Annotated in this window: 53 protein-coding genes and 2 tRNA genes (1 of these 55 only partly in view); 16 read left to right on the plus strand and 39 right to left on the minus strand. The window is 70.9% G+C overall.

The genetic code is table 11. The annotated features are described in order from the left end of the window. Together BO39_RS17955 and BO39_RS17960 are read right to left on the minus strand one after the other, a co-directional pair. A partial coding sequence (locus BO39_RS17955) for a 1-deoxy-D-xylulose-5-phosphate synthase N-terminal domain-containing protein (RefSeq protein WP_281175566.1) occupies nucleotides 1-665 on the minus strand: 665 nt, incomplete at its 3' end. 26 nt (nucleotides 666-691) lie between these two features. Continuing rightward, on the minus strand, nucleotides 692-1450 hold the full coding sequence (locus tag BO39_RS17960) for a phosphocholine cytidylyltransferase family protein (RefSeq protein WP_043835993.1): 759 nt from the start codon (nucleotides 1448-1450) through the stop codon (nucleotides 692-694). A 130-nt stretch (nucleotides 1451-1580) separates the two neighbouring features. On the opposite strand from BO39_RS17960, the gene aepX reads away from it, so the two are divergent. From aepX to BO39_RS17980, 4 genes are read left to right on the plus strand one after another with little or no spacing between them, the layout of a single operon-like run. After that, complete coding sequence (aepX, locus tag BO39_RS17965; RefSeq protein ID WP_052402265.1) at nucleotides 1581-3227, plus strand: phosphoenolpyruvate mutase; 1647 nt, start codon at nucleotides 1581-1583, stop codon at nucleotides 3225-3227. Beyond that, entirely contained in the window at nucleotides 3227-4369 is a 1143-nt protein-coding gene (aepY, locus tag BO39_RS17970) for a phosphonopyruvate decarboxylase (protein ID WP_043835995.1), read from the plus strand. Before aepX ends, aepY begins: the two co-directional genes overlap by 1 nt. Beyond that, nucleotides 4366-5364, plus strand: coding sequence for a lysylphosphatidylglycerol synthase domain-containing protein (locus tag BO39_RS17975; protein WP_052402266.1), 999 nt, complete (start codon nucleotides 4366-4368; stop codon nucleotides 5362-5364). Before aepY ends, BO39_RS17975 begins: the two co-directional genes overlap by 4 nt. Further along, nucleotides 5361-6461 (plus strand): 2-aminoethylphosphonate--pyruvate transaminase, encoded by a 1101-nt coding sequence (locus tag BO39_RS17980; protein ID WP_043835997.1) that lies wholly within the window; start codon nucleotides 5361-5363, stop codon nucleotides 6459-6461. The genes BO39_RS17975 and BO39_RS17980 overlap by 4 nt, the downstream gene beginning before the upstream one ends. Here the strand turns inward: BO39_RS17980 and BO39_RS17985 are convergent, their stop codons facing one another. Then, complete coding sequence (locus BO39_RS17985) at nucleotides 6462-7061, minus strand: CDP-alcohol phosphatidyltransferase family protein (RefSeq protein WP_043835999.1); 600 nt, start codon at nucleotides 7059-7061, stop codon at nucleotides 6462-6464. 1 nt (nucleotide 7062) lies between these two features. Next, nucleotides 7063-8046: a ferritin-like domain-containing protein gene (locus BO39_RS17990; protein ID WP_245615250.1), complete on the minus strand. Its 984-nt coding sequence runs from the start codon at nucleotides 8044-8046 to the stop codon at nucleotides 7063-7065. Between the two features lie 220 nt (nucleotides 8047-8266). Between BO39_RS17990 and ispH the strand changes: the two genes are divergently transcribed. Together ispH and hpnH are read left to right on the plus strand one after the other, a co-directional pair. Next, nucleotides 8267-9223 (plus strand): 4-hydroxy-3-methylbut-2-enyl diphosphate reductase, encoded by a 957-nt coding sequence (gene ispH, locus BO39_RS17995; protein ID WP_043836001.1) that lies wholly within the window; start codon nucleotides 8267-8269, stop codon nucleotides 9221-9223. Between the two features lie 47 nt (nucleotides 9224-9270). Next, complete coding sequence (gene hpnH, locus BO39_RS18000; RefSeq protein ID WP_043836003.1) at nucleotides 9271-10464, plus strand: adenosyl-hopene transferase HpnH; 1194 nt, start codon at nucleotides 9271-9273, stop codon at nucleotides 10462-10464. Here the strand turns inward: hpnH and BO39_RS18005 are convergent. Genes BO39_RS18005 through hpnA form a run of 5 tightly spaced genes read right to left on the minus strand, consistent with a single transcriptional unit; the run spans nucleotide 10396 to nucleotide 16497 of the window. Next, nucleotides 10396-11073, minus strand: coding sequence for a phosphorylase family protein (locus BO39_RS18005; protein WP_043836005.1), 678 nt, complete (start codon nucleotides 11071-11073; stop codon nucleotides 10396-10398). The two genes, hpnH and BO39_RS18005, sit on opposite strands and share 69 nt — an antisense overlap. 21 nt (nucleotides 11074-11094) lie before the next feature. Beyond that, nucleotides 11095-13062, minus strand: coding sequence for a squalene--hopene cyclase (gene shc / locus BO39_RS18010; RefSeq protein ID WP_043836006.1), 1968 nt, complete (start codon nucleotides 13060-13062; stop codon nucleotides 11095-11097). Then, the gene (gene hpnE / locus BO39_RS18015; protein WP_052402278.1) at nucleotides 13059-14342 is read right to left on the minus strand and encodes a hydroxysqualene dehydroxylase HpnE; all 1284 of its coding nucleotides are present in this window, start codon (nucleotides 14340-14342) and stop codon (nucleotides 13059-13061) included. The genes shc and hpnE overlap by 4 nt, the downstream gene beginning before the upstream one ends. Continuing rightward, nucleotides 14339-15487, minus strand: a complete 1149-nt coding sequence (locus tag BO39_RS18020; protein ID WP_043836007.1) for a glycosyltransferase — start codon at nucleotides 15485-15487, stop codon at nucleotides 14339-14341. The genes hpnE and BO39_RS18020 overlap by 4 nt, the downstream gene beginning before the upstream one ends. Further along, nucleotides 15484-16497 (minus strand): hopanoid-associated sugar epimerase, encoded by a 1014-nt coding sequence (hpnA, locus tag BO39_RS18025; protein WP_043836008.1) that lies wholly within the window; start codon nucleotides 16495-16497, stop codon nucleotides 15484-15486. The genes BO39_RS18020 and hpnA overlap by 4 nt, the downstream gene beginning before the upstream one ends. Before the next feature lie 427 nt (nucleotides 16498-16924). On the opposite strand from hpnA, the gene BO39_RS18030 reads away from it, so the two are divergent. Further along, the gene (locus BO39_RS18030; protein WP_043836009.1) at nucleotides 16925-17404 is read left to right on the plus strand and encodes a hypothetical protein; all 480 of its coding nucleotides are present in this window, start codon (nucleotides 16925-16927) and stop codon (nucleotides 17402-17404) included. A gap of 14 nt (nucleotides 17405-17418) precedes the next feature. Here the strand turns inward: BO39_RS18030 and BO39_RS18035 are convergent, their stop codons facing one another. After that, the gene (locus tag BO39_RS18035) at nucleotides 17419-17610 is read right to left on the minus strand and encodes a hypothetical protein (protein ID WP_043836012.1); all 192 of its coding nucleotides are present in this window, start codon (nucleotides 17608-17610) and stop codon (nucleotides 17419-17421) included. 9 nt (nucleotides 17611-17619) lie between these two features. Here BO39_RS18035 and BO39_RS18040 point away from each other — a divergent pair, with 9 nt between their 5' ends. Continuing rightward, the gene (locus BO39_RS18040; protein WP_156963736.1) at nucleotides 17620-18225 is read left to right on the plus strand and encodes a hypothetical protein; all 606 of its coding nucleotides are present in this window, start codon (nucleotides 17620-17622) and stop codon (nucleotides 18223-18225) included. A gap of 12 nt (nucleotides 18226-18237) precedes the next feature. Here BO39_RS18040 and BO39_RS30110 read toward each other — a convergent pair whose 3' ends face one another. The 7 genes from BO39_RS30110 to BO39_RS18075 all read right to left on the minus strand — a co-directional run bounded on the left by BO39_RS30110 (nucleotide 18238) and on the right by BO39_RS18075 (nucleotide 25525). After that, complete coding sequence (locus BO39_RS30110; protein ID WP_052402267.1) at nucleotides 18238-19332, minus strand: glycosyltransferase family 4 protein; 1095 nt, start codon at nucleotides 19330-19332, stop codon at nucleotides 18238-18240. Beyond that, entirely contained in the window at nucleotides 19329-20423 is a 1095-nt protein-coding gene (locus tag BO39_RS18050) for a hypothetical protein (protein ID WP_043836017.1), read from the minus strand. Before BO39_RS18050 ends, BO39_RS30110 begins: the two co-directional genes overlap by 4 nt. Continuing rightward, the gene (locus BO39_RS18055) at nucleotides 20420-21058 is read right to left on the minus strand and encodes a DUF4214 domain-containing protein (protein ID WP_043836020.1); all 639 of its coding nucleotides are present in this window, start codon (nucleotides 21056-21058) and stop codon (nucleotides 20420-20422) included. Before BO39_RS18055 ends, BO39_RS18050 begins: the two co-directional genes overlap by 4 nt. Nucleotides 21059-21193: 135 nt before the next feature. After that, a complete protein-coding gene (locus tag BO39_RS18060; protein ID WP_052402268.1) occupies nucleotides 21194-22345 on the minus strand; it encodes a glycosyltransferase family protein in 1152 nt (383 codons plus the stop codon). A gap of 1 nt (nucleotide 22346) precedes the next feature. Continuing rightward, nucleotides 22347-23327 carry an NAD-dependent epimerase/dehydratase family protein gene (locus BO39_RS18065; protein ID WP_043836023.1) on the minus strand — a complete coding sequence of 327 codons (981 nt, stop codon included), beginning with the start codon at nucleotides 23325-23327 and terminating at the stop codon, nucleotides 22347-22349. Between the two features lie 209 nt (nucleotides 23328-23536). Continuing rightward, nucleotides 23537-24226 (minus strand): response regulator transcription factor, encoded by a 690-nt coding sequence (locus BO39_RS18070; protein ID WP_043836025.1) that lies wholly within the window; start codon nucleotides 24224-24226, stop codon nucleotides 23537-23539. 90 nt (nucleotides 24227-24316) lie between these two features. After that, on the minus strand, nucleotides 24317-25525 hold the full coding sequence (locus BO39_RS18075) for a pyridoxal phosphate-dependent aminotransferase (protein WP_043836154.1): 1209 nt from the start codon (nucleotides 25523-25525) through the stop codon (nucleotides 24317-24319). A gap of 279 nt (nucleotides 25526-25804) precedes the next feature. Between BO39_RS18075 and BO39_RS32665 the strand changes: the two genes are divergently transcribed. Together BO39_RS32665 and BO39_RS31190 are read left to right on the plus strand one after the other, a co-directional pair. Further along, nucleotides 25805-26152 carry a hypothetical protein gene (locus BO39_RS32665; protein WP_156963737.1) on the plus strand — a complete coding sequence of 116 codons (348 nt, stop codon included), beginning with the start codon at nucleotides 25805-25807 and terminating at the stop codon, nucleotides 26150-26152. Beyond that, nucleotides 26149-28092: a ThiF family adenylyltransferase gene (locus tag BO39_RS31190; RefSeq protein ID WP_043836030.1), complete on the plus strand. Its 1944-nt coding sequence runs from the start codon at nucleotides 26149-26151 to the stop codon at nucleotides 28090-28092. The genes BO39_RS32665 and BO39_RS31190 overlap by 4 nt, the downstream gene beginning before the upstream one ends. 19 nt (nucleotides 28093-28111) lie before the next feature. Here BO39_RS31190 and BO39_RS30120 read toward each other — a convergent pair whose 3' ends face one another. The 5 genes from BO39_RS30120 to BO39_RS18110 form a co-directional block, all read right to left on the minus strand. Beyond that, a complete protein-coding gene (locus BO39_RS30120; RefSeq protein ID WP_052402269.1) occupies nucleotides 28112-28786 on the minus strand; it encodes a GNAT family N-acyltransferase in 675 nt (224 codons plus the stop codon). Between the two features lie 310 nt (nucleotides 28787-29096). Further along, entirely contained in the window at nucleotides 29097-29918 is an 822-nt protein-coding gene (gene pepA, locus BO39_RS18095) for a flocculation-associated PEP-CTERM protein PepA (protein WP_043836032.1), read from the minus strand. A gap of 271 nt (nucleotides 29919-30189) precedes the next feature. Then, the gene (locus BO39_RS18100; protein WP_052402270.1) at nucleotides 30190-32433 is read right to left on the minus strand and encodes a xanthine dehydrogenase family protein molybdopterin-binding subunit; all 2244 of its coding nucleotides are present in this window, start codon (nucleotides 32431-32433) and stop codon (nucleotides 30190-30192) included. Nucleotides 32434-32437: 4 nt separating this feature from the next. After that, entirely contained in the window at nucleotides 32438-32896 is a 459-nt protein-coding gene (locus tag BO39_RS18105) for a (2Fe-2S)-binding protein (RefSeq protein ID WP_043836035.1), read from the minus strand. Between the two features lie 205 nt (nucleotides 32897-33101). Continuing rightward, entirely contained in the window at nucleotides 33102-33782 is a 681-nt protein-coding gene (locus BO39_RS18110) for an HAD family hydrolase (protein ID WP_211257481.1), read from the minus strand. A 134-nt stretch (nucleotides 33783-33916) separates the two neighbouring features. On the opposite strand from BO39_RS18110, the gene BO39_RS18115 reads away from it, so the two are divergent. Then, on the plus strand, nucleotides 33917-34225 hold the full coding sequence (locus tag BO39_RS18115) for a hypothetical protein (protein ID WP_043836037.1): 309 nt from the start codon (nucleotides 33917-33919) through the stop codon (nucleotides 34223-34225). Nucleotides 34226-34246: 21 nt separating this feature from the next. Here BO39_RS18115 and BO39_RS18120 read toward each other — a convergent pair whose 3' ends face one another. From BO39_RS18120 to BO39_RS32670, 11 genes are all read right to left on the minus strand, one after another. Continuing rightward, nucleotides 34247-34480 (minus strand): hypothetical protein, encoded by a 234-nt coding sequence (locus tag BO39_RS18120; protein WP_043836039.1) that lies wholly within the window; start codon nucleotides 34478-34480, stop codon nucleotides 34247-34249. 220 nt (nucleotides 34481-34700) lie between these two features. Then, a tRNA-Phe gene (locus BO39_RS18125) sits at nucleotides 34701-34776 on the minus strand. Between the two features lie 91 nt (nucleotides 34777-34867). Next, nucleotides 34868-35038, minus strand: coding sequence for a DNA gyrase inhibitor YacG (locus tag BO39_RS18130; RefSeq protein ID WP_043836041.1), 171 nt, complete (start codon nucleotides 35036-35038; stop codon nucleotides 34868-34870). Beyond that, the gene (locus BO39_RS18135; RefSeq protein WP_043836043.1) at nucleotides 35028-36158 is read right to left on the minus strand and encodes a ribonuclease E/G; all 1131 of its coding nucleotides are present in this window, start codon (nucleotides 36156-36158) and stop codon (nucleotides 35028-35030) included. Before BO39_RS18135 ends, BO39_RS18130 begins: the two co-directional genes overlap by 11 nt. 27 nt (nucleotides 36159-36185) lie before the next feature. Next, entirely contained in the window at nucleotides 36186-36803 is a 618-nt protein-coding gene (locus tag BO39_RS18140; protein ID WP_420493645.1) for a Maf family protein, read from the minus strand. 23 nt (nucleotides 36804-36826) lie between these two features. Then, the gene (gene infA / locus BO39_RS18145) at nucleotides 36827-37045 is read right to left on the minus strand and encodes a translation initiation factor IF-1 (protein WP_043836045.1); all 219 of its coding nucleotides are present in this window, start codon (nucleotides 37043-37045) and stop codon (nucleotides 36827-36829) included. Between the two features lie 228 nt (nucleotides 37046-37273). After that, nucleotides 37274-38569 carry a histidinol dehydrogenase gene (gene hisD / locus BO39_RS18150; RefSeq protein WP_043836047.1) on the minus strand — a complete coding sequence of 432 codons (1296 nt, stop codon included), beginning with the start codon at nucleotides 38567-38569 and terminating at the stop codon, nucleotides 37274-37276. Continuing rightward, a complete protein-coding gene (hisG, locus tag BO39_RS18155; RefSeq protein ID WP_043836049.1) occupies nucleotides 38566-39261 on the minus strand; it encodes an ATP phosphoribosyltransferase in 696 nt (231 codons plus the stop codon). Before hisG ends, hisD begins: the two co-directional genes overlap by 4 nt. Before the next feature lie 49 nt (nucleotides 39262-39310). Then, nucleotides 39311-40585 (minus strand): UDP-N-acetylglucosamine 1-carboxyvinyltransferase, encoded by a 1275-nt coding sequence (gene murA / locus BO39_RS18160; RefSeq protein ID WP_043836050.1) that lies wholly within the window; start codon nucleotides 40583-40585, stop codon nucleotides 39311-39313. A gap of 9 nt (nucleotides 40586-40594) precedes the next feature. Beyond that, nucleotides 40595-41149: a dCTP deaminase gene (gene dcd / locus BO39_RS18165; RefSeq protein WP_043836052.1), complete on the minus strand. Its 555-nt coding sequence runs from the start codon at nucleotides 41147-41149 to the stop codon at nucleotides 40595-40597. Between the two features lie 102 nt (nucleotides 41150-41251). After that, entirely contained in the window at nucleotides 41252-41431 is a 180-nt protein-coding gene (locus tag BO39_RS32670) for a hypothetical protein (protein ID WP_156963738.1), read from the minus strand. A 127-nt stretch (nucleotides 41432-41558) separates the two neighbouring features. Here BO39_RS32670 and BO39_RS18170 point away from each other — a divergent pair. Continuing rightward, nucleotides 41559-41630: transfer RNA gene (locus BO39_RS18170), tRNA-Thr, on the plus strand. 236 nt (nucleotides 41631-41866) lie between these two features. Here the strand turns inward: BO39_RS18170 and BO39_RS32675 are convergent. Then, on the minus strand, nucleotides 41867-42010 hold the full coding sequence (locus BO39_RS32675; RefSeq protein ID WP_156963739.1) for a hypothetical protein: 144 nt from the start codon (nucleotides 42008-42010) through the stop codon (nucleotides 41867-41869). Nucleotides 42011-42535: 525 nt separating this feature from the next. Here BO39_RS32675 and BO39_RS34475 point away from each other — a divergent pair. Next, nucleotides 42536-44089 (plus strand): Y-family DNA polymerase, encoded by a 1554-nt coding sequence (locus BO39_RS34475; protein ID WP_052402271.1) that lies wholly within the window; start codon nucleotides 42536-42538, stop codon nucleotides 44087-44089. Next, on the plus strand, nucleotides 44086-47271 hold the full coding sequence (locus BO39_RS18180) for an error-prone DNA polymerase (protein ID WP_281175568.1): 3186 nt from the start codon (nucleotides 44086-44088) through the stop codon (nucleotides 47269-47271). The genes BO39_RS34475 and BO39_RS18180 overlap by 4 nt, the downstream gene beginning before the upstream one ends. A gap of 10 nt (nucleotides 47272-47281) precedes the next feature. Here the strand turns inward: BO39_RS18180 and BO39_RS18185 are convergent, their stop codons facing one another. From BO39_RS18185 to BO39_RS18205, 5 genes are all read right to left on the minus strand, one after another. Beyond that, nucleotides 47282-48928 (minus strand): Na/Pi symporter, encoded by a 1647-nt coding sequence (locus BO39_RS18185; protein ID WP_043836055.1) that lies wholly within the window; start codon nucleotides 48926-48928, stop codon nucleotides 47282-47284. A 227-nt stretch (nucleotides 48929-49155) separates the two neighbouring features. Further along, a complete protein-coding gene (locus BO39_RS18190; RefSeq protein ID WP_043836058.1) occupies nucleotides 49156-49530 on the minus strand; it encodes a phage tail fiber protein in 375 nt (124 codons plus the stop codon). A gap of 13 nt (nucleotides 49531-49543) precedes the next feature. Then, a complete protein-coding gene (locus tag BO39_RS18195) occupies nucleotides 49544-50788 on the minus strand; it encodes a hypothetical protein (protein WP_043836060.1) in 1245 nt (414 codons plus the stop codon). Next, on the minus strand, nucleotides 50788-53214 hold the full coding sequence (locus BO39_RS18200; RefSeq protein WP_043836063.1) for a glycosyl hydrolase family 28-related protein: 2427 nt from the start codon (nucleotides 53212-53214) through the stop codon (nucleotides 50788-50790). Before BO39_RS18200 ends, BO39_RS18195 begins: the two co-directional genes overlap by 1 nt. 54 nt (nucleotides 53215-53268) lie before the next feature. Next, a complete protein-coding gene (locus BO39_RS18205) occupies nucleotides 53269-53919 on the minus strand; it encodes a hypothetical protein (protein WP_043836065.1) in 651 nt (216 codons plus the stop codon). A 236-nt stretch (nucleotides 53920-54155) separates the two neighbouring features. Between BO39_RS18205 and BO39_RS18210 the strand changes: the two genes are divergently transcribed. Beyond that, a complete protein-coding gene (locus tag BO39_RS18210; protein ID WP_043836067.1) occupies nucleotides 54156-55244 on the plus strand; it encodes an extracellular solute-binding protein in 1089 nt (362 codons plus the stop codon). Next, nucleotides 55241-55647, plus strand: partial view of an ABC transporter ATP-binding protein gene (locus tag BO39_RS18215; RefSeq protein ID WP_043836069.1) — the 5' end (the start) only. The gene runs 643 nt beyond the window's last position; the window shows 407 of its 1050 coding nt (coding positions 1-407); its start codon is at nucleotides 55241-55243; its stop codon lies beyond the right edge, outside the window. The genes BO39_RS18210 and BO39_RS18215 overlap by 4 nt, the downstream gene beginning before the upstream one ends.

A 55647-nucleotide genomic window follows, 5' to 3' on the forward strand; every position in this document is an offset into this window, starting at 1 on the left:
GAGATGAGGCGCGACAGGTAGGCCGACATGGCGCCCACGGGCCGGGCGATGGACATGTCGTTGTCGTTGAGCACGACGATCAGGCGCGACCTCATCGCGCCCGCGTTGTTCATCGCCTCGTAGGCCATGCCCGCCGACATGGCGCCGTCGCCGATCACCGCGATCACCGCCTGCGAAGACCGGTCGGGCGCGGCCCCGCCGCCCGGCAGCGGCACCCCGCCCCCGCCTTGCGCCCCCAGCAGGTCGCGCGCGACCGCCATGCCGAGCCCGGCCGAGATCGAGGTGGAGGAGTGCGCGGCGCCGAACGGGTCGTACTCGCTCTCCGCGCGCCGGGTGAAGCCGGACAACCCGCCCCCCTGGCGGAGCGTGCGCATGCGGTCCCGCCGGCCGGTGAGGATCTTGTGCGGGTAGGCCTGGTGCCCGACATCCCAGATCAGCCGGTCGTTGGGCGTGTCGAAGATGGCGTGCAGCGCCACCGTCAGCTCCACCACCCCAAGGCTCGCCCCGAGATGCCCCCCCGTGGTCGAAACCACCTCCACCGTCTCCGCCCGCAACTCATCGGCCAGCTGACGCAACTGCTCGGCCGACAGGTTCCGCATGTCGGACGGTACCAACACGCGATCCAACAATGGCGTCCGAGGGCGGGATGGCGGCAACACAGGCATCAAGGAAGGTCCTCGGGGCGTCGGGATCAGGCCGCGATCAGCTGCGGGAGGATCTCCTCCCGGGCGCGGCTGACATCATCAGGGAAATCGATCTCGACCCAGGGCAGGGCGGTCACGTCGGCGGCGCGGAAGCGACTGGGCTCGGCCAGGATGAGATCGCGGATCGCTTCCTCGTACTCCAGCTCCGTCCGCCCTTGCTCAACATAGGATGCACAGCGGTCGGCCAGTGCCGCAGCCATCGCGGCGGAGAAGCGGAAGAAGCCCACGGATTCACCGTGGCGGTCATGGGCGTGCTCGGGGCGCTTGCGGAAATCCACGATCCTCTCGCCTTGGAAGCAGATCTTCACGGGCTCGTCGCCCGGCTCGATCTCGCGGTCCAGCAGGAGGATGTTCTCGCCGGGGGCTGCAACGAGAGTGGCGAGCATGCGATGGTCGTAGAGGACGTCGCCGTCCATCAGCAGCACCGGCTGCCCTGCCCGCAGCATCTCAGCCTGCACGTGGAGCGAGACAAGGCTGCCCTCGCGATAGTGGGGATTGGGCACGAAGCGCACCCGATCCGACCAGCCGAGGCGCGCGACCTCCGCCTCGACGAGTTCGCGGCAATGTCCGACGGTGATGCTCACCTTCGTGATGCCGTTTTGCTCGAGGGCATGGAGATGACGGGAAAGTAAGGTTCGGCCGCCGAATTCAAGAAGGATCTTCGGCCCTTCTTGTGCCTCCCCGAGCCGCCGCCCAACTCCTGCGGCGAGGATGATCGCCGAGGCGGGACGTGTGGAATCGCTCAATCCGGGGTTCCCAATATTGGCCTGCCGATCGTGTGAAGGTAGGATGACGGGTGTGGGCCTGGCAAGTTCGGAGGCGCGTGTCGCCGTCGGACCCGGTGCTAAACGGCCCGCCGCCAGCGGAGAATACGCCTTGAGCGAAGCGACGCCCCCTGCCACGCGGCCCCGCGCGGCCGCCCCCACCACCCGCTTCGCGGCGCTGCGGCAGGAGATAGCCTCGCCGACGCTCTCCTTCCTGATGGAGGCGCATGACGGTATCTCCGCCAAGCTCGTTCAGGAGGCGGGGTTCCGCGGCGTCTGGGCCTCGGGCCTGACGACCTCGGCCGCGCTCGGGCTGCGCGACAGCAACGAGGCGTCCTGGACGCAGGTGCTGGACGTGCTCGAATACATGGCGGACGCGACCACGCTGCCGATCCTGGTGGATGGCGATACCGGGCACGGCAACTTCAACAATGTTCGCCGCTTCGTGCGGAAGCTTTGCGAGCGCGGCATCGCCGGCGTCTGCATCGAGGACAAGCTCTTCCCGAAGACGAACTCCTTCATCGGCGAGGCACAGCCGCTGGCGGACGTGGACGAGTTCTGCGGCCGCATCAAGGCCGGCAAGGACAGCCAGACGGATGACGACTTCGTGCTCGTCGCGCGGGTCGAGGCGCTGATCTCCGGCCAGGGCATGGAGGAGGCGCTGCGCCGGGCGGAGGCCTATCACGCGGCCGGTGCCGACGCGATCCTCATCCACTCCAAGAAGTCGGACGCGCAGGAGATTTTCGAGTTCTCCGAGCGCTGGGCCAACCGCGCGCCGGTCGTGATCGTGCCGACGATGTACTACTCCACGCCGACGGACCTGTTCCGCCAGGCCGGCATCTCCACGATTATCTGGGCGAACCACCTCCTGCGCTCCTCCATCGCCGCCATGCGCGAGACGGCGGCGCGCATCCACGAGGACCAATCCCTCGTGCGCGTGGAGGGCAGCGTCGCCACCGTGAAGGACATCTTCCGCATTGTTGGCAATGCGGAGCTGGAGGAGGCAGAGCGCCGCTACCTGCCGGCCCGCCCGGCGGTCTCGGCCGTGGTGCTGGCGGCCTCGGGCGGCGAACTGGCGGGGATGGAGCCTGGGCAGCCGAAATGCATGGCCGATATTCGCGGCCAATCGCTGCTCGCGCGCCTTGTCGGCACGCTGCGGGAGAGCGGCGTGCGCGACGTCTCTGTTGTGCGCGGCGCGCATAAGGAGGCGGTGACGCTGCAGGGCGTCCGCATGGTCGACAATGACCGCTACGCCACGACCGGCGAGGCTTGGTCGCTGGCCTCGGCGCGGGACGCGATCCGTGGCGAGACCGTGGTGGCCTATGGCGACGTGCTGTTCCGCCGCTACATCCTCGACAGCCTTCTCACCAGCCGCGCCGATGTCGTCGTGGCCGTGGACACGCTGGGCGCCACGCAGACGCGGCCGAACCAGCGCGACCTCGTCGTCGCGGACCGCCGCTTCTCCGGCGACTATCTCGACGACAGCCCGGCGACGCTGCGTCGCATGGCGCACGAGGTTCCGCAGGCGGAGATCTGCGGCGAGTGGATGGGTCTTGCCCGCTTCAGCGCTCGCGGCGCCGAGTGGCTGCGCGAGGAGATCGCGGCCATGGAGGCCGAGGGCGTGCTGGAAGGTGCCGATATGCCGACGCTACTGACCCGCATCGCGGCGAAGCACCCGGTGCGCGTGAAGTACTTCACCGGCCACTGGCTGGACGTGGACACCCTGACCGACCTGGCCGAAGCGCGAAACTTCACCTGATGATCACCGCGGAAGACTTCATCGTCGAGGCCGGTCATGCCGGCTTCGACTTCTACACGGGCGTCCCCTGCAGCTTCCTCACGCCGCTGATCAACGGCGTGCTCTCCGCGCCGTCGCTCGCCTATGTCGGCGCGGCGAGCGAGGGGGAGGCGGTGGCCATCGCTTCCGGCGCCTGGCTCGCGGGGCGGCGCACGGTGGTGATGTGCCAGAACTCCGGCCTGGGGAACGCGGTGAACCCGCTGACCTCGCTGAACGCCCCTTTCAAGATCCCGACGCTGTTCCTCACGACCTGGCGCGGCGAGCCCGGCATTCCCGACGAGCCGCAGCACGAGGTGATGGGGCGCATCACGCAGGACCTGATCTCGCTCATGGGGCTGGAGCAGGCGCCCTTCCCGGCGGGGAGCCAGGCGCTGCGCCCGGCGCTGAGCCACGCGGTGGAGCGGATGGAGGCGACGGGCCTGCCCTTCGCCTTCGTCGTGCGCAAGGACGATGTGGCCGACACGCCGCTCAATGCCGCGCCGCGCGCCCTTCCGCCGCCCGGCCGGCGCGAGGACTATCCGGGCGAGGGGCCGCGCCCCTCCCGCGTCGCGGTGCTGGAACGCTTCCTCTCGATCGTGCCCGAGGAGGCCGCTGTCATCGCGACCACCGGCAAGTGCGGGCGGGAGCTCTTCACCCTCGCGGACCGGGCGCAGCACCTCTATCAGGTCGGCTCCATGGGCGCGGCCAGCGGCATGGCGCTCGGCGTCGCGCTGAACAGCCCGCGCCCCGTGGTGGTGCTGGACGGCGACGGCGCGGCGCTGATGAAGCTGGGCACCTTCGCGACCATCGGTGCCTATGCCCCCGCCAACCTCGTGCACGTGCTGCTGGACAACGGTGTGCATGACTCCACGGGCGGCCAGGCGACGGTCTCGGCCTCCGTTGATTTCGCGGCCGTCGCGCTCGCCTGCGGCTATCGGCAGGCGTTCCTTGCCGAAAGCCTGGACGGCTTCGAGGCTGCCTTCCGCGCGGCGCTGGCAGGCGGCGGCCCCTCCATGATCCATCTGCGGATCGCCCCTGGCTCCATGGCGAAGCTCGGCCGCCCCACGGTGGGCCCGGCCGAGGTGGCGCGGCGGTTCCAGGCCTTCCTGGCCTCCCCGGTGTGATCCTCTCGAGTGCCGTCGGGCTGCTGGTGGGGCTCGTCCTCGCCGGCGTGCTCATTGCGATGAACGATCCCGCCCGGATCCTGCACCTGCTGCTGGAGACGGGGTGGTGGATGGTGCTCGTCGTGGCGCTGAACGTCGCGCAGATCTTCGCCTCCGCCGCCGGCTGGGGGCCGCTGATCGATGACCCGCGACGGCCCGGTATCCTCGGCCTCGCGCGGATGCGCTGGATCAGGGTGGCGACCAACGCGATCCTTCCGGTGGTGCAGGCGCTGGGGGAGTTGGTGCGGGCGCAGCTTCTCTTTCGTGAAGGGGTCGCGAAGGTACGGGTGATCGCGAGTGTCGCGACCGACCTTGGCACGGAGATGGCCTCGCAGATCGTCTTCTCGCTTCTCGGCCTGGCGGTGCTGATGACCATCCCGCACGCTGCGGGGGACTCCACCACGCTCTGGGCGGTGGTCGGCACCCTCCTGGGCGCGGGGCTCACGGGTGCCTTCATGGCCGCGCATCGCTGGGGGCTGTTCCGCTTCATCGAGCGGATGCTGCCGGGCCTTGCCGCGCGCGTCGGCTGGACCTCGCTCGGGGAGTTGTCGGGCCTGAACGACGCCGTCGTGGGGCTCTACCGCGAGCCAGGGCGGCTCTGGCGCAGCGGCGGCTGGCACATGCTTTCCTGGCTGATCGGCGTACTCGAGACCTGGGCCGCGCTGCAGGCAGTCGGTGCGGAGGCGGGGATCGCAGAGGCGCTGGTGATCGAGAGCCTCGGCCAGGCGGTGCGCAGCGCCGGCTTCTTCATCCCCGGCGCCCTCGGCCTGCAGGAGGGCGGCTACGTCCTCATCTGCGCGCTGTTCGGCATTCCCCCGGACAAGGCCATCGCGCTCGTCCTCGTTCGGCGGCTGCGGGACGTGATCCTCGGCGTGCCCGGCGTGATCGTCTGGCGCTGGGGCGCGGCGGCGGACCGTGCCAACATCCCCGCGACCGAGGCGAGAGGCCATCTATGAGCGAAAGCCCCATCCTTCTCACGCCGGGACCGCTGACGACCTCCATCGAAACGCGCCGCGCCATGCTGCGCGACTGGGGCTCGCGCGACCCCGCCTTCATCGCGCTCACCGCCGAGCTGCGCGCGCGGCTGTTGGCCGTGGCGCGGGGGGAGGGCACGCATGTGGCGGTGCCCTTGCAGGGTTCCGGCACCTTCATCGTCGAGGCCGCCATCGCGACGCTGATCGGGCCCACCGACAAGCTGCTGGTGCTAATCAACGGCGCCTATGGCGAGCGGATGGTCACCATCGGGAAGCGCATGGGCCGCGCGGTCGAGGCCATCCGCTGGGCCGAGGACCGGCCGGTGGAGCCCGCGCGGGTCGCGGAGGCGCTGCGCGCGGACCCTTCCATCACCCATGTCGCCCTCGTGCATTGCGAGACCACCACGGGCATCCTGAACCCGCTGGAGGATGTTGCGGCCATCGTGGCCGGGGCCGGGCGCGCGCTGCTGCTGGACGCGATGAGCAGCTTCGGCGCCCTGCCGATCGACCTTTCCACCACGCCCGTGACGGCCGTGCTCGCCTCCTCCAACAAGTGCCTTGAGGGGGTGCCGGGCCTCGGCTTCGCGCTGGTGGAGCCGCCGGCGCTGGAGCGCGCGAAGGGGGTCAGTCCCTCCCTCTCCTTCGATCTCCACGCCCAGTGGAAGGGCTTCGAGGCAGATGGCCAGTGGCGCTTCACGCCCCCGGTGCAGGTCGTCGCCGCGCTGGTCGAGGCGCTGCGCCTGCTGGAGACCGAGGGCGGCCCAAAGGCACGCCACGCCCGCTACAGCGACAACTTCCGCACGCTGCTGGCGGGAATGCGGCGGCTGGGCTTCGAGCTGTTCCTGGACGAAGCGGTGCAGGCGCCGATCATCGCGACCTTCCACCTTCCGGCCGATCGCGGCCTCGCCTTCCGCCCCTTCTACGAAGCGCTGGCGGCGCGCGGCTTCCTCATCTACCCCGGCAAACTGACCCAGGCGGAGACCTTCCGCATCGGCTGCATCGGGGCGCTGGACCGCCACGACTTCGAACGCCTGCTGGAAGCAGTTGCCGAAACGGTCAGGGTGCTCGAAGCCGCCTGATCAGCGGCCTTGGCTGGCCCGCGCCTGACGCGCGCCGCTGATGCCGATCCAGAGGGCGGCGAGCGGCGTGATGATCGCGGCCGCGACGAGCATCGGCGCCGTGGCGCCGAGCCAGACGAGCACGGGCACGAAGACCAGGAGATCGTCCGGATCAATATTGATTCCCGGCGAGAGCACGAAGGTGCGAACCGAGGCGATCCGGATCACGTTGAGCTGCCAGAACAACGTGCCGATGCCGACACCCGCTACGAGGCCGAGCAGGGGCCAGAGCAGCCCCGCCGGCGCGCCCGATCCGAGACCGAGCCCGATGAAGGCGATCATGTTGGAGGTGCAGTCGCTGATCAGGTCGTAGCGGTGCCCGGCGGCGCTCGATTGGCCCGTCTGGCGCGCCAACTCCCCGTCCGCGCGGTCGAGCAGCATGGAGAGAAGGAAGATTGCCCCGCCGATGGCCGGCCAGGACCCCGGTCCCGCGAAGGCCACGGCCGCCGCGATCCCGGTGATGACACGCACGGTCGTCACCTGGTTCGGCGTTACCCCGCTCGGCGCCACGGCCCGCACGGCCGGGCGGACGATGCGGTGGATGACGGTATTGGTGCTCACCTCAGGCCCTCGCGGGCTCGGTGGCGGGCTTGGCCTTGCCCATGAAGCGGCGGGCGAGGCGGATCACGAAGGGCACGGTCGTCGGGCGCAGCAGGCGCGGGTCGTAGCCGGCCATGCGGCGCCGGTCCTCGGCGAGGCAGATGTCGATCATCTCGGCCGCGGTCATCGTCACGCCGATGGAGCCGGAGGTCGCGGTGAAGTTCGTATCCTTGGACGCGCTGCCCATGTCGCGCGCCATCACCAGCCGGTCCCAGATGAGGACGGCCCAGACGGCGGCGGTCTTTGCCAGGAAGTAGGGCTTGCGCCACCAGGGCTGCTGCGCCCGCGCCCAGGCCGCCCAGTTCGCGAAGAAGAGGATATGGCGCGCCTCCTCCTGGATGACGGGCTCGAAGGTGTCCACGAGGTCGGGTGGGAAATAGCCCGAGCGGCGCGCGGCCTCGAAAAGGCCGAAGGCGAAGAAGCTGTCGATGCACTCGCTATAACCAGTGCGCATCCAGCCCCATTCGACGTCACGGAAGCCCTTGTACTCGGGCTCCGGCTCCAGCACGACGCCATAGGCCTCGACGAGGTTCGAGAGCACCTTCTTGTGCCGTGCCTCCTCGTTGCCATCCATCACCATCGCCTCGTGGAGGAGGGGATCGGTGATCGTCGCGGCATAGTCGAGCACGCGAAGCGACGCGCGGCCCTCGGTCTGCACGGCGATATCCCAGATCGGCAGGCTGGTCAGCCGGGCATGCGCCTCGGGGTCGAGCTTCGGCCAGTCGAGCACGCGTGGCTTGTAGGGGTTGTGCGTCTCCAGCAGCATCCGCGCGAACATGACCATGTGATCACGGCTGCCCACGCGGACGGGACCGGGCTTGTCGAAGGTCCAGTTCCGGGCCTCGTGGTCCGCGGCCGCGACGCTCGCCCGGTCGGTGGGCACAAGGTCGAAGGGTGGGGCATCGGGCCGGCCGGCCGGGGGGCTGGCCGAGGAACTGGAGGGCATGCGGAATCCCCGATATGGCGGGCGGCGGGCCCGTCGCTGCCGGGTCGCGCCCGGGTGGTTGGCCCGGATTAATGGCACTGTGTCCGGAAAGCGCAACCCGATGGCAACCGGCCTGCTCGCCGTTTCGGGATGGGACGACCCCGTAGGAAAAATGCAACAGGCCGGTCTAGCCTCCGCAACGCGCCGATTCACGACGCGCCATCACGGAGGATGGCCCTGCATGCGGGTTCTTCTGGCCCAGCCCCGCGGCTTCTGCGCGGGTGTCGTCCGGGCGATCGAGATCGTCGAGCGCTCCATCCGGAAGTTCGGTGCCCCGGTCTATGTCCGGCACGAGATCGTTCACAACCGTCACGTGGTCGAGACGCTGCGCGGGCAAGGCGCGGTCTTCGTTGAGGAACTCTCCGAGGTGCCGGACGGGGCCGTGACCATCTTCAGCGCCCATGGTGTGGCGCGATCGGTAGAGGACGAGGCGGCGGCCCGCGGCCTGCCGGTGCTGGACGCCACCTGCCCGCTCGTCGCGAAGGTGCACCAGCAGGGAAGGCGCTACGCCGCCCGGGGCCGGACCTTAGTGCTCATCGGCCATGCCGGGCACGCGGAGGTGGAGGGCACGATCGGGCAGGTGGAGGCGCCCATCCACCTTGTCGCCAGCGTGGAGGACGTGGCGCGGCTCGACCTGCCGGAGAGCACGCCGCTCGCCTACCTTACCCAGACGACCCTCTCCGTGGACGACACGCGGGGGATTATCGCGGCGCTCCACGCGCGCTTTCCGGACCTGGAGGGGCCAGAGGTGTCGGGCATCTGCTACGCCACCCAGCACCGGCAGGCGGCGGTGCGAGAGCTCTGCGCCCAGGTGGACCTGCTGCTGGTGGTGGGCAGCCGGAACAGCTCCAACTCCACCCGCCTGCGCGAGATCGGGGAGGAGATGGGCCGGCCGAGTTACCTGATCGGCCATGGGGGGGAGCTGGACCCTGCCTGGATGGCGGGGGTTCGGACCGTGGGCCTGACCGCCGGAGCCTCGGCGCCGGAGGAGCTGGTCCTTGATGTCATCGCTGCCCTGCGTCGTCTCGGGGCCGGCGAGATTGCCCAGATGCCTGGAATCAGGGAGGATGTTGAATTCAGGTTGCCTGCCGAGCTGAGGGAACCCACCTCTGACCCGGCGGTTCAGGCAGCCCAGTAGTCAACGCCCACCGGCCATCCCCACTACCCAGCAAGAGGAGCGCAGTCTTGGGAATTCCGCTCGCCCAGGCCGCCCGGATCGGCACCTATCTGGTGAAGCAGCACCTCAGCGGCCGGAAGCGCTACCCGCTCGTGCTGATGCTGGAGCCGCTGTTCCGCTGCAATCTCGCCTGCGCCGGCTGCGGGAAGATCGACTACCCCAATGAGATCCTCAACCAGCGCCTCTCGGTCGATGACTGCATGGCGGCGATCGACGAGTGCGGGGCGCCGGTGGTGTCCATCGCGGGCGGCGAGCCGCTGCTGCACAAGGACATGCCGGAGATCGTGCGCGGCTATCTCGCGCGGAAGAAGTTCGTCATCCTCTGCACCAACGCGCTGCTGCTGACGAAGAAGATCGACGACTACAAGCCGAGCCCGGCCTTCACCTGGTCGATCCACCTCGATGGCGATCAGATAATGCACGACAAGTCCGTCTGCCAGGACGGCGTGTACGACAAGGCGGTGGAGGCGATCCGGCTCGCGAAGTCGAAGGGCTTCCAGGTCTCGATCAACTGCACCCTGTTCAACGACGCCGACCCCGAGCGCACCGCCCGCTTCTTCGACGAGGTGACGGCGATGGGGCTCGATGGCATCACCGTCTCCCCGGGCTACGCCTATGAGCGCGCGCCGGACCAGCAGCACTTCCTCAACCGCACCAAGACGAAGGAGCTGTTCCGCGGCATCCTCGCGCGCGGGCGCGGCGGCAAGGCCTGGCCCTTCACGCAGAGCCGCATGTTCCTCAACTTCCTGGCGGGCAACGAGGCCTATGCCTGCACGCCCTGGGGCAACCCGACGCGCACGGTGTTTGGCTGGCAGAAGCCCTGCTACCTGCTCGGCGAGGGTTACGCGAAGACCTTCAAGGAGCTGATGGACGACACCGAGTGGGACAAGTACGGCGTCGGCAACTACGAGAAGTGCGCGGACTGCATGGTGCATTCCGGCTTCGAGGCCTCGGCCGTGAAGCACATGGTGACGAACCCGATCAAGGCGCTGGCGGTGACGCTGGGCGGCATCCGCACCGAGGGGGCCATGGCGAAGGACATCCCGCTCGATAACCAGCGCCGCGCCGACTACGTCTTCTCCGGCCATGTGGAGAAGAAGCTGGCGGAGATCCGGGAGGCCAACCCGAAGGCCTCACGCCGGATCGAGATTCGCCACGGTGGTGGCCAGGGACCGGCCCAGCCGACCGTGGCCGCGGAGTAGGGCACGGAAGGCCCGCTCCGCCTCCCACCCCGTCCGGATCAGGTCGGGGAGCTGGAGCGGGGCGGCCATCAAGGCGCGGAGGACGGCGGGCAGGTCCATGCCCCCGTCCGGCCGCATCCCGACCCGCGCGGCCGGCGGCAGAGTCCGGTCGGCGGCATCGGACACCACCCGGGCGACGGCGAAGGGCAGGCCGTGGCACTGGGCCACGCGGGCGGCGACGTGGGATTCCATGTCCACCGAAACTGCCCCGATTTTCTGGTGCAGGGCGGACTTGGTCTCGGCCTCCGCTACCATCGCATCCGCCCCTAGCACCAATCCTGCCGTGGCGCCGGGCAGCGCGGCGCGCAGCCGCGCGGTCCAGGCGGGGTCGGTCCCGAAGCGGGCTGCGCCGTCAGCCACGCCACTCGCCACCACCCAGTCTCCGGGCCGCAGCCCCGGCGCGAGCGCGCCCGCGATGCCGATGCTGATGAGGCCGCGGGCCTCAGGCGCGAGCCGGTCGAGTTCCGTCTCCAGCCGCGCGCTGTCACCCCCGCCGGCGACCACCTCGATCCCCGGTGCCAAAAGGATGCGCCGCTCGCGCAGCAGCCCGGTGGCGGCGAGGATGGTCACGGGAGGCCGGGGCAGGGCCCCTCACATCCCATGAAGGACCCGGGTCGCATTGCCCTGCCGGAGGTTCCGGTACCGCGCCATGGCCCAGAGGGGGAAGAACTTCGGGTAGCCGTGGTAGCGCAGGTAGAAGACGCGCGGGAAGCCGCCGCCGGTATAGGCGTCCTGCTGCCAGAGCCCCGTCTCGTCCTGCGTGTCGCGCAGCCAGGCGATGCCGCGGGCAACCGCCGGATGGTCCACCTCGCCCGCCGCCATCAGCGCCAGCAGCGCCCAGGCCGTCTGCGAGGCGGTGGAGGGGAAGGGCTCGTAGCCGCGGTAGTCGAGGCGGTAGCTCTCGCAGTCCTCGCCCCAGCCGCCATCCGCGTTCTGAATGGAGATGAGCCAGTCCGCGCCGCGCCTCACGCTCGGCCGCGTCGCGTCGAAGCCGGCGGCGTTGAGGGCGATCATCGCGGACCAGGTGCCGTAGATGTAGTTCACGCCCCAGCGGCCGAACCAGCTCCCGTCTTCCTCCTGCTCGCGCTCGAGGTAGTCGATGGCGGCGCGCATTCGCGGGTTGTCCGGCGTCTCGCCGAGCTGCGCCATCATGCCGATGCAGCGCGCGCTGACATCGGCGGTGGGCGGGTCGAGCAGTGCGCCGTGGTCGGCGAAGGGGATGTTGTTGAGGTAGTCGTGCACGTTGTCGGCGTCGAAGGCGCCCCAGCCGCCGTTGCTGCTCTGCAGCCCCTGCGTCCACTCCGCCCCACGCGCGATGGCCTCGTCATGGGCCGTGCCGAGGCCGAGCTGGTGGCGCGCGCGGTCCATCGCCATCACGACCACCGCGGTGTCGTCGAGGTCGGGGTAGTAGGCGTTGCGGTACTGGAAGGCCCAGCCACCCGGGCGGACAAGCGGGCGCTGCTCCGCCCAGTCGCCGCGCACCTCGAGTTCCTGGAGTGGCCGCAGCCAGTCGAGGGCGCGCGGCACCGCCTCGGCGGCCTCGCCGCCCACCTCCAGCAGGGTGTGCGCCATCAGCGCCGTGTCCCAGACCGGGGAGACGCAGGGCTGGCAATAGGCCTCGTCCTCGCGGATCACGAGGAGCTTCTCGATCGACTGACGGGCGATCGCGCGGTCGGGGTGGTCAGGCGCGTAACCCAGTGCGTCGTACATCATCACGGCATTGGCCATGGCCGGGTAGATGGCGCCCAGCCCGTCCTCGCCGTTCAGCCGCTCCGTCACGAAGCTTACGCAGCGCGCGATGGCTCGCTGCCGTAGCGGGCGCGGCCAGACGGGATCGGCCTCCGTCAGCACGCGGTCGATCGCTCCGAAGAGCATCGCCCAGCCGCGCTGCTGGTGCGTGCGGGCGCGGCGACGGCGCAGGCGGGCCCGCACGAACAATTCCTGGATCCGCACGCCCCGTGGGTTGCGCGCCCGCACGCGAAGCGACTGGAGCACGAGCAGCGGCACGAGGACTGTGCGCGCCCAGTAGGACATGCGGGAGATGTGCACGGGGAACCAGCGCGGCAGGAGGATCATCTCCACCGGGATGGTCGGCACGCGCTTCCAGGAGAGTTCCCCGAAGAGGCAGAGGAGGATGCGCGTGAAGACATTCGCCCGCCCGGCCCCGCCATGGGCGAGGATGGCGGCGCGGGCGCGGGCCATGTGGGGCGCGTCCGGGTCGTCCCCGATCATCTTGAGGCAGAAATAGGCCTTCACGGACGCGCTGATGTCGAAGGCGCCCCCGTGAAAGAGCGGCCAGCCCCCGTGCTCGCCCTGGATGCGGCGAAGGTAGTTGCCGATCTTGCGCTCCAGCTCCGGGTCCTCGGGCTCGCCCAGGTGCTGGCGGAGAAGGATGTACTCGGCGGGGATGGTGGCGTCGGCCTCCAGCTCGAAGACCCAGTGGCCGTCCTCGCGCTGCTGGGCGCGCAGGGCCTCGGCCGCGCGGCCGATCCCTGCCTCGATTCCGTCCAGCCACGTGTCGTCGTTCCTGGCGAGCAGCTCGCCCGGCGCATCATTCATGCCGCCACAATCTCAGGATTCACGCCCTTTGGGGAGAGGGCGACGGCCGCCGCGACCTCCCCGGAACGCAGGGCACCCTCGATTGTGGCGGGTAGGCCAGTGTCGGTCCAATCTCCGGCCAGGGCGAGATTGTGCCAGGCAGTCCAGGCCTGTGGGCGCCGAGCGGCCTGGGCCGGGGTTGCGGCAAAGGTGGCGCGGCGCTCCTTCACGATTCTATTGGGTGGAACGGCGACGGGGAGATTGTGGACGGCCGCTACATCAGCCCAGAGCCGGGCCGGCAGGTCCTCGACCTCCAGCAGGTGGTCGGCGGCCGAGACCGTGACCGAGAGACGGTCCGGGAAGGCGAAGACCCAATCGGCCGTGCCGCCGACGATGCCGACCAGGGGCGAGGCGCCGGGCGGCGGCTCGGCGGCGAAATGGGCGTTCACGATGGGGCGGAATTCGTCGGGCGCGACGAGGCCGGGAAGCAGTTCCATCGCGGCCCAGGGCGGCACCGCGAGCACCACGGCATCACTCTCGCCCAGCGGCACCGGGCCATCCGCGAAGCCGAGCACCGAGACCCGGCCCTCCTCCAGCCCGAGCGCCCGCAGGCGGCGCCCAAGCTGGATCTCGGCCCCGGCGGCGCGGAGATGGGCCAGGGCCGGTTCCACGAAGGCGGCGTCGAGGGTCGGGCTCGCGATGCGCGGCCGGCTGGCGAGGCCGCCCTTGGCCAGACTTTCCCGCAGCACCGCGCCGGCGAGGTCTGCCGAACCCTCCTCCGGCGGGGTGTTGAGGACGGAGACAAGGAGCGGACGCAGCAGCCGGTCCCAGAGCGGGCCGCGGCAGGCCATCACCTCGTCGATCCGCTTGCCCGGGTGGCGGCGGAGCAGGGCGGCGAGCGCAAGATAGTCCCCTGGCCCGGTGCCAGGCACGCGGCGGCTGGGGAGGAGAATCCACCAGGGCAGGGGGCCATCGTTCGGGCGGATGGTCCAGCGCGCGCCGCTTGGGATGTCCATGAAGTCAAAGGCCGCACGGTCCGGGCCCGCCAGCCGGTCGGCCGCGCCGATGGCGTGGAGATACCGCTCGACGGCCGGGTTGCCGGAGAGGACGAGGTGGTTCCCGTTGTCGATGACCATGCCGAGCTGCGGGTCATGATAGGACCGGCAGCGCCCGCCCGCGTGCTTCGCGGCGTCAGTCAGCACGACATGCACCCCCGCCTCCGCCAGCGCGACGGCGGCCGAGAGGCCCGCCAGCCCCGCGCCGACGACGTGGACGCGGCTCGGCCGCGCGGGCTCCCTCAAGGCCCCGATCCCGGCGCCATGGCCTGGGCCCGCCCCTTCCACATGCCACCCCGCCCGCGCCAGACCTGCATCGCCGATTGGACCGTGAAGACCGTGTAGGCCGCCCCGATGGCCGGCAGCGCGAGGCCCCAGAGTGGCGAGACGCGGTAGAAGCGGAGCATCGGCTGGAAGGCGAGGGCCATCAGCAGCCAGGCGAGCAGCCCCGCCAGCCGCGCGGCGCCCGTGCCGAACAGCGCGAGGCCCGGCGGCACGAGATAGGTGAGCACCATCCCCGCCACCGTGCCCGCCAGCAGGATCGGTGAGTAGCGAAGCTGGGCATAGGCGGAGCGCGAGACCATCCGCCCGATCTCACCGACGCCGCCATAGGGCCGCAGGCTACGCGCCCGCTGGGTCAGAAGAAGGCGGATCGGCCCCTGGGCCTTCAGGCGGCGCGCGAGGGCGCAGTCGTCGATGATCTCGCGTCGGATGGAGGCGATGCTGCCCGCGCGCTCCAGCGCCTCCCGCCTCACCAGCATGCAGCCGCCGGCACCGGCCGCCATGGCGCGGTCCCGCCGCGCCACCCAGGCGAAGGGATAGAGCATGGCGAAGAAGAAGACGAAGGCGGGGATGAGGAAGCGTTCCGCCGCGCTCTCGCAGGAGAGGCGGGCCATGAGGGAAACAAGGGCGCAGCGCCCGGCCTCGGCCCGCGCGACGAGGGAGCGGAGGTTGTCCGGCGCGTGGCCGATATCGGCGTCGGTCAGCAGGATGTAGTCGGGCGCGGCGCCCGCGCGCCGTACGCCCTGCTCCAGCGCCCAGAGCTTGCCCGTCCAGCCCGCCGGCAGGGGCGCGCCCGCCAGCACTTCCAGCCGCTCCGCGCCCGCCGCCGCGCGCGCCGCTTCGGCCGTGCCGTCGGTGCTGCCGTCATCCACCAGCACGACGTGGAAGGGGCCGGGATAGTCCTGGGCGAGCAGGCTGCCGATGGAGCGCGCGATCACATCCGCCTCGTCCCGCGCCGGCACCACCGCGACGACCGAGGGCCAGGTGGCGGGCGGGGGCGGCGTGTCCCGGTCGTCCCTTTCCCGGCACAGCCAGAAGCCGCCGCGCGCGAGGACGAGAACGAGCCAGACCGCGAGCGCGACGAGCCCGGCGAGCAGCGCCGCCGTCATCCGAGCCGTCCCGCTTCGCGGAACCAGGCGATGGCGTCGGCCACCGCCTCGGCATAGGGGCGGGCGCGGTAGCCGAGCTCGTGCTCCGCCTTGGCCGAGGTGAAGAACATCCGGTAGCGCGACATCCGCAGCGCATCCACCGTCAGCAGCGGCTCCCTCCCCGTCACGCGCGCCACGGCCTCGGCCCCGAGGGCGATCGGGTAGAGGGGGCCGCGCGGCAGGCGGATGCGCGGGGCGCGGCGGCCGGTCTGGCGGGCGATCTCGGCCAGCAGGTCGCGCAGCGGCAGGTTCTCGCCGCCGAGGATGTAGCGCTCGCCGACCGCGCCGTGCTCGAAGGCGAGGAGATGGCCCTCGGCGATGTCGTCCACATGGGCGATGTTCAGGCCCGTATCCACGAAGGCCGGGATCTTGCCGCGGGCCGCGTCGAGGATCATCCGGCCGGTCGGCGTCGGGCGGATGTCGCGCGGGCCGACGGGAGTGGAGGGGTTCACGATGATGGCGGGCAGGCCTTCCTGCGCCACCATCCGCTCCACCTCGCGCTCCGCCAACGTCTTGCTTCGCTTGTAGGTGCCGATCGCCTCGTCCGGATCGAGTGGGGCGCTCTCGTCCACCGGGCCGGTGGCGCCGGCGACCTTCAGGGCGGCGACGCTGCTCGTGTAGACGATGCGCTCCACGCCCTCGGCCATCGCCGCTTGCATGAGGGCGCGCGTGCCGTCCAGGTTCACGCGGAGGATGGTGGCGGGATCCGGCGCCCAGAGCCGGTAGTCCGCCGCCACATGGAACAGGTGCCGCACGCCGCGAAGCGCCGTGCGCAGGGAGGCGGGATCCGTCAGGTCCCCTTCCACCAGCTCGCAGCCGAGCCCCGCCAGGTTCTCCCGCGGGCTGGACGGCCGCACCAGGGCGCGCAGCCGCACCCCGCGGGCGAGAAGAGCGCGCAGCACCGCGGAGCCGAGGAAGCCGGAGCCGCCCGTGACGAGCACGGAATCGCCCGCCTGGAGGGGGAAAGCCATCAAGGGGCGGGCGCGTCCAGCGGGGGCAGATAGGCTTCGCCGGGCGGGTGGGTCAGCAGGATACCGCAACTCCTGAAGGGCAGGCGCGGCCCGGCCGCGGCGGGGCCCGAACAGGGCGGCGCCCGGGCGGCGCGGCCGGCGGGAAGGTGAGGATTATGGCATTTCGCGCGGTCCGGCAATTTCGTGGCACGCCACAGTCGAGAACGGAACGGTTTGTCCGGTGGATCAATAATGACGCGACCTGCTACTTTGGCGACGGCACCTGTGATTCAGCGCCGTGCATCGGTGCCGTCGGAATGAGCCGCTCACCGCGCCGGCTTTCCCTCCTTGCTTTCGGCCTCACATCGCCCGACAAATCGCTCCTTACGATCTAGCCATGAGCCATATGCCGACGATAGAGATCCCTGGCGGAGCAGGCGCCTCGGCGATGCCAAAGGCCTGGATGTCGCCCGATGCCGTCGATTTCTCCCTGCGAGGTGCCCGGTCCGACGTCGATCTGTTCGGCTGGTACGAGGCTGAGCCGGCGGGCCGCTGGTCGAGGGCAGCTTTCGCCGAGGTCATCATCCCCGCGCCGCCGGGCACAAACGGTGTGGTGATGGTGGAGCTGCAGGGCCGCGTTTTCGGCACGGCAGTCGGCGGCCCGGCTCGGGTGCGGCTATCGGCCGATGATGGTCCGCCGGTTGAGGTGCTGTTCGAGAACGACCACTTCGCGACCGTGCAGGCCGTCCTCCGCTTCGTGCCCGCCGGGGACCGGCCGCGCAACCTGCGGCTCTCGCTCATGCGGATGGATTCCGTTTCGCCGGTTGAGGCGGGCGAGAGCGATGATGAGCGCAAGATCGGCATCTTTGCTGGCCGCATCGCCTTCCACTGGAACTGGAACTGGAAGGCAGGGGGCGAGGGCAGCTGATCCCGCGCCGGTCGTCACGGCGCCCAGCTTCGGCTCGCCTCCAGCCAGCGGCGCAGCGCCTCGGCGCCGCCCCGCGACAGGGACTCGCTGAGCGCGGGCTGCCGCAGCACCGCCCCCAGGCTGTTCCAGTGCGGCGGGCGCAGGAGAAAGCCGGTCACCGACTGCTGTATGGACTGCTGCGCGTACCAGTTCACGGAAGCCGCCATCACGGGCGCTTGACCGATACGCAACGGAGCTCGCCGGAAGCGGCGGCGGCATGGTTGCTGCAGCGGCTGGCGGCGATGGAAGCGATGCAGCTCACCGTCAATTCCGGCGTGGACCTCATGGAATGGAGCGATCTCGGACCGGCCGCCGTGCAGGCGGTCGAGCCTCTCCAGCCGGAGCCTGAGCCCTCGCTCCCGAGCGAGGCGCTGGTCGTCTGCGACCGGGAGATGCTGCGGGAGGGCTTCTACGACGCCGAGACGGGCGCGAACGGCCGTTCCTTCCGCTGGATCGGGCCTGAGCCGCGCGCGGCCGTCTTCCTGCCCCGCGTGGCGCAGCCGGCTGAGATCCGGCTCCTCGTCCACTCCGCCTTCTGCCCGGAGGTGCTGGGCGACGTCCGCGTTGCGCTCGACGGCGGCGCCCGGGCGACAGTGACCCTTGAGCAGGGGCCTGAGGGGCGTGTGCTGGTGGCGCAGCCGCCACCCGCCGAGGTGCCCCGCGGCGGCGCGATGCGTCTCGACATCGATGTCGTGCGCACGGACTCGCCGCTCAATCGCGGTCAGTCGGACCCGCGCATGCTCGGCATCGCGCTCCGGAGGATCGAGGCGCGCTCGGTCTGAACCGGCTGGGCGTCAGGCGCCCAGCCAATCCAACACCGGCGCCGCCATCCGCTGCGGGCTGAAGGACGCGGCCTGGGCGAGCGCCTTGGGTGCGAGTTCCGTCACGCGGCGCGCGTCGGACATCTCCTTCAGCGCCAGCGCGAACTCGTCCACCGAGAAGGGGTCGAAGAACAGGCCGGCATTGCCGATCACCTCCGGGAAGCTGGAGGTGAGGGAGGCGAGAACGGGCTTGCCGAGGCTCATCGCCTCCACTGCCGGGATGCCGAAGCCCTCGTAGACGGAGGGGAGGACGAGGAACTCGGCCGATCTCAGCAGGCGGTACTTCACGAACTCCGAAACGAAGCCGGTGAACTTCACGCGCTGCGCCAGTTCCGGCCGCAGCCGCGCCAGGGCCTGGTCCACCAGCCAGCCGCGCTTGCCGATCACGAAGAAGGTGAGGCGCGAGGCGGCGACGGCTGGATGCTCCAGCGCGCGCAGCAGCAGGTCGAGGTTCTTGCGCGGCTCGATCGTGCCGATCACCACGGCGTAGCGGCCCAGCTCCACCGACGGCAGGTTGCGCTCATAGGCCGCGAACTCCTCGGGCCAGTCCACGTACTGCATGAGCAGGCGCGTGCGGCGCTCGGCCCAGGGGAAGGTGGCGCAGACCGCGCGCCGCGTCGCCTCGGAGACGCAGAACACCACCTCGTCTGTCGAGAGCTCGTGGCGCATCGGGTCAAGGTGATGGGCGACGTTCCGCTCGTCATGCGTCTCCGGCATCACGAGCGTGCTCATGTCGTGGATCGTGCTCGCCTCGCGCGGCACGAGGTTCGGGTGGGATTTCACGGAGGGGTAGAAGAGCGGCAGCGCCGGGTCCAGCGGCGGGCGCTCCACCGCGTCGCGCTTGTCCAGTTGCGCGCGCAGGAAGGCGCCGGAGCCGTGGCGGATGGTTTCGCGCACCTCGGCGGCGTGGAGCTGCATCATCCGCACGCTGAAGGAGAGGTCCAGCCGCCCGCTGGCATCGAGCGCCTGCACCAGGCGGCGGGTGAAGGCGGAGATGCCGGTCCACTGGTCCTCGAGCAGCGGGCCGATATCGATATTCAGACGTGGGCGCGTGGCCGTCGTGCTCATGGCGCCTCGCTCAGCGTTACGCGCGGCACCTCGCCGACCGCGTCCTGCCGGAGCACGGCGACGGGCCGCCCGAGCCAGGAGGAGAGGAGGTTGCGGAAGCGGTTGACAGGATTCGTCCCCACCGGAACCTCGATCCGCTCGGCTGCGCCGTAGAAGTCGAGGCCGTAGCGCCAGAAGGCGATGCCCGGGTGGATCAACAGCGATTCCATCCGCAGCCCGCGCGGCGGCGCCGTGACGAACTGCACGTTCCAGGAGGGGCTGCGCGGGAAGGCGACGCGCGTTTCCGAGAAGGCGAGCGTCGCGGCCGCGATCCGGTCCGCCGCGCTCGGTGAGCCCTCGGGCCGCGAGAGTTCCAGCAGCAGCCGCTCCGGCCCGCCGAAGATCGCCCGCTGCACCCTCTCCGCCAAACCCCGCATGAAGACGCCGTCAGCCAGGGCAGTCTCGCTGAGGGGGACGTAGCGGATCGGCCGGTCCTCCGGCAGCGGCTCGCCGGCCGGCGCCGCCTTGACCGGCTGCGGGGCCGCATCGTCGTGGAGCCGGGCGGCGAGGAAGGGGAAGCGCTCCACCCGCCCCGCGTCGGGCGTGGTGCGCAGCCGGAGATGGACCGGCGGCGGGCGGTGCCAGGCGCCGCCGCAGCGGAAAGCCAGGCCACCGTTAATCTGGGAAGCGAGGCCGCTGAACAGCTCCGGCGCGATGCCGATCAGGCGCCGCAGCGCCGCTTCCTGCGCGGGGACGCCGCGGGGATAGAAGAACATGTGGTTGCGCAGGCCCGGCAGGGTGCGGAGCGTGTGGCCGTCGGTGAGGATGACGTGGTCCCGCGCGTTGCCGATGCGGTCATCCAGCCAGGCGCGGGAGCGGCCGTGGGTGAAGATCTCGGGCCGGGCCACGAATTGCAGCGGCACCGACTGCGCGTCCGCCTCGGCCGAGAGTAGCGCGAGGGCCGCGCGAAGCTCGACGGGCATGGCGATGTCGCGCAGCACCTCGCCCCCGAAGAGCGAGCCGGGCAAGCGCAGCCGGTCGATCCATGATCCGGGAATGGAAACCAGCAGGCGCCCCCGGATCTCGGGCAGCACCGCGTTGCGCTCGCTCATGACCGGCGGAACACGAAGGCGGGCGAGTTCGGCGCGGCGAGGAAACGTGGGCGCGCATGGAACTCGTCGCTGGCCGCGAGCAGGGCCAGCAGCCCGTAGGGCGAGAGGGCGCCCATCTCCAGCAGCGGGCCGTAGATGGCCAGCCCGTCCAGATCCACCGGCCGGCCGAGGACGTAGACATAAGCCGTGTGGATGAAGTCATCGATGCCGCGCCGGGTCATGAAGCTCTCCAGCACAGGGCCGTAGGCGCGGAGCTGCTCGATGGCGCCCGTCACGGTCGGGTCGGTGGCGATGACCTTGGAGATGGTGTTGCACGAGGGTTCGGCGCCCGCGCGGATCGGCAGGACGCGCGGCGACTCGATCTTCTGCTCGTGCTCGGGAACGCACAACTCGAGAGGCATCGCGGCCGCGTCCTCAATGGGCAGGGAGAGGCGCAGCCGGAAGGCGCACCAGCCGTGGCCGAATCGAACATTGGCGAGGTCCGCGCGGAAGAGGTTCGCGTGGCCCGCGGCGAGTTCCTCTCCCTCGGGGCTCCTGACGAGGACGGGGAGCGTCCGATCGGGCTCCTCATCGTCAAAGCACCAGCCCTCGACGAAGCCGAGGGGGGTGAGCGCGTCCAGGTGTCCCCGGATCACGGCGCCGAGTAGTCGGGCATGGAGGGTTCCGGTTTCACCATGTTCATCGCGGGGCGCCTGCGCCGCGATATTTCCGCACAGTCGCTGCGCCTTGGCAAGAAGTGGCGGGGTGGTCGCCGGGGTGGGATCGCCGGATCAGGGCAGCATGTAGAAGCTCTTGGCCTTCGCCTCGTCGCTCTGCAGCAGGGCGCGGCGGACCTGCCGCAGGGAGATCCTCCCGACATTCTGCCGGTAGTACTCCTCGTCGTCCGGCAGCCGGTCCATGAGGAGAAGCCAGAGTGTGTCGAGCTGCTCGCGGGTCACCGGGCGGTCCGGGTTGCTCAGGCGCTGGCGCATCGCCGCCAGCTCCGCGTCGAAGGCCTGCCGACGGTGCTCGACGCAGGCCTCGCGCTTCATCCGGATGATCCTCTCCACGGCGGCCTGGGTGATGATGGGCGGCTGCGCGGGCGGCGCGGTCACGTAGGCCATCTCGTCGAAGCCCAGCACGCTGAAATCGGCGGGGCGGAAGGATTCGCCGAGCGCGCCGATGTAGCGGGCGTAGCAGACATCGGTGTTGATCCGGGCGAAGCCGAGATCGGCGCAGGCCATCGTCTTCGCCACGTCCTGGGAGGAGGCGGTGTGGGCAACCGCCTTCTCGGCGTAGAGCTCGACGATGCGCAGGTCCGGCCGGGCGCGGTAATCCACCTCCGCATAGACCTGCAGGAAGGGCTCCAACCAGGCCTGCATCGCCTCCCAGCAGCGGCGCGTCAGGCCGAAGCCCCAGTGGTGCTCCAGCGGCACGATCTGGGGCGCGGCCGGATCGGAGGGGATGGCGTGGTCCCCATAGGCGGCGAAGTACCCGACCTCCGGATGCGGGCCGAGCTGGCGGCGCATCTCCTCGAGCATGCAGAGGTACCAGGGGCCGAGTTCGAGGTCCTCCTCGAAGAAGTAGCCGATCTCGGCGTTCAGCCGGCGGAAGACGAGCTCCTCGCCGCGCTGGATGTTCATTGCGACGCCAAGGTTCTCCGGGGCGGCATGCACCGTCCCCTCGGGGAAGTGCTCGCGGAACACCGCGATGCTCCTCTCGATGAGGGCGGGATCGCCGTAGACGACGCCCGAGCGCGGGGAGCGCGAGCCGTCCTGCATGAGGTGCATCTGCCGCCCCGTGACGGCCACGCCTTCCTGCGCCTTCAGGGACTGGCAGAGCCGCCGGAGGTAGTCGGGGCGGGTGAAGGAGAAGATGACGATCGGTGGGGCGACGAGCGGCAGGAAGGGGGGAATGGCTAGGCTCTCCGCCCCGGTTCGCACCTCATCCGAAGTGCCCTCGCCACCAGCCGACGAAGTGGCCGAGCCCGTCGCGCAGGTTCGTGGTCGGCTCCCAGCCGAAATCGCGCTTCATGGCCGAGACGTCGGCAAAGGTGGCCGGCACGTCGCCCGGCTGCATCGGCTGCAACACGCGGACCGCCTTCACCCCCAGCAGCTCCTCCAGAATGGAGACCATGTCCAGCAGCTCCTCCTGCCGGCTGTTGCCGATGTTGTAGAGGCGGTGGCCACCATCCGCGGGCGGGTTGTCCAGCGCGGCGATCACGCCGGCCACGATGTCGTCGACGAAGGTGAAGTCCCGCCGCATCCGCCCGCCGTTGAAGAGCTTGATCGGCTCTCCCTTCAGCATCGCGTCGGTGAACAGCCAGTAGGCCATGTCCGGCCGGCCCCAGGGACCGTAGACGGTGAAGAAGCGAAGCCCCGTGAGCGGCAGGCTGTAGAGCTGGGTGTAAACCTTGCTCATCAGCTCCCCCGCCGCCTTGGTCGCGGCATAGAGGGAGGCGGGGCTGTCCACCCGGTCCGTCTCGCGAAAGGGCCCGTCCGTGCGCGAGCCGTAGACCGAGCTGGTGGAGGCATAGACGGTGTGGCGGATGCGTCCCTCGCTCCGACGGATGCCCTCGAGGATGCCGAGATGCCCGGTGACGTTGGCGGCCGCATAGGCGAAGGGCGCCTCCAGCGACCAGCGCACCCCCGCCTGGGCGCCGAGATGCGCGACGCGGTCGATGTCAGGCTCGGCGGCCATCATACCCAGCAGCGCCTCGGTATCCGCCAGGTCGATCCGGTGCATGCGGAAGGCGCCGGGCGGCGCATTCCCGGTAAGGGCGGCCAGCCGCGCCTCCTTCAGGGCGGGGTCATAATAGGGATTGAAGTTGTCGAGGCCGATGACCCGCTCTCCGCGCGCGAGCAGGGCGCGGCAGAGATGGGCGCCGATGAAGCCCGCGGCCCCCGTGACAAGGACGCTTCCCACGCTCAGCCCATCCCGCCGGCGGGGTGGGGGAGGCGGCGTGCCGTGGCCGCCGGGGAGCGGAGAAGCATGGGGCTGTTTCCTGTGAACCGGTCCGCGCGTCGGGCCGGATCATAACGGCCCTGGATGGCTTGAACCATCCGGACGCCCGTAGTGGAAGGGCTCGCGGAGGCCGTGCGCCCGTCCTGGCCGTCACGAAGGGCGGCGCCCGCTCACCACACCAGCCGGTATCCCCTGCCGCTGACCGCCACGACCGTGACATGGCCGGCCGAGGCGGCGCCGAGCTTCTGCCTCAGGTTCGAGGCGATCCTGTCCACCCCCCGCTGGTCCGGCAGCAGGCGGCGCCCGAGGACCCGTTCCGAGATCGTCTCCCGCGCGGCCAGGTGGTCCTCGGAGTCGAGCAGTACCGCGAGGAAGCCCGCCTCGCCACCGGTGAGCCGCGTCTCGGTGCCGTCCGTCGCGACCACGCGCAGGCGGGCGGGCTCCATCCTCAGCCCGCCGAGGCTCCACCCGGCGATCGGGGGCGGGACCTTCGCGGCGTCCAGCCGGCGGCCGAGCGCCCGTACGCGCGCGACCACCTCCCCGAGGGGGAAGGGCCTGGCGAGGAAGTCGTCCGCCCCGAACTCGGGGCCGAGCACGCGGTCCATCTCCTCCGCCGAAGCGCCGACCGCGACGACGCCGAGGCCGGGCCGCCCGGCGGCCTCCCGCACGAGGGCGGCGCCGTCGGGAGGGCCGAGGTCCAGCACGGCGATGCAGGGATCATCGCGCTGGAAAGAAAGCCGCGCCTCGTCCGGGGTCGTGACAACCTCCGTCCGCCAGCCCTCCTCGGCGAGGGCGGCGCTGACGGTTGCGGCGAAACCCGGATCAGCGTCGAGAACAAGCACGGGCCGAGAGCCGGACATGAGAGCGCCTCCACGGGCCCGTAATGATTTAGGCGCCGGCAAGAAGCATCTCGCGCATGGCCGGGCCGCCGGGCGCGAGGGGAAGGGCGGCTAGGCCGCGCGCTCGCCCAGCACGCGCGTCAACCGCGCCACCGCCTCCCGCGCGAGTTCGGGGCTGACGGCGAAGCATATGCGCACGAAGCCCTCTCCCTCCGGTCCGAAGGCGGTGCCGGGGGCGACGCCCACCTTCGCCTCGCGCAGCAGGCGGAAGGCGAGGTCGAGGCTCGTCTCCCCCGTCTCTACCCGCGCCATGAGGTAGAAGGCGCCCTCGGGCGCGAAGACGGTCACGCCCTTAAGGCGCGACAGGCCCTCGACCATGATCGCCCGGCTCTCGGCGCAGCGGCCGACCATCGTGCGGATGAAGCCGTCGCCCTCGTCCAGCGCCGCGACGGCCGCGTGCTGGATGAAGGTCGGGATGGAGGTGGTGTTGTACTGCCCGAGCTTGCCGAAAGTCGCGGCCAGCCCCTCCGGATAGACGACCCAGCCGGCGCGCCACCCCGTCATCGCCCAGTTCTTGGAGAAGGTGTTGGTGACGATCAGCCGGTCGGACGGCGTGCAGATCTGCAGGAAGGAGGGCGCCAGCGCGTTGCCGTAGGTGAACTGGCCATAGACCTCGTCGGAGATGATCCAGAGGTTCCGCTCCCGCGCGAGGTCCCGCAGCGCCTCCATCTCCGCCAGCGGCATCACCCAGCCCGTGGGGTTGGAGGGCGAGTTCACCACGAGCACGCGCGTGCGCGGTGTGAGGGCGGCAACGAGGTCCTCGATCGGCAGGGAGAAGTGCCCGTCCGCCGAGCGGCGATAGGGCACCGTGACCGGCGCGCCGCCCGTGACGCGCACGGCCTCGGCCAGGTTGGGCCAGTTGGGCGTGGGGATCACCACCTCGTCGCCGTGCTCCAGCAGCGCCTGGCAGGCCTGCATGATGGCGTTCATGCCGCCGGCGGTGATGGCGAAGCGCTCAGGCGCCACCTCCACCTCCCAGTGGCGGCGGTGGTAGTCGGACAGGGCCTGGTGCAGGCGGGGGATGCCGCGGGAATAGGTGTAGCGCGTCTCGCCCCGCTGCATGGCGAGGTGGGCGGCTTCCACCACGAAGTCCGGCGTCGGCAGGTCGCCCTCACCGATCCAGAGCTTCACCACCTCCGGGTCGTCCCGCCCGCGGTCGGCCACCATGCCGATCTGGCTCGTGCCCACCGCCTGGATGCGGGCGGGAAGGGTGCCCGCGAGGTCTGGAAGGGTATCGGCGACGGGGAGGGCGGCACTCATGAAAGCGGGCATCCTACCGGGGCATCCCGACCCAACCTTCGGAGGGAGGGCGGGGCGGTGACGAAGCGGCCCTTCTGCCGCGACCTCCCGACCGGGGGAAGGGGGAAGGTCGCAGGGACACGGTGGCAAAAGGGCCGCACCGGTCCCGTCGCGGGGCCGGGTCCTTCCGGTTGCGGCAACCTGCGGATTGACGAAACGTTTGCCGGCACATGCGCAAGGGTTTACGCGCACCGTTCGCCGACGCTCGCGCGCACGGCTCCTGGCGAGAGGGACAAGGCGTTGACCGCGGCAGCCTCCGACCTCAGCAGGCCCCTTCGAGGGGGTGGTAAGGCGGGGTTGGGTGGCGGCACCGAGCGGCCCGGCCCCGGCGATCCTGCTCGTGGGGCCGGCCTGAAGGGAAAGGTCGCGCGGCTGCGTGATCGCCAGCCCTTGGCTGCCGAAGGAATCTGGCGCGTTTCGCTCGAGGGCGAGGACTACGCCGGTCGCCTCGTCCGGCGCTCAGCGGAGGGGGACTGGCAGCTGCTGCAAATTGATGACCTGACGGATGCGCAGCTCGAGGCCTATGAAAAGGCCATGCAAAGAAACACCCCCTCAACCTCGCCGTCGCTTCTGCCGATCCCCCGATGAGGCCCTTCGACTACCACGCCGCCTTCTCCCGTAATCTCGGCTGGGTCCGCGCGGAGGAGCAGGACTCCCTCCGCGCCCGCCGCGTGGCCATCGCCGGCATGGGCGGGGTGGGGGGCGGGCACCTGATTGCCCTCGCGCGGCTCGGCATCGGCGCTTTCACCATCGCCGACCTCGACCGCTTCGACCTGCCGAACATGAATCGCCAGGCCGGTGCCTTCGTCAGCACCATGGACAAGCCCAAGGCCGAGACCCTGGCCGCCATGGCGCGGGACGTGAACCCGGAACTACGGATCCGCACCTTCCCCAACGGTGTGACGCCGGAGAACCTCGACGATTTCCTCGACGGCGCGGACCTCTTCGTCGATGGCATCGACTTCTTCGCCATGGACATCAAGCGTCGCGCCTTCGCCCGCTGCCGGGAGCTGGGCATTCCCGCCCTGACCGCGGCGCCGATCGGCATGGGCGTGGGCCTGCTCGCCTTCATGCCGACGGGAATGAGCTTCGAGCAGTATTTCCGCCTGGAGGGGCACCCGGAGGAGGAGCAGTACCTCCGCTTCCTCCTCGGTGTGGCGCCGCGCGGCCTGCACCGGGCCTATCTTGTCGATCCCTCCTATATCGACCTCGCCAACCACCGCGGCCCTTCGACCGGGGCGGCCTGCCTGCTCTGCTCGGGCGCGATCGCGGCGATGGCCACACGCATCCTTCTTCTTCGCGGCGGGGTGGAGGCGGCGCCGGTCCACCATCACTACGACGCCTATCTCCAGCGCTTCGTCGCGACGAAGCTGCGGCGGGGGAACGACGAGCCGGTCCAGCGCCTGAAGCTTGCGGTCGCGCGGCGGCAGTTCGCGGCCATGCTTCGCGCCCCACGCCCGCCGGAGCCGCCGGCGACCCCGATGGAGGCCATCCTGGAGGCCGCCCGCTGGGCGCCGAGCGGGGACAACGTCCAGCCCTGGCGCTTCGAGATCCTGGGCGAGGACGCGGTGCGCGTCCGCTTCGACCCGCACGACCCCGCCAACCCCTACGAGTACCGGGGTGGCGAACCCTCCGTGCTCTCGGCAGGCATGATGCTGGAGGCGCTGCGGATCGCGGCGACGATGCAGGGCCGGCTGATGGAGGGCCGGCTGGACGAGAGCACCGGCCGGCTGGTGGCCGAGTTGCGCTTTCCCGTCGCGGCTGGGGTCGAGCCCGATTCGCTCTACGCCCTGCTTCCGCTGCGCTCGGTCGATCGCCGGCCCTATCGTCGCCGGCCGCTGCTCCCGCGGGAGCGGGCGGCGCTGGAGGCGGCGCTGGGGCCAGGACTGGAACTGCGCTGGCACGAGAACGACGCGGGCCGCCTCGCCTTCGCGCGGCTCGGCGCCATGGCCACCCGCTTCCGCCTGCGCCTGCCCGGCGCCCATGCCGTGCATCGCAGCGCCATCGACTGGGCGCCTGGGAACAGCCGGACGGGCATCCCGGCGGGGGCCACCGGCCTCTGGCGGCCCACCCTGCCCGTGATGCGCTGGGCCATTCGAGACTGGCGACGGATGGTCGCCCTGAACCGGCTTGGCGGGGCGCACAGCGCGGCCCTGCAGCTCGACTGGGCGACGGCGCTCGGCAGCGCGGCCTTCTTCACCGTCGCCCTTTCCGAGGGCGCGGCGCGGGACACGGAAGGGCTGTTGGCGGCGGGCGCGGGCCTGCTGCGCCTATGGCTCACGGCCACCCGCCTGGGGCTGGCGATGCAGCCGGGGATTGCGGTGCTGCTCTGCGCCGGCATGGTCGGTAGCGAATTGCCGAGCCAGGCCTTGAGGCGGGATGTGGAACGCTGCGCCGTGGGGCTGCGGGCGCTTGCCGGACCGTCGGCGGATCGGCTGATCTTCCTCGCCCGCATCGGGGAGCCGAAGGGCGCGCCACCGCGGCAGCGCTCCGTCCGTCGCCCGCTGGCCGACCTGCAGGGCGGCTGACGCGGCGAGGGGCGGCCTTCTAGGCCGCGACGGCCTCGATCTGGTGCGGCCAGAGCGTGCCGCCGTCAGTCACGTATTCCCACACGGCCCGGCGCTCCTCGCGCATGCGGCCGAGGACCTGGGTCACGGGGCCCCAGCAGGGCTGGCGCAGGCCATGGTACTCGATGGCCGGGCCAAGCGGCTGGAAGTGGATGCCGCTGCCACGGAGGAGGCGGAGAAGGGTGTGCTCCATAATGGCGCACCAGTTGTGGATGCCCATCTCGGAGCTGAGCTGCACCACGCCGCGCATGAGGCCGAGGCGGAGCGGGATGCCGTCCGCCGAGGAGTCGCGGAGGGCCTTGGAGATCGCGAAGCGGCTGATCTCACCCGTCCGGTAGGTCGGCATGGAGCGAAACGCCCCTTCGCCGCAGAGGCTCTGCATCGGGAGATCCAGGCCCTGCCCCCGGTTGGCGGGGGCAACGATCCGAACCGTGCCCACGAGGCGGCCGGTGCTTCGCTGTGTCAGGAGCGCATGACCGGCACGTCGGTCGAAGCGATCAGTCTCCAGGGCGCCATCCCCTGGCTCGTAGCCGCGTTCCATGCAGTAGACCTGATGCCGAAGGCGGTACGCATCCCGGAGCCGTTCAGGCGTATCCGCGATGGTGACCTCGAAATCCTTCGCTGCGTCCAGGACCCCGCTGACTGCTGCTGTCATCGCTCGCCTTTTCTCTTCACGCATCCGTGTGGTGAACAGAATTCGCGGAGGTTGCAAGTCGAGTTTCATGATTCCGGGGTTTAGGGGGTCATTTCGCCGCGACGTGCAGAGTTGAACCTAAACTCTGCGTTCTTTATTCCTAATATTCCGGTATCGCGACAATATTTTTCACTTGCCTGTGTGGTAACAGAGGGCTCCTACAACTTGTGACAATTTTGTTCCGAACACCCTGTGCTGCGGGCATGAAAAAAGGGCGATGCCTTTCGGCACCGCCCCTTGGCCGTCGTATGGCCAGGCCGATCCCTGGGGATCAGGCCGTCTTGCGACGGCGCCGCGTGATGGCCCCGAGGCCGGCCAGGGCCGTCCCGAAGATCATCATGGAGGCGGGCTCCGGAACCGGCGTCGGCGTGGCGGTGAAGGAGACGTCGCCGCCGCCGCCGTTGATCAGGAAGCTCTGGCCGTTGTTCACGACCGTCACGATCTGCTCGTTGTTGTTGAAGGCGCCGAACAGACGGAGGGTCGAGTTCGCCGGCGAGAGGATGAAGTTCGCGAGCTGCTGGACGTAGGTGGCGCTGATGTTGGCGCCAGCGCCGGTCGGGTTGGCCGAGAAGCTGGTCGTGCCGTTGATCAGGCTGCCCGTGGCGAGAACGGTGGTCGCACCGGTGTTGTTGACCGTCGGCGTGCCGCTGGCAACGCTGAAGGTGGACGCCCCGAGCGCCCCGTAGAGCGTGTAGCTGAGGGAGTTGAAGACGCCCTGCGAGCTCTGGGTGAAGTTCGCCGCGTTCTGCGTGCCCGTGCCGCTGTACTGGAAATACAGGCTGTAAGCGGAGCGGTTGCCGGTCGGGTCGAAGGTGTTGCCGTTCAGCGAGGCATTGTTGACCTGGAGGAACCCGCTCTCGGTGAAGGTCGTCGTGTTGCCGCTCGAGCTGCCGAGGTCAACCCGCGAGAAGTCCTTCAGGTTGAGCACGTCCGCCGTGAAGGTCGGGGCAGCCGCACCGAAGGAGCCGGGGTTGAACGTGACGGCGGTCTGCGCCTGGGCGGCAACAGTGCCGACGGTGAGCGTGAGAGCAACAGCGGTACCCGCCAGAGTCGCCCTCGTGAGGGCCTTCGCTGTCGCAGAGAGGTTGCGCATGCGCTGCTTCCTTACGATCGGAGCGGCGGAATTACCGGTCCTGGTCGATCGCAGGCTCTTATTCGCACATGCCGTGCCAGCAAAAATTCTGTTTATTTTCAGTAATGTGCATGAAAACGGATGTGGGTGGCGGTGGAGGTGTAAGATCGCTCGACACACAGCCGTCGGTTGACCTTCCGGAACGGTATGCCGCCTCTCCGAGGCGCGGATCGGAAGGGCGAGGGCCGCAGTCTCGACCTTCCCCCCCGGCATCGCTGCCCCCCGTGGCCGGTCAGGCAAGAAGTGCGGCGCGCACCCGTTCCGGCGTCAGCGGGATTTCGGGCACGCGGCGGCCGGTGGCGGCCAGCACCGCGTTGGCGATGGCAGCCCCGGTCGGCGCCTGGCTGCCTTCGCCGGCGCCGAGCGGGGGCTGGTCCGGCCGGTCGACGATGGCGCTCTCGATCCGCGGCAGTCCCGGGAACTCCAGGATGGGGTAGTCGGCGTAGTTGTCGCTGACGATGCGGTGGGCGTTCCAGTGGCCCTCCTCCATCAGCGTCCAACTGGTGGACTGCACCATCCCGCCCTCGACCTGGTTCCGCAGGCCGTCGGGATTGACGACGCGGCCGGCATCCACCGCGGCCCAGAGCGCGAGGGGACGGACCTCCCCGCTGCGGGTATCGACCTCCACCCGCGCGACGACCGCCACGTAGCAGTCCGTGTTCTTGTAGCGGGAGAGGCCGAGGCCGGTGCCGGTCATCACCGGCTCCAGCGCGGGGGCGAGCCGCACCGCCTCGGGCGTCCAGCCGGAGAGCCGGACGGCCCGGTGCAGCACCTCCGCCAGCCGCGGATCGGTCAGGTTCGCGAGGCGGTAGGAGACGGGATCCTTCCCCGCGAGCGCCGCCAGCTCCTCGATGAAGAGGTCGCCGCAGAGGGCGTTGAAGTAGCCGCCGAGCGTGCGGAGGGCGGAGGTGCGGATCGGCGCCTCCGGCAGGAAGTGCGAGGAGATCCGCTGGTTCGGGATGCCCGCGTAGATCGGCACGGCGTTGCGCGCGGCAGCCCCCGCCGGCAGCGGCGCGTCGGTCGAGACGGGCGGCGCCACCGGGTTCTCGAGATACCAGGCGGAGCGAAGATTGCAGCCCCCTGCGCCCGGCTGCCCGGGACGGGTGTTGTGAGAGAAGCTTCGCACGTCGTGCGACCAGGAGGTGGGCGTGCCGTCGCCGCCGATCCCGGCCTCCATCCGCACGATCATGGCGGAGCTCCAGGGCTCCCAGGCCATCTCTTCCTCATGCGTCCACTGCACCCGAACGGGCCGCCCGCCGGCCGCGCGTGCCAGGAGGGCGGCGTCGAGGGCCACGTCATCGGCGCCGTTGTGCCCGTAGCAGCCCGAGCCCTGGGCGTGGATCACGCGGATCGAGCCCTCCTCCACCCGCAACGCGCGGGCGAGGTCGGTGCGGAGGGGGAAGGGGCCCTGGCAATGCGACCAGACGGTCAGCTTGCCACCTTCCCACTGCGCGAGGGCGCAGGAGGCACCAATCGAGGCATGGGCCTGGAAGCCGCGGCGGTACTCGGCGCGGTGAAGGCGTACGGCGCCCTGGGCCTCGCCCGCGGTGCGGTGGAGCACCTTCTCCTCCGCCGGCACGCCTTTCATGTAGTCGAAGACACCGGCGCCACCGAAGAGCGGGGGGCCGTTCTCCCAGGTCGCGGCCTCGGCGATGCGGCTGGCGGCCTCGCGGGCCTGCTCCTCCCGCCGCGCGAGGACGCCGAGGAAGGAGCCGTCGCGCACCACCTCCACCACCCCCGGCATGGCGCGCGCGGCGGCCTCGTCGAAGGAGATAAGCCGGGCGGCATAGCCGGGTGGCCGCGCCACCGCGCCGAAGAGCATCCCCTCCGGCCGCAGGTCATGGATGAACACCTGCTGGCCGAAGACCTTGGCCGGAAGATCGGTGCGCGGGAGCGAGGCGCCGATCGGCCCCGCCTTTGTCGGGTCCTTCCGCCGCGCGCCCGTATCGACGGGGCGGACGAGGGAGACGCGGCTCGCGGCGTCGCCATAGGTCATCCGGCGTCCGTCGGCGCCGTGAATGACGCCCCCTTCCACCGTCAGGCGCCCGGGCTCGCTTCCCCAGGCCTCGGCCGCGACGCGCAGAAGGGTGGCGCGCAGGTCGGCGCAGGCCATGCCCAGCGCCTCGCCGCCGTAGCGGACGGACATGGAGCCGGCGGTGAAGCCCTCGTTGGGTGAGGCGGCGGTGTCGGCCGAGAGGACCTCCAGCGCGGCGGGGTCGATGTCGAGCTCGTGGGCGGCGATCTGGCGCATGGCCGTCAGCACGCCCTGGCCGAGTTCCACGCGCCCGGTCGTCACGCTCACCCGCCCGTCCGGGGTCACGCGGACCCAGGTGTCGAGCTTCGGGTTGGCGAGGAGCATCGGCGTGACCTCGCCCGCCGCCCGCGCCGGGGCGTCGAGGCGGAAGCCGATGGCGAGGCCCGCGGCGACGACGCCGAGGCCGAAGCCGCGGCGGGTGAGGGAGGCGCTGGCGGACATGGCGTCAGGCCCCCTTCCGCGCGGCACTCATCACCGCGCGCACCACGCGCGGCTGGGTGCCGCAGCGGCAGAGATTGCCCCGCATGCCCTCCAGAACCTCCGCCTCGGTGATGCCGGGCTGGTCCTGGATGAGGGCGGCGCCCTGCATGATCATGCCATTGGTGCAGTAGCCGCACTGCGCCGCCTGCTCCGCCAGGAAGGCCTCTTGAAGCGGATGCGGCCGCTCCGGCGTGCCCAGCCCCTCCAGCGTGGTCACCTGCCGCCCCTCGGCCTCGCCGAGCGGGAGCTGGCAGGAGCGGATGGCCTGGCCGTCAAGGTGCACGGTGCAGGCACCGCACTGCGCGCGGCCGCAGCCAAGCTTTGGGCCGTTCAGCGCCAGGTCGTTGCGCAGGACGTAAATGAGCGGGGTGGAGGGATCGACATCGACCTCCACTCCACGGCCGTTGACCGTGAGCCTCGCCATGATCCCCGTTCCTCCCGCCTGCCGCTGCCCGGAACGGGGGCCTGCGGTCGTTGCCACTCTTGCTTCTTGGCCCTTGGGCGGGGAGGGGCGGTTGTGCCCTGGTTGCCCCGCCGGTCGGGCTGCGGCGGGAGGATGGAACGGCCCGGGCGCGCTTTCCAATCCTTTTCAGCAGACGCAATCGATTGGCCGGGAGGGGTGTGGGCTCTCAGCCGATCGCGGGAACCCTGGCCAGAGGCGAGCCCTCGTAGCCTGCGAGAAGCGCGACCGGGTCCGCATAGACCGCGACACAGCCGGCCCGCCGAAGGTCCGCCTCGGGAAAGCCGCCACAGAGAACACCGATGGTGCGCAGCCCCGCCTTGCCGGCGGCCTCTGCGTCGTAGGGCGTGTCGCCCACGGCGACGGCGCGGGAGGGATCGAGCCCGCCGAGGGCGGAAAGCGCGGCCTGGAAGATATCGGGGAAGGGCTTGGACCGCTCCGCGTCGTCGGAGGAGGTCTCGGCGTCCACGAGGTCCTCGATATTCGCGATCTTCTTGTAGACGCTCAGCTCGTCGCCCTTCGCAGAGGAGGCGAGGGCGATGCGGGTGCCGTCCTGCCGGATGCGGAGGAAGAGGTCGCGCACCGCCGGGAAGGGCTGGATCCGCGGCATGTAGCGCTCCTGCATGATACGGGCGCGGTGCTCGGACAGGGCCTTGCCCTTTTCCTCCAGCTCCTTCGCGTCAAGGAAGACGGGCATAAGCTGGTCCCCGCCCTTGCCGATCTGCCCGCGGACCTCCGCGTAGTCGATCTCGTGGCCGAAATCGCGGAGTGCGTCCTGCCAGGCATGGGCGTGGAGATCGACGGAATCGACCAGCGTTCCATCCACGTCAAAAATAGCGGCCTCGATCATCGCGCGGGCTCCTGTGCGGCCTTCCTCAACGCGAGGAGGGGGACGCAGATGCCTTCTGTTGCGCGGAATGGGCGGGCTGGCGAACCCCGCCGCGCCGCGGGCGTTACGCCCTCAACTTCCCTAAGGAGAGCGCCATGATCGATACCAACAAGAAGACGGGCGCACACATCATGCCCGAGGAAAACACCGTCTCCAGCGGTTCCTCGATGAGCGGGCCGGTTCCGCGCGCGCGCGACAAGTCGCCCGAGCACCAGTACAAGCCGAGCCCCGGCGACAACAACAACTTCACGGGGCCTGACGCCCCGGGCGGGCCGGTGAACATCAAGGTCAAGGGCGCCGAGGGCGACGCGCCGGGGCAGCCGAACGAGCTGGACAGCCCCGACAACGGCGTGACGCAGGAAACGAAGGAGAAGACGACCGGGCTGGGCAAGCACGGCGTCTAGCCCGGTCAGCGCCGTGGCGGCTCAGCCGCCGCGGCGACGGATCAGGCTCGCGACCACCATCAGCACCACGCCCAGTGCCACGACCCCGTAAGTGCCGGGATCGGAGCGGATCGCCTCGATCGCGGCGGAGGGGATCCACAGCACCGAGTGGATTGCCCTCATCGGCAGCCAGAGAAGCGTGTCCCAGCCGACTTGCCGCGCGGCCAAGCCGAGCGCCACCAGCAGGATCCCGAGCGACCACAGCCTACCGGACATGCCGGACCTCCCGCTTGCGCCGATGGTCGGCGCGGGTGGGGGCGCCGACCAGTTCGTCCGGCCTTGCCACGGGTCAGCGTCCTTCAATGCGCGCCCCTCCTCTCGCCGCGACAGAATGATTCACCGCGCGGCGGGGATGTGGGGTTTCTCACGGCGACGTTCATCCTCTGGCCGTAAACGGCCGGGGCTGGATGACGCCGGATCTTGCGGGAAAGGGGAATGGTGCCCAGGGGCGGAATCGAACCACCGACACTGCGATTTTCAGTCGCATGCTCTACCAACTGAGCTACCTGGGCCCAAGCGAAGCGGCGTTACCGCCGGTAGAGGCCGCGGGGGATAGACGATGCCGTGGCGCCTGTCCATCCCGCCCACGCGCATTCTTCGCGATCAATCGACGTCCTGCTCCTCCGCCGTCTCCGGGCGCCCCGGAACGGCATAGGTCTCCCCCAGCCAGCGACCGAGATCGATGGCGCGGCAGCGGGGCGAGCAGAAGGGGCGGGCGGTGGGCTGCGCGGGCTTGCCGCAAACAGGGCAGGCGGCGCTCTTGTCATCCGGCATGGGCTGGCTGGTCCTCGATCACGTCCTCACCCGGCGCCAGGGTCGGGTCGGAGATCAGGGAAATGGGGTGCGCGGCCCCCGCTGCGAAGTCCTCCAGCGCGCCGGGCAGGCCGCGAAGGGCCGCCAGAACCTTTGGATGCGCCCGCAGCGCCAGGGCGGCGGCAGGACGGGCTGCGGCCTCCCGCGCGGCGCGGCGCAGGGCCGCAAGGCCATGGGTGAGCGGCGAAAGAGGCTGGCCGAGCACCTCGTGCAGCGGCGGGTAGACACGCGTCCGCACCATCTCCATCAAGCCGAGCCCCGTGAGCCCGACCACGCGGAGCAGGGAATCCGGCCCGGCCGCCCGGCGCAGTGCCGGTAGCAGGTCGGCGCGGGACTTGGCGGAGCCGCCGGCCAGATCCAGCAGGATCGGGCCAGCCAGGTGGCGCAGGCGGATCTGGCGAGCGGCCTCGGCGAGGGCCGCGGCGTTCACGGCGCGATGGGCGCCGCTGTCGCGGCCGGCGGCAGCGCCCGTGTCCACGTCGAGTGCCGTGAGGGCGGGGGTGGGATGCACCAGCAGGCGGCCGCCGCCCGGCAGCGGCACCTCGGCGGCGGCGAGCAGGTCGAATTCGGCCTCCACCGCCTCGTCGAAGGCGGGGCGGGGCAGGAGCTGCACGCGCGGTGTGCCGAGCGCGGCTCGCAGGCGGGCCGCCTCGCCCGGATGGTCCGAGATGACGGGGGCGGCAGGATGGGCGGCCGCCAGCCGCAGCGCGGCGTCCGGGCCACGGCGCAGCAGGCGGGGCGGGCCGTCGCGCGGGAGGTCCTTCGGCACCCCTGTGGCGGAGAGGCGCGGCCCCTTGCCGCCCTGCGCCGCGCGGGTGACGCGAAGGGGGAGGGAGGTGCCCTCGGTCACGCCCTCCCCGCCCTGGGCGTCGGGCAGGAAGCCGCCCACCTCGCCCTCCATCATGACGAAGACGCCGGAGAGGGCGGGCACGCGGGCTGTGACGCGGGTGAGGTGGATGTCGCCCACCCCATCGGGCAAGGCGGGCCGCTCGACGAAGGCGGCTTGCAGCGCGCCGTCCCGCCAGAGCGCCACGCGGCGCTCCCCAGGGGAGGTGGAGACGAGAATCCGGGGTTCAGCCATGGCCACCTGGCGGCGCCGAGGCGGGGCTCAAGGCGTGAGCCAGCCCGCCCCGCGCAGCAACTGCGCGGTCTCGAAAAGCGGCAGGCCCACGACATTCGAGTGGCTGCCCGAGAGGAAGCGCACGAAGACCTCGGCCCGCTGGTGGATGGCATAGCCGCCGGCCTTGCCCTCCCACTCGCCGGAGCGAACGTAATCCTCGGCCTGGGCGCCGGTCAGGCGATGGAAGGCGAGGGTGGTCTCGACCACTCGCTCCCGCACCCGGCCATCGGGGGTGACCAGGGCGACGCCAGTGGTCACGCGGTGGCGGCGGCCGGAGAGAAGGTCGAGGAAGCGGCGGGCCTCGGCGGCGTCCGCGGGCTTGCCGAGGATGCGGCGGCCCACGCCCACTACCGTGTCCGCGGCCAGCACGAGGGCGCCAGGGGAACGGCGGGCGACGGCCTCGGCCTTCGCGCGGGCCAGGCGCTGCGCGAGGCGGCGCGGCTGCTCCGCCTTGCGCGGAGTCTCGTCGAGGTCGGCGGGGTCGATGCGGTCAGGCACGATGCCGAGCCGGGCCAGCAGGTCCAGGCGACGCGGGCTGGCGCTGGCAAGGATCAGGGGCGGGCGGGAGAGGGCGTCGTCCAGCCCCGCGGTCGGGCCCCTGGTCAGGGGGCCGTCACCGTCAACAGGGGTCACTTGAAGCGGAACGTGATCCGGCCCTTGGTGAGGTCGTAGGGCGTCATCTCGACGTTCACGCGGTCACCGGCGAGCACGCGGATGCGGTTCTTGCGCATCTTGCCGCTGGTGTGGGCGAGCAGCATGTGCTCGTTGTCCAGCTTCACGCGGAACATGGCGTTGGGCAGAAGCTCCATCACCTGGCCGCTGAATTCGATCATGTCTTCCTTCGACATGCGTATCCTTCATAATGAGCGCGGCGCCCTGCCAAAGGGGCGGCGCATGGATCCACGGAGGGCGCGGATGCGCTCCCGGCCCGGCACGCAAATGAGCGCGGCCCCGGTGGGGAACCGCGCATCCTGTGGCAGAGCATCCGGAAGATGATGCTTCGGGGCGTCCCGGTCAAGGAAATGGCGGGTTTGCGCCTGCATTGGTGACCTGCGAGAGGCGGGAAGGGCCGTCCCTCAGGCCATCCCGATCCGGCCCGCGATGCTCCGTGCATGGGCCTCCAGCCCTTCCGCCCGGGCCAGTGCCACGGCGGCGGGGCCAGTGGCGCGCAGCCCGGCTTCCTCGGCCGCGATCCAGGTGGTGCGCTTGAGGAAGTCGAAGACCGAGAGGCCTGAGGCGAAGCGCGCGGTGCGGCCGGTGGGCAGCACGTGGTTCGGCCCGGCCACGTAGTCGCCTAGTGCCTCCGGGCACCAGGGGCCGAGGAAGGCCGCGCCCGCGTGGCGGATGCGGGCGAAGAGGCCGGCGGGGTCGGCGGTCATGATCTGAAGGTGCTCGGGCGCCAAGCGATCGGTCAGGGCCGCGGCCTCTGTCCAATCGCGCACCAGCACCACCGCCCCGTGCCGTCGCCAGGACTCGCCGGCGATGGCGGCGCGGGGAAGGATGGCGAGCGCCGCCTCCACCGCCGCGGGCACGGCCTCGGCGAGCGCCGGGCTGTCGGTGATGAGGATGGATTGAGCGGCCTCGTCGTGCTCGGCCTGAGCGAGCAGGTCCATGGCCACGCGGGCGGGGTCCTGGTCGCCATCGGCCAGCACCACGACCTCGGAGGGGCCGGCGATGGAATCGATGCCGACGCGCCCGAAGACCTGCCGCTTGGCCTCCGCCACATAGGCGTTGCCGGGGCCGGTGATCTTGTCCACGGGGGCGATGCTGGCCGTTCCCCAGGCGAGCGCCGCCACGGCCTGGGCGCCGCCGATGCGCCAGACCTCGGTCACCCCCGCGCGGCGGGCGGCGGCGAGTACCAGGGGGTTCAGCTCCCCATCCGGCGTCGGCACCACCATGGCCACGCGCGGCACGCCCGCGACGCGCGCGGGAATGGCGTTCATCAGCACCGAGGATGGGTAGGCCGCCTTGCCGCCGGGCACGTAGAGCCCGGCCGCGTCCACCGCGTTCCAGCGCATTCCCAGGGTCAGCCCGGCGGGGTCCGGCACGGTGATGTCGGCCGGCATCTGGGCCTGATGGAAGGTCTCGATCCGCGCCGCCGCGGTGTCCAGCGCGGCCATGAGCTCGGCCGGGATGGAGGCGGTGGCCGCGTCGATCTCCTCGGCCGTCACGCGCAGCGCGGCGGCATCGCGGGGCTGCCAGCGGTCGAAGCGGGCGGTCAGGTCGAGAAGCGCCGCGTCGCCCTCGGCGCGGACGTGGGCGATGATCTCGGCCACCGCGCCATCGACGCGCGAGGTGGTGTCGCGGGCCATGTCCAGCAGGGCAGCGAAACCGGCCTCGAAGGCGGCGTCCCGTGTGTCGAGGCGCTTCATGCCGCCAGGGCCTCGCGGAAGCGGGCCAGCCAGGCGCCGATCAGCTCGGGCTCGGTCTTCAGCGCCGTGCGGTTGACGATGAGCCGGGAGGTGACGGGGGCGATCACCTCGCGCTCCACCAGCCCGTTCGCCTTGAGGGTGGAGCCGGTCTGCACGAGGTCCACGATGAGGCGGGCGAGGCCGAGGGAGGGGGCCAGCTCCATCGCGCCGTTGAGGTGCACGACCTCCGCCTGCACGCCGCGGGCGGCGAAGTGGCGGCGGGCGATGCCCGGATACTTGGTCGCGACCGTGACGCGGGACCAGCGGGCGTACTCATCTTCCACGGGATCGTCGGCCGGGCCGGCGACGCTGACGCGGCAGCGGCCGACGCCGAGGTCGAGGGGGGCGTAGATCTCGGGGTAGTCGAACTCCATCAGCACGTCGGCGCCGCAGATGCCGATCTGCGCGCCGCCATGGGCGACGAAGGTGGCGACGTCGAAGGGCCGCACCCGCACCACGTCGAGGCCCGGGTGGTTCGTGGGGAAGCGGAGGAGGCGGCTGTCCTCGTCGTGGAAGTCGCTGCCCGGCACCAGGCCGGCGCGGGCGAGGATGGGCTGGACTTCCTTGAGGATGCGGCCCTTGGGCAGGGCGAGGATGAGGCCGGTGGTCCCGGCCGTGGCTGGGAGAGCTTGGGAATTGATCGGGTGGTCCATGGGGGAGCCTAGCACCGCCTGCGGGGCGTCTCGATGAAGGATTCTTGAGCTAGCCCGGAAGCCGCTCGATATCGGCGCCGACGGCGGCGAGCTTCGCCTCCAGCCGCTCGTAGCCGCGGTCCAGGTGGTAGACGCGGTTGACGATCGTCTCGCCCCCCGCCGCCAGCCCGGCCAGGATGAGGGAGACGGAGGCGCGGAGGTCCGTCGCCATGACCGGCGCGCCGGAGAGGCGGGAGACGCCGCGCACGATGGCCGAGGACCCGTGGACGTTGATGCGCGCGCCCATGCGGTTCATCTCGGGCACGTGCATGAAGCGGTTCTCGAAGATCGTCTCGGTGATCATCGAGGCGCCCTCGGCCACTGCCATCAAGGCCATGAACTGGGCCTGCATGTCGGTCGCGAAGCCCGGGAAGGGCTCGGTCATCACGTCCACGCCGCGCAGCCCGGAGAGGCGCTTCACGATGACGCCCCCAGTATTCTTAGAATTCGGGGCCTCCTCCACCTCCACGCCCGCCTCCCGCAGCACGCGGGCGACGGTGCCGAGGTGCTCGAGCTTCGCGCCCTCCAGCAGGACCTCGCCGCCGGTGATGCCGGCGGCGCAGGCGAAGGTGCCGGCCTCGATCCGGTCCGGCACGATAGGATGGGTGGCGCCGTGCAGCGCCTTCACGCCCTCGATCCGCAGCCGGTCGGTGCCGATGCCCTCGATCCTGGCGCCCATGGCGATGAGGCAGTGGGCGAGGTCGTCGATCTCGGGCTCGCGCGCCGCGTTCACCAACTCGGTCATGCCGTCGGCCAGGGTCGCGGCCATCAGAAGGTTCTCGGTGGCGCCGACGGAGACCTGGGTGAAGTAGATCTTGGCGCCGCGTAGGCCCTCGGGCGCGGTCGCGTTCATGTAGCCGGAATCGAGGTCGATCTTCGCGCCCATCTCCTCCAGCCCCTTGAGGTGGAGGTCCACGGGGCGCGTGCCGATGGCGCAGCCGCCGGGGAGCGAGACCTTCGCCTCCCTGTAGCGGGCCAGCAGCGGGCCGAGGACGAGGACAGAGGCCCGCATCTTCCGCACGAGGTCATAGGGCGCGACGAGGTTCGTCGCGGTCCCGCCGAGCGTCATGGTGCGGGCGTTCGTGTCGTGATCGACCGAAAGGCCGTGCTGGGCGAGCAGCCCGGCCATGGTGCGGGTGTCGTCCAGCGCGGGCGCGTTGGTCAGCACGAGCGGCCCCTCGCTTAACAGCGCCGCGGCCATGAGGGGGAGGGCGGCGTTCTTCGCGCCGCCGATCGGGATGCTGCCGCGCAGCGGGCGGCCGCCGCGGAGACGGATGCGGTCCATAATCTGTTCCTAGAGCCGCGGCAGGGCGACGCCGCGCTGGTGCATGTATTTGCCGGCCCGGTCCGCGTAGGAGACATCCGGCGGCGCCTCTCCTCGGAGGAAGAGGAACTGGCAGATGCCCTCGTTCGCGTAGATGCGGGCGGGCAGCGGGGTGGTGTTGCTGATCTCGATCGTCACCTGCCCCTCCCATTCGGGCTCGAGCGGGGTGACGTTCACGATGAGGCCGCAGCGGGCATAGGTGGACTTGCCGAGGCAGATGACCAGCACGTCCCGCGGGATGCGGAAATACTCGACCGTGTGGGTCAGCACGAAGGAGTTGGGCGGCACGATGCAGGTGTCGCCCACGCGGGTGACGAAGCTCTCGTCCGAGAAGCGCTTGGGATCCACCAGGGCGTTGTCGACATTGGTGAAGATCTTGAACTCCCCGGCCGCCCGGGCGTCGTAGCCGTAGCTGGACAGGCCGTAGGAGATTACCCCCTCCCGCCGCTGGGCCTCCACGAAGGGCTCGATCATGCCCTGCTCCGTCGCCATACGGCGGATCCAGTGGTCGGGCATGATGGGCATGACGGGGTTCCCCTTCGGCGCTTCCGCGGGATCTCAGGCGGGGCGGGGCGGGGATAGACCCTGGGCCGCAGGGCGGCAACCGGGTGGGTGCGGGTTGGGCGCTCAGCCCTTGTTGGGGGCGGGGGGGCGGGGAGCGCGCTCCCGCGACTGGGCTTTGCGGCGCCGCAGGTTCTCCCGCAGCGCGGCGGCCAGGCGCTCCTCCCGCGCGGCCTGGGCAGGGCTTCGGGCGGGTTTTGACGGTGGTGTTTCGGGGGCAGGGAGCTCGGGCGGGTCGTCTGTCATGGCCGGGAAGGCATCGCGGGGGCGGGGCGGCGGGTCAAGCGGTTCAGGGCGGGCGGACTTCCTGGCTCGTTAGGGTTGCGCGCGGCGGTGGAGGCGGGTAGTTAGCGCCACGCCCGCAGGCCGGTACGCTGCCGTAGCTCAGTGGTAGAGCACTCCCTTGGTAAGGGAGAGGTCGAGAGTTCAATCCTCTCTGGCAGCATTCCTCCAGGATACCGCGTTGGCAGACGTCGCCGTCAGCTCGCCGGTCCAGGGCACCACCACAGTAGGGTTGGTATTGCACACCTCGCGGCGCAAGCCGTGCAGACGGCTGCACCCGCCCATGCCGTCATTGCCCATGTCTCCCAATCACCGAGCGTCCCACATCCTGCCCACGGCTCCGCCACGGGCTGCGACTGCGTCACTCTCCTGCGGGAAGGGCGGCGTGGAGTAGGTCGTTCAGCGCGTCTTCTGCGTGTGGAGCAGGACGAGAAGCTCCGTCAGCAGGTCGTCCGCCTGCTTGAGGTTGCTGGCGCGCACGTGGTCGGCCAACTCGCTGATGGCGGACAGGATGCCGTCATGCGGCCGCACTGAGCCGGCCAAGGACAATTTTAGCGACGAAACAACAGAGCTGTTCACGTTCATTTCCATCCCCGGGATCCTCCGCCCCTACCTTGACGGGCACACAGCGTTTGTGACGCTGACGTCACGCTATGCCGGCTAGCATGGCGACGGGAGGGGAATCGAGTGATGTCTTCACACTTCGTTAAGATAGTTGCAGATCTGCCCACCCCGGCATGGCTTCTCCTCGACTGAAAGAAAAGAGCGAGTCGCACGGCGCGGGCGGTAGGCTGGTGCTTCACGATTCTCGCCCGATGTCTTCAGTGGAGGACTAACCAACAGAATTGTTTCAGTTCTGAATTTTTTGTTGGCCGGAGGGGCTGCGCTTTCGGGTGGGTGCGCGGCCTTCGTAAGGCCCGCCCTGCCGCCTCACCCGTTTTTGGGCGGGCTCTTGCAGGCGGTGCTTGCCATCAGGCGCGCCGACAAGAACATTTCACGAACGATGATGCTCGATTCGGCCTCTCCGTTGCGGCCCTGCCGTCCTCTCTCCCGCTGGGGAGAGCGGGGATGAGGCGAAGGGCCTGCCGCACGCCGCGAATAGGGGCGGAGGCCCCGTATCCCACCCCCCCCGCGCCTGATGCCTCTGACGATCTTTCCCCCGTCGGCCCGCGGATCCTTGCCCTTCACCTGCCCTGGCTCGCCACCGAGGTCCTGTGCCTGCCCGGCCCTGTCCTCGCCTGGAACGTGGTCGGGAACCAGCGGCTCGTCGTCGCGGTGGATGCGGGGGCGGCGGCGCTGGGACTCCGGCCCGGCCAGACCCTGGGCGACGCGCAGGCGTTGGCGCCGGGGGTCGCGGCCCTGCCCCACCGGCCGGAGGCTGCGGCGGCGCGTCTCTCGGCGCTCGCCCTCTGGGCATTACGGATCGCGCCGCTGGTGGCGCCGGACCCGCCGGACGGCCTTCTCGTGAACATCGCGGGCACCCGGGCCGTGCTGGGGGAGGAGGAGGCGGTGATGCGCCGGGCGGTGGCGGGGCTGGCGCGGCTGGGCCACGCGGCCTCGGCGGCGGTCGCGGGCACGGCGGGGGCGGCGATGGCCCTCGCGCGCTGCGGCATCTCCGCCCGCGTGCCGACAGGCGGGGAGGCGTCGGCCCTGGCCCCCCTGCCTCTCTCCGCCCTGCGAGGAGTGGAGGTGCCGCATCTCGACCTCGCGCGCCTCGGGCTACACCGGATCGGCGACCTGCTGGCGCAGCCGCGGGCGCCGCTGGTACGGCGCTTCGGGGCGGGGCTCGGGCTGGCGCTCGACCGCGCGACGGGCGCCGTGTCCGAGCCCTTCCGCAGCGTCCGCCCCGTGCCCGACCGCCACGTCGCCCTCGATTTCGAGGAGCCACTGATCACCCGCACCGCCATCGACGCCGCGACGGACCGCCTGCTGGCGCGGCTCTGCGCCGGGCTGGCAGAGGAGGGGAGGGGGCTGCGCCGCCTGGTGCTGCGCGCGCACCGGGCGGATAGCGGCGTGCAGGAGGTCTCGGTCGGGCTGGGCCTCGCCGGGCGCGATCCGCGCCACCTCTCCCGCCTGCTCGCCCCGAAGCTGGAGACGCTCTCACCCGGCTTCGGCTTCGACCGCATTGCGCTGATGGCGGAGGGGACGGAGCCCCTGGCCGCCGCCCAACCCGGCTTCGGGGCGGAAGACGAGTGCGCCGCTCTGGCCGCTCTGCTGGACCGCGTGGTGCAGCGCCTGCCTGCCTGGCGCCTGCGCCCGCGAGAGAGCCACTGGCCCGAGCGAGCGGTGGAGCGCGTCGCCCCTTTATCTCCTGTGCCCGTACCCGCGGGCTGGGCCGCGCGCCCGCGCCCCCTGCGCCTGCTGCGCCGGCCGGGGCGACTGGAGGCCATGGCGGTGCTGCCCGACGATCCGCCTTTCCGCATCCGCTGGCGCGGCACCTGGTTCAATGTGCGCGCGGCGGAGGGGCCGGAGCGCCTGGCGCCGGAATGGTGGCGCGACCGCCCGGGGCGCCCGATGCGCGACTACTACCGGCTGGAGATGGCCGATGGTCGCCGCTTCTGGATCTGCCGCGCAGGCGGCCCGGGAGAGGGCAACTGGTTCCTGCACGGGCTGATGCCGTGAGCGGCTTCGCCGAACTGGCCGCGATGTCGAACTTCACCTTCCTCGAGGGCGCCTCCCACCCCTGGGAACTGGTGGTGGCGGCGAAGGCGCTCGGCCACGATGCCATCGGCATCGCCGACCGCAACTCCTTCGCCGGCCTCGTGCGCGGCATGGCGGCGGCGGAGGAGGCAGGGCTGCGCTTCGTCCCCGGCTGCCGCGTGGCCCTGGAGGACGGGAGGGAATACCTCGTCTGGCCCACCGACCGCGCGGCCTATGGGCGGCTGTCGCGGATGCTCTCCGCCGCCCGGATGGCGGGTGAGAAGAGCGAGTGCGCCATCCCGCGCGACGCTCTGGTCGCCGCGGCGGAGGGGCAGGTGATGGCCCTGGTGCCGCCCGACGCGCCGGACGCGGCTTTCGCCGAGCGCTTGCAGTCGGACGCCGCGGCCATGCGGCGCGCGCTCGCCCTGCCGATGTTCGTCGCCGCGCACCACCGCTTCGCCGGCGACGACCGGCGCCGCCTGCGCCTCCTCTCGGCCATGGCGGGCGCGGCGCGGGCCGGGCTGCTGGCGGCGGGGGGCGCGCGGATGCACGTCGCCTCCCGCCGGCGTCTGGCGGATGTGGTGGCGGCGATCCGGCTGGGCGTGACGGTGGACACGCTGGGTCCCCACGCGGCACCGAACGCGGAGGCGCATCTCAAGTCCACCGCCGAGATGCGCCGCCTCTTCGCCGGGCAGAAGGAGGCGGTGGAGGCGACGCTGCGCGTGGCGGAGGCCTGCCGCTTCAGCCTGCGCGATCTCTCCTACGAGTATCCGGAGGAGATCCTGGAGCCGGGCCTCACCGCGCAACAGACCCTCGCGCGGCGGGTGGCGGAGGCGGTGGCGGCGCGCTGGCCGGAGGGGGCGCCCGCGAAGGTGGTCGCGCAAATCGCGGAGGAGATGGCGCTGATCGAGCGCCGCGACTACGCCGCCTACTTCCTAACGGTACACGAGATCGTCCGCTTCGCCGTCTCGAAGGGCATCCTCTGCCAGGGGCGCGGCTCGGCCGCCAACTCGGCGGTCTGCTACGTGCTCGGCATCACCGCCGTCGATCCCTCCAAGCACCGCCTTCTCTTCGCGCGCTTCCTGAGCGACGCACGCGGCGAGCCGCCCGACATCGATATCGACTTCGAGCACGAGCGGCGGGAGGAGGTGATCCAGCACATCTACGAGCGCTATGGCCGCGACCGCGCAGCCATCACCGCCACCCTTATCCGCTACCGAACCCGTAGCGCCGTGCGCGAGGTGGGCCGCGCCATGGGGCTTTCCGACGACATCACCGGCCGCCTCGCCAAGGCCTCCTGGCACGACGGCGCAGAGGGGCTGCGGGACGTGGCGCGCAGCACGGGGTTGGACCCCGACGCCGACCCGCGCCTCGGCATGGCGATGGACCTGGCGGATGAGCTGCAGGGCTTCCCGCGCCACCTGGCTACCCATGTCGGCGGCTTCGTCATCACGCGCGGCAAGCTGACGGAGTTGGCGATCGTGACCAAGGCCGCGATGGAGAACCGCCATACTGTCGAGTGGGACAAGGACGACATCGGCGTGCTGCGGATGCTGAAAGTGGACGTGCTCGGCCTCGGGATGCTCTCCTGTCTCAGACGGGCCTTCTCGCTGCTGACCATGACGACGGGCGAGGCCCTGACCCTCGCCACCGTGCCGCAGGACGACGAGGCGACCTACACCATGCTGTCGCGCGGGGATTCGCTCGGCGTTTTCCAGGTGGAGAGCCGCGCCCAGATGAACATGCTGCCGCGGATGCGGCCAGCGTGCTTCTACGATCTGGTGATCGAGGTGGCGATCGTGCGGCCGGGGCCGATCCAGGGCGACATGGTGCACCCCTATCTTCATCGCCGGCTCCATCCGGAGACGGTGAGCTACGAGCGTCCGGAGCTCGAGGCCGTGCTGAAGAACACGCTCGGCATACCGCTCTTCCAGGAGCAGGCGATGGAGATCGCCATCGTCGGCGCGGGTTTCACGCCCGACCGCGCGGATGCGCTCCGCCGCGCCATGGCGGCGTGGAAGCACAGGGGCGGCCTCGAGGGTTTCGAGGAGGAATTCACCGGAGGTATGGTTGCCCGCGGCTACTCGCGCGATTTCGCGGAGCGTTGCTTTCGCCAGATCCGCGGCTTCGGGGATTACGGTTTTCCGGAGAGCCACGCGGCCTCCTTCGCGCAGCTCGTCTACATTTCCGCCTGGATCAAGCGCCACCATCCCGCGGTTTTCGCCGCGGCGCTGCTGAACAGCCAGCCGATGGGCTTCTACGCGCCCGCGCAGATCGTGCGCGACGCGCGGGAGCACGGCGTCGACGTCCGCCCGGCCGATGTGACCGCCAGCGACTGGGACTGCACGCTGGAGAGGGAAGGGGAGGGATGGGCGCTGCGGCTCGGGCTGCGCCTCGTCTCGGGCCTGCCGAAGGACGACGGGAAAAAAATCGCGTCGCTCCGCCCGGCAGTTTCCCCAGCGGCCCTCGCCGCCGCCGGGCTGGGCCGCGCGGCGCTGGAGGCGCTGGCGCGGGCGGACGCCTTCCGTGGCCTCGGCCTCGATCGCCGCCGTGCCTTGTGGGAGGCGGCCGCGGTGGAGCGGGCGATGCCGCCCCTGCCGCTCTTCATCGCCGCCGAGGCCGCGCCGCGCCTGCCGGCGGAAACGCGGGGCGAGGCCACGGTGCTCGACTACGGCGCGACGGGGCTGAGCCTGCGCGCACACCCGCTCGCGTTGCTGCGGCCCAGGCTCGCGGAAATCGGGGCCTGGGACAGCCGGGCTGTGGCGGCAGGGCGGCAGGGCCAGCGGATGCGCGTCGCGGGGCTGGTGCTGGTGCGCCAGCGCCCCGGCACCGCCAAGGGCGTGGTCTTCTTCACGCTGGAGGACGAGTTCGGCACGGTGAACCTCGTCCTCCACGCCGGGACCATCGCGGCCAACCGTGCCCCCGTGGTGGCCGCGCGCCTGCTGCTGGTGGAGGGAAAGGTGGAGCGCTACGACGAGGGCGCGGTGCCGGTCGTCCACCTTCTCGGCCAAAAATTGGAGGACCGCTCGGATCTGCTGGACGGGCTGCACCTTCTCGGCCCCGTGCCGGTGCCGCTGGCCCGCGCGGACGAGGTGTCGCGCGGGACGGACCACCGGCCGGATTCACGCTCCCCCACTTTCCCAGGCAGTCGGGACTGGCACTGAGCGCGCGGGTCTATTCGGCGGCCAGGGGCATCGTATCCTCCCCCGCGGGCACCGCCTCGGACACTCGCTCCTCGCCGGTCCGCGGCAGGAGAAGGGCGCTGCGGCGGATCAGCCAGACCGCCCGCTCGAAGAGGGAGGTGGCGCGGAAGAGAAGGTCCAGCCCGTCCTGCATTGCGACCCCCGCGCGCGCCAGGCGGCGGCGGATCCCGTCCATCATGACCGAGCGGTCGGCCGAGAGTTCGGAGAGCGTCGCTGCGGACTCGGCATCGCCTGAAAGGGCAGCCTCGTGCAGCTCCGTCAGCAGGAGGTGCAGGGACTCCGCGAGCGGCCCGACGAGGCCGCCGAGCGGATCGTCCGCCCCGCGCCGCGCAATCGCCTCCAGCACGCCGGCCTGCTCCGCCACGGTTTCGCGCAGGGCACTGACGAGGCCATTGAGGTTCTCAAAGGCAAGCGCCCGCTCCAGTTCCTCGCGTGGGCAGCCCCGGCCGAGGATTTCCTGCAGGAAGGTGCCCACCGAGCGCTCTACCGCGGCGCTCGCGGCCGAGAGGGCTTCGCGGGGAAGGGGAGAGCCGACGCCCTCCTCCCGCACGTCGTCGAGCAGCCCGGGTAGTCGGCCGAGCAGCCGCGCCCCCTCCCGCGCGACGAGGTCGAGCGCCGTCGGCACGTCCTCCAGCGCCCCGTCATAGAGGTATTCCGGCAGGGAGAGCGCCTCCTCCGCCGTCGCGGGGGAGAGCCGCTCCAGCAGCGCCGGCATGAACCGGTGAAAGGGCGTGACGAGCAGGGCGGGCAGGAGCTGGAGCGCGACGAAGAGGAGGCTGAGCCGCTGCGGCAGGCCGATTTCCGAGAGCGGAGCGGGCAGGTCGGGCAGCAGGTGCCGAAGGAGAAAGGGCAACGCGAGAAGAGCGGCCCCCGCGACCTTGAACAGCACCTGGAAGGTCGCCAGCCGCCGCGCTGCGCCCCGCAGACCGTTCCCCACCAGCAGAACCGAGAGCCCCGAGCCGAGCGAGGCGCCGCAGACCGCCATCCCCGCCTGGGCGCCGTCGAGCAGCCCGACATTGGCGAGCGCGATGGCCAGCACGGTGACCACCGAGGAGGACTGGGCGACCATCGTCATCGCCGCGCCGAGCGCGAAGGGAATGGCAAGGCCGTGCCCAGCCTGGAGCAGGGCCGCCCGCACCGCCGCCGAGTCGCCCAGCGGCGCCGCTCCCGCCTTCAGCAGGGCGAGCCCCAGAAAGATGAGGCCGAGTTGGAAAACCGCGCCCAGCACCGACTTCCATCGCCCGCCGCCGGGGGCGAAGGCCAGCGCGCAGCCGGTGGTGCCGAGCAGCCAGAGCGCCGCCACCCGCAGGTCCAGCGCCGCCAGCAACACGAGCACGGCGGTGCCGATGTTGCACCAGGCGACCACCGGGATGGCGCCCCGCAGCGGCAGAGTTCCAGCCTGCACCAGCGAGGCGGAGATGACGGTGACGGCACTGGACGACTGGGTGAGCGCCCCAAGCGCCGCCCCGCTGAGCGCCGCGCTGAGGCCGCCGCGCGTGGCATGGGCCACCGCCACGCGCAGCCGCCGCCCGGCCATCTGCTGGACCTGCACGCCAAGGCCGTGAACGCCGGCAAGGAAAAGACCGAGCCCACCGAGGAAGGAAGCGAGGATGTCCAATCGGGGCTCTTCGTTCACTCTGATCGGCCCTGCCGCGGCCGCCGGGCCCCGGGAAGGCATTGGCCGGACGCCTCCGGCGATATCGTTGCGGATCATGGGCGAAGTCGGGCGCCGGTGCAGCAGGCTGCGGGAGTTGTCATAAAAAGATCAACCGCGTGCCCCGGCCGTTTCGCGCAGCCGGAGCCCGGGGCCCCGCGACCGGTCAGCCCGGTCGCGGGGGCGGACCATCAGGTGGGGTTCACCGAGAGGGCGTTGGCAGCCACCGTCACCGTGCCCGTGCCGGCCATCACGACCGGGGCGGCAAGCGGGGCGACGAGGAGCGGGTTGCCGCCCGAGGCCGCGTCGTAGAGCCCCACATGGGTCAGCGTGCCGGCCGAGGCGGAGAAGACGAAGCGGATCGCCTCGGCGTTCTGCTGCGCGCCCGTACCCGTGAAGGTCACGCGCTGGCGGGCGTAGCCGTTGCCGGCCGGCTCCCCGCTCAGCCCCGCGGCCGCCGTGCCGCCGGTGCCGAGCGCGGCGTAGACGGTGGTGGGAAGGCTCGGGACGCGGGCGCAGACGGCACGGGCAAGGAGGTTGCGCGCGTAATCGGTCAGTGCGGACATGGTGGTCTCCCGTTCAGTTGAGGGTGAGCGCCTGCAGGATGGCATCCGGCAGGCGGGTGGGGTGGAGGTCCAGGGGACCGACCTCGCCGAAGGCCCCCTGACCGAGCGTGGAGGCGCCGTGGCCGATCAGCAGGCGGCTGACCGCCGGGATCGCCCCCGCCAGCGACACGACCGTGCCGCCGTTGCAGCAGGCCACGATGCCGCTCGTGTCCCAGGCCAGGGCGGCGCGGATGGCGACGCCCGGTGCCAGGGTCTGGATGCTCGATCCCGAGGTCAGCGTCCCCGAGACCGAGCGGAAGGGTTGGAGCGTCGCCGCCCCGCCGGGCTTGCGCAGCCCGAAGCGGTTGGCGTCCGTGCCGTCGTCGAGCACGAGCAGGCCCTGCACGTCGGCCGCGGCCGTGCTCACCGCGGGCAACATGAAGGTGCCGACCAGGGTGCCGGCGGCCGCCCGGGTGGCGTTAAGCGAGAAGACCGGCACGTCCGCGGTGCGGGTGGAGGAGGCGGGCGTGCCCGCGGCCGGCAGGACGGGCGTGGAGGCGAGGCCGCCCAACTCAAGCTGGGGGCAAGCAAAGCGAAGGGTAATATCCACCGGCCCCCCAGTCGTGACGCCCATGCTGTAATACTGCTGGGTGGATGTTGCAGAATTTCCGGCGGTGACGGTGTTCGAGAAGCGTTGCAGCGTGCCGGTGAGCTGCCCGGAGACATCCACGCTCACGGTTCCGGCGCCGCCAGTCGTCACGTTGCGGTTGTTGATGCTTATGATGTTGGCGAGGCTACCTCCGACGATGGCCAGCCATATGCTGTGCGTGAACACCGTTCCTGCTGATATGCTCAGGCTGTTTCCACTGTCGTATGTGAACGCCAGTGATGATCCTGACGGGGTGCCCTGGAACCGCACGTCCACATAGGGCAGGCCCTTGGAGGTTCCCTGGCCAACACAGGCAACAGTCCCAAGGCCGTTCGTGAGGTTGCCGAAGTAGGTCCACATCGCCCCGGCGCCGGTCCCGCCAACCGTCGCCCCCTCCAGGCGCGGGTTGCGGATGGCGTTCGTCCGCGCGCCCTCTATCACCAGCCGCTGAGCCGCGCCCTGGAAGCGGGGCGCGTTCGTCGCATAGGACAGCATGGTGGCGCCGTCCGTCCCCGCCGCGAGCGCGGTGGAGGCGCGGATCAGCGCCAACCCACCCGATAGCGCGCTCGCCGACACAAGCCGGAGCGGCCCGCCGCTCAGCGCGTGGATGATGGGTGTGGCCCCGATCATCAGCTGGCCCCCGCGCCAGTGAGCTGGCAGAGCTTCGTCGTCCCGCCATCCGGCGAGAAGACGATGAGGCTGGCGACGCCGCCCGAGCGGATTTTCGTGAAGCCGTCCGGGTTGCCGATCGCCGCGGTGAAGCCGGTGAGCGGCAGGGCGAGGTCGGTGCCGCTGCGGTTCAGCACCATGCAGGAGAACCCGTTGCCCGTGGCCGACCAGTCGATCGAAAGGGTTGAGCCCGGGTTGGCCACCAGCATCCGCGCGTTGTGCGTGGCGAAGGTCAGCGGCGTCGCGGCGGAGAGCATCACCATAGGCATGGCACGCTGGGTGAAGCTGTTGTCCACGTAGTTGCGCGTCGCCGCCTGCATCGCCGATACCGGATCGGCCGCCAGCGTCATCGACCCCGTCAGCGACAGCGAACCAGCCAGCGTCATCGCTCCGTTTGAGGCGATCCGCACCCGCTCCGTCAGCGCACCGCCCGAGCGGGTCTCGACCACGATCGCGCCCGCCTCGGCCCCCGCCGTCACCGTCTCGGCGACAGCACCGATGCGGCCGAAGGTCACCTCCGCCGCGCTGCTGTTGTTGCCGTTCACCTCGAGGTTGAAGAGACGGTCGTTCGCGGCGGGCGCCGTAGAGAGCCGTCGGGTGCGGAGCGTCATCGGCAACGTCATTCCCGCGCCGCCAAAGTTGAAGGCCGCGTTCGGGTTCAGTGTCTGGTCGCCGCCAAGATAGACATCCGTGCCGGTGACGCTGACCGCGGCCGCCGCCGTGTCGCCACTGCCGTGCAGGCGGAGCATGGCGCCGGCGCTGCTGCTGCGGCGGTGCACCGCGACGATGCCGTCGCTACGCGCCGAGAGCCGCGTCTCGATCGCCCCGGCCGCCGAGATGGCCGCGAGTTCCGCCTGCCCGCCGATAGAGCGGTTGATGCCGACGCTGGAGGGCATGCGGCTGCTGCTCACCTGCAGCTTTTGCAGCGCACCCGCGCTCTCACCGGTGAAGCCGGCGTTCTTGAGGTCGCAGCCGACGATCTGCAGGCTGTCCGCGTTGTTGAAGAGGTGGACGGTGCCGTAGATGTCGCAGCCCATCAGCACCAGCCCGCCGTCCTGCAGCTCCAGCGAGCGGCCGGAGCCGGAGGGAAGCATGACGCCGGCGATGGTGTTCTGGTCGGAGGCCTGGACATTCACAACCAGGGCACGGCCCTTGCTCGACCAAAAGCCGCCGTACCACTTGTTGCGGTTCGCCAGGCCCGTGATCTGCACGCCGATCGTGGCGGGATCGACCACAATGCCGTCGAGCCCGCAGTTCACGATCTGCGCCGAATGGCACTCGTCGTCGAGGTGCCAGCCGATGTCATGCCCGAACTCGAAGCAGTTCACGAAGTTCGGCATGTCGGCGTCGTAGATCCAGAAGCCCTTGCCGCGACGGTGGTTGAGCGTCGGGTTGACCGATCCGCCGCTCGTGTAGGTGCCGGAGAAGGCGCTGGCCGCGAGGTCAAGCGTCGTGCTGCTCGGCACGGCGGCGATCGTGAAGCGGCCGTTCGCCCCGGCAACGCCGCCCACGCCGCTGGTAACCACCAGGTCCCCGGCGCGTAGCTCGTGGGCGGAGGACACAGTCAGCCGCACGAGGCCGGACGGGTTGGCGGCGCAGCCCGTGACCGCGTAGGTTGTGTTGGAGAAGCCCCGGCCCGTGGTGGCCAGCGGGTGCCAGTTGATGCGCTCGTTATGGGCGATGTCGTAGGAGCGGCCGAGATAGAGGCCGTTGGTGCAGTCGCCCACCACGTCGAGCACGCGCGTGCGGCTGGAACCGTTGCTGTAGATGCCCCAGGTGAACCCGATGATGAGCAGGCTGCGCACAGAGGCGTCGGTGGCGTTCGTCGGGCTGCCGCCCGTCGTCCCGTCACCGACGCTGACCGCGGTTCCCGAGAAGGCGGCTACGCAGTCCAGCGCCTCGCGCACGTTGGAGGGTGCGACGAGGCCCTTGCGCAGGATGGCGACACCCTCCAGCGCCGCGTTCCGGCGCAGGCGGATGGTGCGCAGCGGGTTCAGCACAATGGCGTAGGGAATGGAGGTGTAGTCGTTGTCCACCCGGAAGCCGCCGGGATCGGCGGCGCCGCGAAGAGTGACGTTGGGCGGGATGATGAGGTCCGCGCTGTCCACCAGGTAGCGGCGCGGGCCGAACGTCACCACGCCACCGCCGGCCGCGGCGGCGTTGTTCATTGCGGTCTGAATGGCCAGCGTGTCGTCCGTCGTGCCGTCGCCAGCCGCGCCGAAGTCGCGCACGTAGAGCGGGCGGTCCGCGGTGATGATGGAGCGGATCTGGCCGAAGGTGGCGCGCCGCGTCTCAGTCCCGGACCCCACGCCCTGCACGATGGGGGAGACGTCCGTGTCCTGTAGGGCGGCGGCTGGAGGAAGTTCGCTGATCTTGCTGTCGGGCATCGGGGCTGGCGGCTCCGTTGGAGGGGCGGGCGGCGTCGGGGCGAGTGGGTGGCGCTACATGACCATCCGGCCGCCAGCCTCGATCAGCATGCTGACCCCACTCTCGAGCAGGAGCGCGAAGGCGGAGAGGACGACGAAGGAGGGAGAAACCTGCGCCACCAGCGGATCCAGCGCGTCCTCGACCTTCACGCGGTAGCCGTTGCCCGGCGTTGGCGCGGCGAAGGTGGCGCTGGCGCTGCCCGCCGCGACCGGCACGCTCGTCGGCCCGAGCACGGGCGCGCCGAGCGAGTTGAGCACGCTGAACTTCAGCGTCGTGGTGGCGCCCGAGGCGCTGGCCCGGACGGTGAAGTTCTGCCCCTGGTTCAGGCCGCTCGGCATGGCGCCGAGGGCGACGCCGCGCGCGACCGCCGTGACGGAGAGGTCGGTCTCGATGCCGAGGGTCGCCGCGCCCGTGAGCCGCAGCGGCGCCGAGTTGGCATCGACCACGATGCCGTTGCCAACCTCGCCGTTGTTGCGGACCGGCAGGATCGCCGTCGCGTCGCCCGCCTGCACCACCACCATGTGGCCCGGCAGCAGCCGGCCCGCCGCGCCGTTGAAGTAGCCCGGCGAAAGAACGGTGGCCCGGCTGTCCGTGGTCTTGTAGAGCCACAGGGTGAAGCTGTCCGCTGCAACGAGCGAGATCAGGCTGTTGGCGATGAAGGACATGCGGGGTGGCTCCTGCGCGGCGAACACGAAAAACCCCGCGCGGCAGGGCCGGGCGGGGCGGATGGTGAGTGGTTTGAGGGGCGGGCGCGGTTGTCCCGTTGGCGAGAGGGGAGTTACAGGACCCCTTGCCTTATGTCAAGAAATAATTCCTCGAAGTTCCCAGAAAAGATACCCATCTTGCGTCCTGCGCCGAGCCCCATAACCTCACGCTTTCCAGCCCAGCTCCGCGAGACGGCATGACCCCTTTCCGCACTCTCCTGCTGCTTCTCGCGATGGCCCTCCCGGCTTCCGCTCAGCAGCCTGTCCTGAACGTCTATAACTGGACCGACTACATCGATCCCCAGGCGATCGAGGGCTTCCAGCGCGAGACCGGCATCCGCGTCCGCTACGACGTCTTCGACAGCCTAGAGACGCTGGAGGGAAAGCTCTCCGCCGGGCGCTCCGGCTACGATGTCATCGTGCCCACCAGCGAGCCGAGCTTCGCCCGCCTGGCCCGCGCGGGCGCGCTCCGCCCGCTCGACCGCGCCGCGATCCCCAACTGGTCCGGCCAGGACCCCGCATTGCTCGCGCAAGTGGCCAGTAGCGATCCCGGCAACCGCTTCGGCGCCATCTATCTCTGGGGCACCATCGGCATGGGTCTGCGCGCGGACCGCATCCGCGCCCTCGCGCCCGACGCGCCGCTCGACGGCCTCGACCTCATCCTGAAGCCTGAGAACGCGCGGCGAATCGCCGGCTGCGGCATCGCCATCATGGACAGCGGCATCGACATCATCCCGAGCGTGCTGCGCTGGCTGGGAAAGGATCCCAACAGCGCCGACGCCGCCGACGGGCGCGCGGCCGAGGCGGCGCTTCTGGCCATCCGCCCGCATGTCCGCGCCATCATTCCTTCCTCCGCCATCACGGACGCCCTGGCGCAGGGCGAGTACTGCGCGGTGCTCACCTATTCGGGCGACGTCGTGCAGGCCCGGAACCGCGCGGAGGCGGCGGGCCGCGACTCCGGCCTGACCTATGCCCAGCCGAGCCAGGGCGCGCAGATCTGGTTCGACATGCTCGCCATCCCCGCCGACGCGCCGAACCCCGAGGCCGCCCAGCGCTTCATCGACTACATGCTCCGCCCCCAGGTCATCGCGGGCGTCACGAACCAGGTGCGCTACCCCAACGCCGTCCCCGCCTCCCGCCAATACCTGCGGCCGGAAGTCGCGGCCGATCCCAATGTCTATCCCTCCCAGGAAGCGATCGCCCGCGCCTTCACCGTCGCTGCCCCCGGGCCGGCGGCCGAGCGCACCCGTGCCCGTTCCTGGTCCCGCTTCAAGGCCGGCCGTTGACCCCACGCCTCTCGCTCACCGCCGTCACCCGCCGCTTTGAGGGCGTGACGGCGCTCGACGGTGTCTCGCTCGACGTCGCCGCCGGGGAGTTCCTCGCGCTGCTCGGCGGCTCCGGCTCCGGCAAATCTACCCTGCTGCGCGTGATCGCGGGCTTCGAGACGCCCGATTCCGGCACCGTGTCCCTCGATGGCGCGGACCTCGCGGGCGTGCCCCCGCATCGGCGCCCCGTGAACATGATGTTCCAGTCCTACGCCCTGTTCCCGCACATGAGCGTCGCGGCCAACATCGGCTACGGACTCCGCCGCGAGGGTCGCCCGCGCGCCGAGATCGAGGCGCGCGTCGCCCAGGCCGTCGCGACCGTGCGCCTGGAAGGCATGGAGAAGCGCCGCCCCGACGCCCTCTC

The sequence above is a fragment of the Roseomonas aerilata DSM 19363 genome (genome assembly GCF_000711725.1).
Classification (GTDB): Bacteria; Pseudomonadota; Alphaproteobacteria; order Acetobacterales; family Acetobacteraceae; genus Roseomonas; species Roseomonas aerilata.

Excerpts from the sequence above, each read along its gene's own strand:
- BO39_RS18070 (WP_043836025.1), bottom strand. The coding sequence starts at position 24,226 with ATGTCCGGCTCTCGGCCCGTGCTTGTTCTCGACGCTGATCCGGGTTTC.
- dcd (WP_043836052.1), bottom strand. The coding sequence starts at position 41,149 with ATGCCCATCATGCCCGACCACTGGATCCGCCGTATGGCGACGGAGCAG.
- BO39_RS17980 (WP_043835997.1), top strand. The coding sequence starts at position 5,361 with ATGAGCGAAAGCCCCATCCTTCTCACGCCGGGACCGCTGACGACCTCC.
- BO39_RS18110 (WP_211257481.1), bottom strand. The coding sequence starts at position 33,782 with ATGATCGAGGCCGCTATTTTTGACGTGGATGGAACGCTGGTCGATTCC.
- BO39_RS18135 (WP_043836043.1), bottom strand. The coding sequence starts at position 36,158 with ATGGCTGAACCCCGGATTCTCGTCTCCACCTCCCCTGGGGAGCGCCGC.
- BO39_RS18195 (WP_043836060.1), bottom strand. The coding sequence starts at position 50,788 with ATGATCGGGGCCACACCCATCATCCACGCGCTGAGCGGCGGGCCGCTC.
- BO39_RS18035 (WP_043836012.1), bottom strand. The coding sequence starts at position 17,610 with ATGGCGGCTTCCGTGAACTGGTACGCGCAGCAGTCCATACAGCAGTCG.
- BO39_RS18105 (WP_043836035.1), bottom strand. The coding sequence starts at position 32,896 with ATGGCGAGGCTCACGGTCAACGGCCGTGGAGTGGAGGTCGATGTCGAT.
- BO39_RS18210 (WP_043836067.1), top strand. The coding sequence starts at position 54,156 with ATGACCCCTTTCCGCACTCTCCTGCTGCTTCTCGCGATGGCCCTCCCG.
- hisG (WP_043836049.1), bottom strand. The coding sequence starts at position 39,261 with ATGGACCACCCGATCAATTCCCAAGCTCTCCCAGCCACGGCCGGGACC.
- pepA (WP_043836032.1), bottom strand. The coding sequence starts at position 29,918 with ATGCGCAACCTCTCTGCGACAGCGAAGGCCCTCACGAGGGCGACTCTG.
- BO39_RS18120 (WP_043836039.1), bottom strand. The coding sequence starts at position 34,480 with ATGTCCGGTAGGCTGTGGTCGCTCGGGATCCTGCTGGTGGCGCTCGGC.
- shc (WP_043836006.1), bottom strand. The coding sequence starts at position 13,062 with ATGAATGATGCGCCGGGCGAGCTGCTCGCCAGGAACGACGACACGTGG.
- infA (WP_043836045.1), bottom strand. The coding sequence starts at position 37,045 with ATGTCGAAGGAAGACATGATCGAATTCAGCGGCCAGGTGATGGAGCTT.
- BO39_RS30110 (WP_052402267.1), bottom strand. The coding sequence starts at position 19,332 with ATGAGCACGACGGCCACGCGCCCACGTCTGAATATCGATATCGGCCCG.
- BO39_RS30120 (WP_052402269.1), bottom strand. The coding sequence starts at position 28,786 with ATGACAGCAGCAGTCAGCGGGGTCCTGGACGCAGCGAAGGATTTCGAG.
- BO39_RS18030 (WP_043836009.1), top strand. The coding sequence starts at position 16,925 with ATGCCAAAGGCCTGGATGTCGCCCGATGCCGTCGATTTCTCCCTGCGA.
- ispH (WP_043836001.1), top strand. The coding sequence starts at position 8,267 with ATGCGGGTTCTTCTGGCCCAGCCCCGCGGCTTCTGCGCGGGTGTCGTC.
- BO39_RS18075 (WP_043836154.1), bottom strand. The coding sequence starts at position 25,525 with ATGAGTGCCGCCCTCCCCGTCGCCGATACCCTTCCAGACCTCGCGGGC.
- BO39_RS18200 (WP_043836063.1), bottom strand. The coding sequence starts at position 53,214 with ATGCCCGACAGCAAGATCAGCGAACTTCCTCCAGCCGCCGCCCTACAG.
- BO39_RS18115 (WP_043836037.1), top strand. The coding sequence starts at position 33,917 with ATGATCGATACCAACAAGAAGACGGGCGCACACATCATGCCCGAGGAA.
- BO39_RS18130 (WP_043836041.1), bottom strand. The coding sequence starts at position 35,038 with ATGCCGGATGACAAGAGCGCCGCCTGCCCTGTTTGCGGCAAGCCCGCG.
- BO39_RS18100 (WP_052402270.1), bottom strand. The coding sequence starts at position 32,433 with ATGTCCGCCAGCGCCTCCCTCACCCGCCGCGGCTTCGGCCTCGGCGTC.
- BO39_RS18190 (WP_043836058.1), bottom strand. The coding sequence starts at position 49,530 with ATGTCCGCACTGACCGATTACGCGCGCAACCTCCTTGCCCGTGCCGTC.
- BO39_RS34475 (WP_052402271.1), top strand. The coding sequence starts at position 42,536 with ATGAGGCGAAGGGCCTGCCGCACGCCGCGAATAGGGGCGGAGGCCCCG.
- BO39_RS17990 (WP_245615250.1), bottom strand. The coding sequence starts at position 8,046 with ATGCCCTCCAGTTCCTCGGCCAGCCCCCCGGCCGGCCGGCCCGATGCC.
- hisD (WP_043836047.1), bottom strand. The coding sequence starts at position 38,569 with ATGAAGCGCCTCGACACACGGGACGCCGCCTTCGAGGCCGGTTTCGCT.
- murA (WP_043836050.1), bottom strand. The coding sequence starts at position 40,585 with ATGGACCGCATCCGTCTCCGCGGCGGCCGCCCGCTGCGCGGCAGCATC.
- BO39_RS32670 (WP_156963738.1), bottom strand. The coding sequence starts at position 41,431 with ATGACAGACGACCCGCCCGAGCTCCCTGCCCCCGAAACACCACCGTCA.
- hpnA (WP_043836008.1), bottom strand. The coding sequence starts at position 16,497 with ATGGCTTTCCCCCTCCAGGCGGGCGATTCCGTGCTCGTCACGGGCGGC.
- BO39_RS31190 (WP_043836030.1), top strand. The coding sequence starts at position 26,149 with ATGAGGCCCTTCGACTACCACGCCGCCTTCTCCCGTAATCTCGGCTGG.
- BO39_RS18020 (WP_043836007.1), bottom strand. The coding sequence starts at position 15,487 with ATGACGGCGGCGCTGCTCGCCGGGCTCGTCGCGCTCGCGGTCTGGCTC.
- BO39_RS18205 (WP_043836065.1), bottom strand. The coding sequence starts at position 53,919 with ATGTCCTTCATCGCCAACAGCCTGATCTCGCTCGTTGCAGCGGACAGC.
- BO39_RS18050 (WP_043836017.1), bottom strand. The coding sequence starts at position 20,423 with ATGAGCGAGCGCAACGCGGTGCTGCCCGAGATCCGGGGGCGCCTGCTG.
- aepY (WP_043835995.1), top strand. The coding sequence starts at position 3,227 with ATGATCACCGCGGAAGACTTCATCGTCGAGGCCGGTCATGCCGGCTTC.